A 56,514-nucleotide genomic window follows, 5' to 3' on the forward strand; every position below is an offset into this window, starting at 1 on the left:
AAGCGCTCAGATTGAGGTTGAAGGCATAGCTGATAATCCCCACCGGCAAGATCTGCTTCCACGTCAGGTCCTGGCGTATGTAGGTACGGCCGATCAAGTCGAAGCAGGCGTAGACCAGAAAACTCACCAAGGTCAGAGCGGACGCGATGATCAGCGTGCGCACCTTGAACTCGGTGAGGTTATGGAACACTTCATCCCATTCGATGCGCTGGGCAAGCATCGTGAACAGGACGATCAACGCCAGGAAAAACAGCATGGTCAGCGGCCGTTTCCAGCGGCTCCAGCGGGATTTGCGCGGCGTTTCGGCATGGGTCGCCGGTTGCGTATCAGAGTGGCTCATCAGGTGTCACTCCGGGCGGAATGGGAAAAGGGTTTCAGGCGCGGCTTGTGCGCCGGCAGCCAACCGGCCCAGGCCGGGAAGTGCCGCAGGAAGTGAAACACCAGAAAGCCGACGGTCATGTGCCAGAGCCGCCCGCGCGGGGACTTGTCCGCGGACATGACCTTGCAATGGTTGTTACTCAGGTATTCGAGGCGCTCGAACAGGTCGCGGTTGAAGGCACGATCGCGGATCAACACATTGGCTTCCAGGTTCAAGGACAGGCTCAACGGGTCGAGGTTGCTCGAACCGACCGTGCTCCAATCCTCATCCACCAGTGCGACTTTGCCGTGCAGCGGACGGTCGCAATATTCGTAAATCTTTACGCCGGCTTCGAGCAGGTAGTCATAGGTCATGCGCGCGGCGAGTTTGGCCGCCAGCAGGTCGGGCTGACCTTGCAGGATCAGCCGCACATCGACGCCACGACGTGCCGCGTTGCGGATCTCGCGCAGCAGGCGATAGCCCGGAAAGAAGTAGGCATTGGCGATCACCACCCGACGCTGGGCACTGCGCAGCACTTGCAGGTAAACCTCTTCGATGTCGGTCGGATGCTCGCCGTTGTCGCGGTACACCAGGCGAACCTGGCCGTCATGATCGGTGAACGCCAGCTCCGAGCGCCGTTGCCGGCGTCGTTGCCACCAGTATTTGGCGCGAGCCGGGCGACCGCTTTGCAGCAAGGCGAAGTGATGGATGTCGGCCACCGCCGGGCCTTGCACTTCCACGGAATAATCCTGCTTGGCCTCAGGGCCGAAGTCAGCCAAATGGTCGGCCGAAAAGTTGATGCCGCCAATGAAAGCAATCGTGCCGTCGACCACCACGATCTTGCGGTGCAGACGCCGGAACCAGTTGGTGCGGATGCCCAGAAGTTTGGGCGCCGGGTCGAAAATCTGGATGCGTACGCCCGCCTCGCTCAAGGTACTGAGGTATTGCGTGCTCAGTTCACCGCAGCCAAAACCGTCGAGACTGGCGGTGATTCGCACACCGCGTTGAGCGGCGGCGATCAGCACTTCCTGCAGCTCATTACCGACCTTGTCCTCAAACACAATGAAGGTTTCCAGGAGGATTTCAGTCTTGGCCTGACGCATGGCTTCGAACACCCGAGGGAAATAGTCTTCGCCGTTTTCCAGCAGCTCTACGCGGTTGTTGCCTTGCCAGCCATATTCGACGTCGACCACACCCGGCTCACGGATCGGCGGAGTTGTGGATAAGTGTTCCACGTTGGTTTTATCCATCGATGGGGTGCTCATAGCTCGATCTCCACCGATAGCGGTGCATGGTCGGAAAGGTGTGACCAGGGCCGCGCGGCCAGCACTTGCGGCCGACTGGCCTTGAGGTTGCGCACGTAGATGCGGTCAAGGCGCAGCGCCGGCAAGCGCGCTGGAAAGCTGCGCGCCGGTTTGCCGTGGAGTTCGGCGAAAACCTCCCGCAGACCGCTGGGTTTGAGCAGCGCGTCGGCACGCTGGCGCCAATCGTTGAAGTCACCGGCAACGATCACGGGGGCATCGCTGGGCAGTTCTTCGAGGCGCCGGGCCAGCAACTTGAGCTGTTCGGTGCGGTGGGTTTCGCGAAGGCCCAGATGCACACAAATGGCATGCACTTCCTGGCCGTCACCGGGCAGGCGCAGCACGCAATGCAAGATGCCGCGGTTTTCGTGACCGCTGATGGACACGTCGAGGTTGTCATGGCGAATGATCTGGAATTTCGACAGCAGTGCATTGCCGTGATCGCCCGCCGGATAGACCGCGTTGCGCCCATAGGCAAACTGCGGCCATAGGGTGTCGGCGAGGAACTCGTATTGCGGCATCGCCGGCCAATTGGTGTAGCGCTGAGGGTGATGCTCGTGAGTGCCGTGGACTTCCTGCAAAAACACCACGTCAGCGGACACGCTGCGCACCGCTTCGCGCAGTTCCGGCAGGATAAAGCGCCGGTTGAGCGCGGTGAACCCCTTGTGCGTGTTGACCGTCAGCACCGTGAAGCGGCGCACGGCGGTGATGATGGGGGGCTGTTCATCGCGAGGGCCGACCTGTTCGGGAATGCTCATGACAGCACTCCTTCGGCGGCCCGTTCACCGGGGCGGGTGGCGAGGTCTTTATCCAGGTGAAAGCGCTCCAGCAAGCGGCGGGCATCGAAGGGCGCGCGGACTTTGATGTCGTTGTCGAAGTAGCAAAACACCTCACGGGATTTGCGCGCCTTGGGCTTTTGCCGGGGGGCGATCAGCTGCGGGTCGGGCGGTTGCCGGCCGTGGTGCCAAGCCTCGATCCGGTCGCCCCAGCGTTTCAGTGCTTCGGGGGTGTAACCGCTGGCATAGAGTTCTTCGGCACCGTGCAGGCGCAGGTAAACGAAGTCGCTGGTGAGGTCCTCGCGGTACGGCCATTTACCGGCGGTGTCAGCGATAACCAGCGCAGCATTGTGGCGTTTGAGCAGGCGGATGAAGGCGGGGTCGACGAAGCTCTCGTTTCTGATTTCTATGGCATGGCGCAAAGGCTTTTTTCCATAGGCCTTCAGGCTGGCGTGACCGTTCAGGTGCGAATCATGCTGACGGGCGAGGGCGGCGGCCTCTTCGGTGTTGCGGGGCAACTGCTCCAGAAAGGTCTCGAACAACTCGGCATTGAATTTGAAGTTGGGCGGGAATTGCCAGAGGATCGGGCCGAGTTTTTCCTTGAGTTCCAGCACCCCGGAAGCGAAGAAATTCGCCAAGGGTTTATGGATGTCTCGCAGTCGCCTGATGTGGGTGATGAAGCGCGGAGCTTTGACGCTGAAAACGAAGCCCCTTGGGGTTTCGGCGTACCACTGGGCATACCGTTCCGGCCGTTGCAGGGCGTAAAACGATCCATTGATTTCGATGCTGTTGACCGCCCGTGAGGCGAATTGCAATTCGCGCTTGTGGGTCAGCCCCTTCGGGTAGAACTCCCCCCGCCAGGGCGTGTAGCGCCAGCCTGAAATGCCGATGTGGATCGCCGCCATGTCGCCTCCCGTCTAATGGTCTTCGGACCGCCCTGTCTTTTGATGACTGCGCGGCAGGCGAGAAAGTTTCGACGGGGCTACGGACGGTACACGCTCGACAAAACACCGCAGATCAAATGTGGGAGCGGGCTTGCTCGCGAAAGCGGTGTGTCAGTCACATCATCGCTGGATGTGCCGCCGCCATCGCGGGCAAGCCCGCTCCCACAGGGGCATCAGTGGCCTGTGACTACTCGGGTTAAACCTTCAACCGATTCGGCATATGCCGGACCTAATCGATCAAGACGACCGCTCCACGCGGTCAGCGCCAACGCCACCAACACCACCAGACCCCCGATCCATGCGGTGTGGATCAGGCCCATGTGAGCAACGATCAAGCCACCGCCCCACGCGCCACCGGCGATGCCGAGGTTGAACGCGGCGATGTTCAGGCCCGACGCCACGTCCACCGCATGCGGGGTGTGATGTTCGGCCTGGCGCACCACGTAAACCTGCAGGCCCGGCACGTTGCCGAATGCAACCGCGCCCCAGACCAGCACGGTGGCCAGGGCCAGCCATGGGCTGCCAGCGGTAAAGGTCAGTACGAACAACACGGCGGCAAGCAGGGCGAAGATGATTTTCAGGGCGCTGATCGGGCCGCGTTTGTCCGCCAGTTTGCCGCCCCAGATGTTTCCGACGGCCACCGAGATGCCGTAGACCAGCAACACCAGGCTGACGGTGCTGGCGCTGAAGCCGGAAATGTCCTGAAGAATCGGTGCCAGGAAGGTGAATGCGATGAATGAGCCGCCGTAACCGACCGCGGTCATGGCGTACACCAGCAGCAGACGGGGTTGCTTGAGCACCTGCAATTGCTGCAACAGTGAAGCGGGTTTGCTGTGGGCGATGTTTTTCGGCACGTAAAGCAGGCTGCCGATGAACGCGATCACCCCCAGGGCGGACACCGCGAGGAAGGTTTCACGCCAGCCGAAATGCTGACCAATGAACGTCCCCAGTGGCACGCCGGTCACCAAGGCCACCGTCAGGCCGGTGAACATGATGGCGATCGCGCTGGCGGCTTTCTCTTTCGGCACGAGGCTGGTGGCGATGGTCGAGCCAATCGAGAAGAACACCCCGTGGGCCAGGCCGGTGACGATCCGCGCAATGATCAGCGACTCGTAACTCGGCGCTTTCCAGGCCAGCAGGTTACCCAGGGTGAACAGCACCATCAGCGACAACAGCAGCAGTTTGCGCGGGACTTTGCCGGTGAGGGCGGTCAGCACCGGGGCGCCGATGGCAACGCCCAATGCGTAGAGACTGACCAGCAGGCCGGCGGACGGCAGGCTGACGCCAAGGTCGGCGCCGATGGTGGGTAACAGGCCAACGATGACGAACTCGGTCGTCCCGATGGCGAAGGCGCTGAGGGTCAGCGCGAGCAAGGCAATGGGCATGACTGCAACTCCGGTGGATTGATTGATGGAGCGCAGTGTCGGGGTTTGGGTTATGCGGAAAAATAGGGGGATGGGCATTTGATATTTGCCTTGCGCGCAAAGATCACCTCGGGCTGAAAAATACCTGTGGCGAGGGGGCTTGCCCCCGTTCGACTGCGAAGCAGGCGTAAACCCATTGTTCGCGGTGTATCTGGAGAATACCGATTGACGGGTTTTGGGCCGCTCCGCAGCCCAACGGGGGCAAGCCCCCTCGCCACAGGGAGTCGCATTGGCTTGCAATCTCACGGCAAAAACCGAACTTGCCTACAATTCCCCGATCAGTTCCTTACAGACCCTTTTGCAGGAGCACCGCGTTTGTTCAAGTTCAAGACCGCGATACTACTGGGGGCATTGGCGATTCTGGGCAGCAACGAGCTGGAGGCTGCCGCCGCACTGCCGGGTGTGCCGGCCACCGCCGCGACACCACTGGCCCACCCCGAACCGCTGGTACAGGGTGGTTTACTGGGGGCGATCAGTTCGAGCATTGATCAAGTCCAAGGAAAACTCGATCTCAACGAGGACCTGCTGGATGCCTGGCGTCTGCGTGCAGACCGGGCCGCGGTTGAGGTGGATCAACTGGTCAATCATCCCTCATCCCGTTCGAGCTGGAGCGTGGCGGGGGATTTCCTGCTGTTGTCCGGCGTGTGGCTTGGCGTTTTCGCGCTGCTCTGGTTGCTTGGCGGTCTGCTCGCCAAACGTCTGTGCCAGAACCGCCTGTTGCTGACTCGCGAGCGCGGTCAGGCGTTACTCGGTTATGTGTTGCCCTACACGGTTCCGGCGCTGATCAGCCTGCCGCTGACGCTGTACGTCAGCCACTTCCTGCAAGTGTCCGCTGGCCGGGCCCTGGCGTTGTGTTTCGCTTATGCCACCAGCAGCGGCATCTTCGCCGCGTCGTTGCTGTTGTCGCTGGTGGTGCTGTTCAACGCTGGCCACAAGCGCCGGGCGGTGCAGCTTATTCATCAGTACAGCCCACGACCGCTGTTTTTGATGGGCTTCCTCGTGGCGCTGAGCGACGGCTTGACCAGCCCGCAGATCGCCCGCCTGCTTGGCGGCAATCTCACCAGCAGCGTCGCGGTGTTCACCGGGGTGGCGGCCTCGGTCACCTTTGGCATTCTGGTGATCAAGATGCGCCGTCCGGTTGCCCATCTGATCCGCATTTTGCCGTTGGCCCAGCGCCTCAGCCAGCCGGCCTTGCGTGAAATGCTGCGGATCTTTTCCGGGCTCTGGTACTGGCCGATTCTGTTGATGGTGCTGGTGTCGGTGATCAACCTGATCGGCATCGGCGATGACAACCAGGAAGTGCTTCGCTGCGCGCTGTTTACTACTGTCTTGCTGATTGCGACGGTGTTTCTCAGTACGTCGCTTCATCATCTGTTCAAGTCGCGCAGTGAGTTGGCCGTGCGTCGCAGCAGTGCCTACAAGGAACGCTTTCTCAGCCTTTCCCACGCGTTGCTGCGCATCGCCCTGGCGATTGTGTTCATCGATGTACTGGGGCGCATCTGGGGGGTGTCGCTGTTCGAATTTGCGGTGAGCAATTCCGTCGGCCGGGCGATCAGTGATTCCCTGAGCCGCATCGGTTTGATTTTCCTGGTGACCTGGATGGTCTGGGTGGTGTTGGACACGGCGATTCAAGAAGCCCTGAAGCCACCCGTCAGCAAACGCTCGGCGCGCCAGCCCAGCACCCGGATCAAAACCATCCTGCCGCTGCTGCGCAACGCGATCAAAATCATTCTGGTGGTGATCTGCGCGATCACCACCATGGCTAACCTGGGGATCAACGTTGCACCTTTTCTGGCCGGTGCCGGTGTCGTGGGGCTGGCCATCGGTTTCGGTTCCCAGCAGCTGGTGCAGGATGTGATCACCGGGTTGTTCATCATCATTGAAGACACGTTGTCGATTGGCGATTGGGTGGTCCTCGACTCTGGCCACGCCGGCACCGTCGAAGGCCTGACCATCCGCACCTTGCGCCTGCGTGACGGCAAGGGCTTTGTGCACTCGGTGCCGTTCGGTCAGATCAAGGCCGTGACCAATCAATCGCGGCAATTCGCCTATGCGTTTTTTTCAGTGCAATTCACTTACGACACCGATGTCGACAAGGCTATCGAGTTGATCCGCGAGGCCGGGGATTCCATCCGCGACGATGCGTTCCTCAAGTACAACCTGCAAGGGCCGCTGGATGTGTTTGGTGTCGACAAGATGGACCTCAACGGCGTGGTGCTGACGGCACAGTTTCGCACCGTGTCGGGAGGGCAATACGCAGTGAGTCGAGCGTTCAACCAGCGTTTGAAAAAGCTTGTGGATAACAGCCCGTGGGTGCATTTCGCGCAGACTTATCCACAGCAGGTGTTGATGCCCCGGCAAGCTGTCGAGCCGCTGCAAGGCGATGAGCTTGCATCGGAGCATTCATCGGTGTTCCTTCCGGATCAGGCGCGCACCCAATAACCCCACCGGTCCCTGTGGCGAGGGAGCTTGCTCCCGCTGGGCTGCGAAGCGGCCCCAAAAAGGGACTGCTGCGCAGTCCAACGGGAGCAAGCTCCCTCGCCACAGGGTTGCGGTGTCTGGTTATCGGTGTTGGATCAGTTTGATACGGACCTCAGTACTGGCCTGCTGATCCAGCTCCAACCAAAAAATCTGCTTTCCGGCAATCTCGGCAGCGGCGGGCAACCCATCTCGATACACCAATCGATTACTCGCCAATGCCGGTACTTTTGCGCCCGGTAAAAGCGTCCCGGCGAGGTTCAGTGGATCAACTCCGCACACGGCAATCAAACTCCCGTCATGCGGCCGTCGCCGCACCTCGCGCAACAATGGTATGGCCTCGGGCAGCGCAAACTGTTCACCGGCCAAGCCACTGACAAACCTTCCTCCGCGAATCTCGCCGCGAGCTTCCAGCCGATGGAAAGTGCGCAGCAATTCCCGCCAGCTTGGCAACCAATCCGCTTCCCGTTCCAGCAAGCGCCAGAACACCACGCCGTAACGCCGGAGCAAGGTCATGGCGATGTGTTCAAGGGTGTCGGTCGGCGTCGGTGCTGGACGTTTATTTTCCACAACCGGAGCTTGTGCGCCGCGTCGCAGCAAGGCCCAGCGTCCGGCATCGTCCATGCCGCCGACAAACGCTCCGCGCCCGCGTCGGCTGCTGCGGTTCTGGCGTTTGCTGGCCGGCGTAATCAGTGCACGCAGCCCGGCGAAGCTGTCGGCATTCACCAACCCGGCGCCGACCAATTCCTGCAAGGCGATTTCCAGTTCCGAGCGCAGCAGATGAGCCTCGTGAATCAGCTCATCGAAAAACAGCGCACCGTGTTGGCTGAGTGCTTCATAAACTTTTTGCGTTTTGGGCGACAGCTCGCTGGCGGGTGTCTGTTCGGTCAATCCGCTCCACAACCCGACCTGGCTGCGCGGCAGCAGCAGAATCGGTGTGCTGCGCAGCGCCGTGCTGGTGCTCTTGTTGCGCGCGGTCAGTCGCGTCCACACCAGTTTGCCGCTGCGACACAGGTCATCCAGCCAACTCGCTGAATAGTCTTTTACTCGCGCCGGCAAAATATCGCTGTCCCAGGCTGAAGCGGCGGCGGGGTAGCCTTCGAACTGACCGACTATCGCGGGCAACACTGCGCTGCCCTGGCCTTGGCTCGCGGCAGACAGATGCTGCCAATCGAACAGGAACCGCATGAAATCCTGCAACGCCACGGGATCGATTTCCCGCCGCAGACGCTTGACGGTGTAGCGGTGAATCCGCGCCAGCAAGTGCCGCTCGCACCATTCTTCCTCCGCCGTGCCGGGGGTGAATTGACCGCGCAGCACATAGCCTTCGCGTTCCAGTTGCGCCAACGCCTGGGTGACTTGGGTCGCCGGTAAACCGAGCGGTTCGGCAATCGCGTTCAGCGGTAGCGGCCCGAATGCGCTGAGTCGCGCACGAATCACTTCCAGCACCGCTTCGTCCGCCGTCCAGACTTCATCGAACCCGGGCAACGCCTGCAACGGTGGCTGTAAAGTCGCGTGTGGATACATCGCGCTCAGGCAAGTCAGCCGCTCCAGTGCCAACCACAGCGCGTGCCCGGCATTGACTTGCAAGCGGCTGGCGCGACCGCTGTCGGCCAAGGCGTTCAGCCATTCGAGCCAGTCTGGATGGGCCTGGGCCTCGGCGGCGGTGATACACGCGAGGCTCATCAACGCCTCATGCATTTCATCGACCCCCGTCGGCGTTGGCCAGGCTTCCTCGCGCACGGCTTGAATCGCCTCCGCATCCAGCGCACCGAGGTCGTCGGTGGACTGCGGATCGCTCCAGCGGCGGTTGAGCACGGCTTGAGTGCGGCGCTCTTCCAGCGGCGCATCGTCGAGAAAGGTGTAGGGCCGGGCACTGAGAATTTCCGCTGCCAGCGGCGAAGGTGCCGGCAGATCGCGGCTGATCAGGCGGATCTCACCGCGTTCCATGCGCCGCAACAACGCCAGCCAGCCTTCGCTGTCCATGGCTTCGTGCAGGCAATCGTCGAGGGTTTGTTCCACCAGCGGATGGTCGGGAATTTCCCGTTCGCCGGCGAGGTTTTCCACGCAGGCAATCTGGTCGGGAAACACGCTGGCGATCAGGTCTTCGCTTTTCATTCGCTGGATTTGCGGCGGGACTTTGCGCCCGCCACTGTAGCGTGGCAGCGCCAGCGCGACCCCGGCATTCCAGCGCCAGCGCACACCGAACAGCGGGGCCTCGAGTACGGCTTGAATCAGGGTGTGCTCGGCGCTGTTGCTGTGCAGGTAACGCCAGACATCATCGAGTTCAAAACTGTGGCCGGTGGACAGTGACAGGACGATGGCGTCTTCGCTGGCGGCGGCCTGCAATTCGAAGTTGAAGGTGCGGCAAAAACGCTTGCGCAGGGCCAGGCCCCAGGCGCGATTGATGCGGCTGCCGAACGGCGTGTGGATGATCAATTGCGTGCCGCCGGACTCGTCGAAAAACCGCTCCATCAGCAGCGTGTCCTGTGACGGCAGGGCGCCGAGAGTCAGGCGCGCGCGGGCCAGGTAATCGACTAATTGTTCGGCACTGGCCAGGTTCAGACCGAGGGTGTCGGTCAGCCAGTCAGTCGCGGGCTGCAAGTGACCGGGTGTGGCGCCGAGCAGCGCATCGAGTTGCGCTTGCAGGCGCGCCACCGCGAACGACAGTTCTGCGCTGCGCCCCGGCGCTTCGCCGAGCCAGAAGGGAATGGTCGGCGGTTGGCCCTGAGCGTCTTCGACCCGGACCTTGCCGGTTTCGACCCGCAGAATCCGGTAGGAGGTGTTGCCCAACTGGAAGACATCCCCGGCGATGCTTTCCACCGCAAAGTCTTCGTTGACGCTGCCGATGTTCAGCCCTTGGGGTTCGAGTAAAACGCTGTAGTCGGCGTTGTCCGGGATCGTTCCGCCGCTGGTCACGGCCGTCAGCTTGGCGCCCCGCCGACCACGCAGGGTGCGGGTCACGGCGTCGCGGTGCAGGTAAGCGCTGCGGATGCCCAGGCGACCGTTGTAGCCTTCGGCGAGCATGTGCAGCAGCGCCTGATAATGTTTGTCGTCGAGCTCGCGGTAGGGTGAGGCGTTGCGGAACATCTCCAGCAGCGCCTGCTCTTGCCACTCCTGGCAGCTGACCTCGGCGATGATTTGTTGCGCGAGGACGTCCAGTGGCGCCTTGGGGATCAGCAAAGTGTCGAGTTCGCCGCGCCGCACGCAGTCGAGCAGGGCGGCGCATTCGATCAGGTCGTCGCGGGTGGTGGCGAACAAACGGCCCTTGGGCGTGCCACCGACCTGGTGCCCGGAGCGGCCGACCCGTTGCAGAAACCCGGCGATCGAGCGTGGCGAGGCAATCTGGCAGACCAGGTCGACATCGCCGATATCGATCCCCAGTTCCAGGGACGCCGTGGCGATCAGCACTTGCAGCTCACCGCGCTTGAGGCGCTGTTCGGCGTCGAGACGAAACTCCTTGGCCAGACTGCCGTGGTGGGCGGCCACCGCGTCCTTGCCGAGGCGTTCGCTCAAGTGACGGCTCAGGCGTTCGGCGAGGCGTCGGGTGTTGACGAAAATCAGCGTGGTGCGGTGTTCGCGGGCGAGGACTGCGAGGCGGTCGTAGACCAGTTCCCAGATGTCGTTGGCCATCACCGCCGACAACGGCACGGGCGGCACCTCGATGTCCAGATCTCGCGGACGGGCGTGGCCGATGTCGATGATTTCGCACGCGCGATCACGACCCACCAGAAACTGCGAGACGGCTTCGATGGGTTTTTGCGTGGCAGACAGGCCGATCCGCATCAGCGGTTGCGCGCACAGCGCTTGCAGTCGCTCGAGGCTCAGGGCCAGGTGACTGCCGCGCTTGCTGGCGGCGATTGCGTGGATTTCGTCGACGATCACCGTGCGCGCGGTGCTGAGCATCTGCCGGCCCGAGTCGGAGCCGAGCAGCACGTAAAGGGATTCCGGGGTGGTCACCAGAATGTGGGGGGCGATCTTGCGCATCGCCGAGCGGTCTTTTTGCGGCGTATCGCCGGTGCGCACGGCGGTGTTGATCTGCAGTTCGGGCAGGCCCATTGCGCGTAATTGCTCGGTGATGCCGGCCAGCGGGTTTTGCAGGTTGATCTGGATGTCGTTGGACAAGGCCTTCAGCGGCGAAACGTAGACCACCAGGGTTTCATCCGGCAGATGGCCGCCGTTGGCCATTGCGCGGTGGACCAGGTCGTCGATGACCGCGAGGAACGCGGTGAGGGTCTTGCCGGAGCCCGTAGGGGCGGCGACCAGGATCGAACGCTGCTGGCGGATCAACGGCCACGCCCGAGCCTGGGCGGCGGTGACCGTCGGGAAGGTGCTGCTGAACCAGGCGCTGACGGCGGGGTGGAAGCCTGCCAGGGCGCTGTCCGTCGGGATTGGCAGATTCATGCAGCAATTTATGCGGGCGGGGGGCTGAAGATGCAAGTACCGCTCAAAACCTTCGCAGGTCTTCAGGGCCCCATCGCGGGCAAGCCCGCTCCCACAGGGATCTTCTGTGAATACAAAATTTGTGGACAACAGAGAACACTGTGGGAGCGGGCTTGCCCGCGATGAGGCCAGTAGCAGCGCCACAAATCCCCAGGATCTACACTTTACGGATGACGGTTGCGCACTAAACCCGCAAAATGCAACGATTCCGGCAACTATCGACGGCATCGCCCGCGAGCGGTGTCGATAAAGCCATTGTTTCAATCAGACTGGGCCTGCTGACTCTATGCGAATGCGCCTTATGTTACTGGGCGGCGGAAATGCCCTTGGGCAGGCGCTGATTCGCCTCGGTGCGGAGGAAGACATCGGCTTCCTCGCCCCCCGCCCACCGCAAGACGGCTGGGATGCCGCGAGCCTGACGCAGCTGCTCGACGACACCCGTCCAGACGCGTTGATCAACCTCGCCTATTACTTCGACTGGTTTCAGGCGGAGACGGTCAGCGAACAACGGCTGGCCGGGCAGGAACGGGCGATCGAGCGTCTGGCCGAACTGTGCCAGCATCACAACATCGTGCTGCTGCAACCGTCGAGCTATCGGGTGTTCGATGGTTCCCGGGCGACGGCCTACAGCGAAAAAGACGAACCAGTGCCCTTGGGCCTGCGCGGTCAAGCCTTGTGGCGGATCGAACAAAGCGTTCGCGCCACCTGCCCGCAACATGTGTTGCTGCGATTCGGCTGGTTGCTGGATGACAGCCCCGACGGCACCCTCGGACGTTTCCTCGGCCGCGCCGAACTGCCGGAAGAATTGCTGATGGCCGACGACCGCCGGGGCAATCCGACGCCGGTCGACGACGCCGCCCGGGTGATCATCTCGGTCCTCAAGCAACTCGATTGCTCGGCGCCGCTGTGGGGCACCTACCATTACGCCGGGCATGAGGCGACCACGCCGCTGGCACTTGGGCAGGCGATCCTCTCCGAAGCCCGCGCCCTGCATCCGCTGGCCATCGAAGCGCCGACCGCCCAGGCTCACGCCGCTCGGCCCGACGCCGCCGAAGAGCCGCAACACGCGGTGCTGGCCTGCAAGAAAATTCTGCACACTTTCGGGATCAAGCCCCGCGCCTGGCGTGCGGCACTCCCGGGCTTACTGGATAGGTTTTATCGCCATGGCTGACGGCCCTGTTTTAATCACCGGCGGCGCCGGTTTCATCGGTTCGCACCTCACCGATGCCTTACTCGCCAAGGGCCATTCGGTGCGCATTCTCGATGACCTCTCTACCGGCAAACGCAGCAACTTGCCGCTGGACAATCCAGGCGTCGAACTGATCGTGGGCGATGTCGCCGATGCTGCGCTGGTCGCGCGGGCGATGGTCGGTTGCAGCGCGGTGGCGCACCTGGCCGCGGTGGCGTCGGTGCAGGCGTCGGTGGATGACCCGGTGAAGACTCACCAGAGCAACTTCATTGGCTCGCTGAATGTCTGCGAAGCCATGCGCCAGGCCGGCGTCAAGCGAGTGCTGTATGCGTCCAGCGCAGCGGTCTATGGCAACAATGGCGAAGGCGAGTCGATTGATGAAGACACGCCCAAGGCACCGTTGACGCCCTACGCGTCGGACAAGTTGGCGAGCGAGCATTACTTCGATTTTTACCGTCGCCAGCATGCTTTGGAGCCGGTGATTTTCCGCTTCTTCAACATCTTCGGCCCGCGCCAGGATCCGTCCTCGCCGTATTCCGGGGTGATCAGCATTTTCAGCGAACGCGCGCAGAAGGGCCTGCCGATCACGGTGTTCGGTGACGGTGAGCAGACTCGCGATTTCGTCTACGTCGAAGACCTGGTCGACTTGCTGGTGCAAGCCATCGAGAAACCGCAGGTCGAAGTCGGTGCGGTCAATGTCGGCTGGAACCAGGCCACGACCCTCAAGCAAATGCTTGAAGCCCTTGAAACGGTGGTCGGTCCATTGCCGCCGGTGAGCCATGGCCCGGCGCGCTCCGGTGACATCCGCCACTCGCGAGCGAACAATCAGCGTTTGCTGGAGCGCTTTACCTGCCCTGAACAGACACCGATGCATGTCGGCCTGGCGCGGTTGTTGGGGCGATAGATCGTTCCCACGCTCCGCGTGGGAATGCAGCCCGGGACGCTCCGCGTCCCAAGAGCGGACGCAGAGCGTCCATTGAGGCATTCCCACGCAGAGCGTGGGAACGATCAAAAAAGGCGCCTTTCGAAGGCGCCTTTTTTTTGTGTGGCGGGTTTAGAACTTGTAACCCAGGCCAACCATGTAGATGAACGGGTCCACGTCCACATCGACCTTGGCGCGAGTGCCTTGGGCCACTGCGTTGTTTTCTACGGTCGCGGTGGTGTCGATGTCGATGTAGCGCACCTGGGCGTTGATCATGATGGTGTCGGTCAGCATGTAGTCGGCACCGACCTGAAACGCCATGCCCCAGGAGTTATCCGCCTTGAAATTGCTGAAACCGTTGGCGCTGGCTTCGCTGCTAACGTGCTCGTCGTAGATCCAGGTGTAGTTGATACCGGCGCCGACATACGGCTGGAACGCCGACTTCGAGTCCAGTGGGTAGTACACGACGCTCAGCGTCGGTGGCAGGTGTTTCAGCGAACCGAGTTTGCCATTGGCTGCGCCCAGGGCGGTGCCTTTGAGCTTCACGTCATGCTCGAACGGCGAGGCCGCCAGCAGCTCGATCCCCCAGTGGCTGTTGAGCATGTAAGCGAAGTTCAGACCCAGTTGCGTGTCGCTGCTCATAGTGGCCTTGCCACCCAGATCGGCACCCTTCAGCGGACCTTGATCAACCTTGACGCTGGAGCTGTCGGCTTCCGGGTTGACGGTGATTGCACCGGCACGAAGGATGATATCGCCGGCTTCGTGGGCGTAGGCTAACGGTGCTGCGAGCGCGAGGGCAAACAGCGAAGCGCTGAGCAAGGACTTGTGCATGGAGGGCTCCAAAGGACGTTAAAAATGTTTGATGTCCAATGGTACGGAGGCGTCTGATACGGTCTTTTGACTCAGCTCAATGAAACAGTGATGGCCCTGATTTTTGTGGAACCTTTGATGACCTCATCGCGAGCAGGCTCGCTCCCACAGGGATTTGTGTTGATGCACAGATCCAATGTGGGAGCGAGCCTGCTCGCGATAGCTATCTCTCAGATCACGCATAACGGCCGGTCACTGCGGCAATTCATACACATAAATCTTGTCAGCCTCCATCTGATACCCGGCATCCGCCAACTCGCTAGTGGATGCTTTCACCTGCAACGCACCTTCGATCCAGTACGGCTGATACAGCTCATCCAGCTTTACGCCGACTTCGCTTTTGACATGCACGATCTGGTTCGACGGCGGAGGCGGCACGTGGATGCAGGCGCCGAAATAAGGCACCAGCAGAAACTCCGTGGTGCGACCTTCTTCACTCACCTCCAGCGGCACGATGTACCCCGGCAGTCGAATGTTCTGACCGTCGAGGTTTTTCACCACCGGCGCATTGGGCATGTCCTGCTTGGCTGCTGGCGCCGATTCGGCGGCCAACGCGTTGCCCATCTGCGACAGGTCGTGCAGCGGCGTCATGTTCGGCACTTCCGGTGCGGCGTCCGGCGGGATCATTTCCGACCAGGTCAAGTCTTTCGGCTCGGCCGCCCATAGGGGCAAAGCGACCAGCATCAACAACGCAAGCACAACGCGGGGCATGTTCAACGTCCTCATAAACGGATCGACAGGCCATCGGCCAAGGATTGGCGATACGCGCGCCAGGCTGGCACGCTGCCCATCAGCAATGCGGCGATCAGGATGCCACCGAGCAGCGTCCATTCATATTCGCTCGGCCAGGCCAGCGGCAAATACAAACCGTAATTGGCTTGCACGTAACCTTGGGCCAAGGCGATGCCCACATACAGCAGCGCTACACCGGCAATCACGCCGGACAGTGCCAAGGCAAACGCCTCCAGCACCAGCAACGTCGCGATGTGCCACGGCCGGGCACCCACCGATCGCAGAATCGCCATCTCCCGACGGCGTTCGTTGAGGCTGGTGAGGATCGCCGTGAGCATGCCGATCAACCCGGTCAGCACCACGAACAGCGAGACCACGAACAAGGCTTTTTCCGCCGTGCTCATCAAACTCCACAGTTCTTGCAACGCCACGCCCGGCAGGATCGCCAGCATCGGTTCACCGCGGAATTCGTTGATCTCACGCTGCAGTGCGAAGGTCGAAATCTTGCTGTTGAGGCCGAGCATGAACGCGGTGATCGCTTGCGGCGTCAGGTCCATGTTGCGCGCCTGATCGGCACTGATCCGGCCATTACCGCGCGCCGGCACGCCGTTGTGCCAGTCGACGTGAATCGCTTCCATGCCGCCGAGGCTGATGTGCAGCGTGCGGTCCACCGGTGTGCCGGTGCGTTTGAGAATGCCGACCACGGTGAATGGCTTGTCGTCGTGCTTGACCAGGCTGATCACTGCCACGCCATGGGCCAGCACCAGTTTGTCGCCGAGCTTGTAGTGCAGGGCATCGGCCACTTCGGCGCCGAGCACCACTTCGAACGGGTCGGTGGCGAAAGCGCGGCCGTCGGCCAGCTCCAAGTGTTGCCGATGACCGTATTGGTAATGCTCGAAGTACGCCTCGGTGGTGCCCATCACGCGATAACCGCGATGGGAGTCGCCGAGGGACATCGGGATCGCCCACTTCACTTTCGGGTTGTTGGCGAAGTGTTCGAAGCTGTCCCAGCGGATGTTGTTGGTCGCGTTGCCGATGCGGAACACCGAGTACAGCAACAGGTTCACCGAGCCGGAACGGGCGCCGACAATCAGGTCGGTACCGCTGATGGTGCTGGCGAAACTGGCCTTGGCTTCGGTGCGCACCCGCTCCACCGCCAGCAGCAGGCAGACCGACAGGGCGATGGCGAACGCGGTGAGGATCGCGGTGAAGCGGCGGTTAGCCAGGCTGGCCATGGCTAGACGAAACAAATACATCTCAGACCTCGGACGGGGTGGCGGCGCGATTGAGATCGGCCAGCGACAGGTGGCGATCGAACAGCGGTGCCAGGCTTTGGTCGTGGCTGACGAACAGCAGGCTCGACCCGGCTTCGCGGCATTCGGCGAACAGCAAGCGAAGGAAATTCTCGCGGGCGTCGTAATCCAGGGCCGAGGTCGGTTCGTCGGCGATCACCAATTCAGGCTGACCGATCAACGCGCGCGCGGCAGCGACCCGTTGCTGTTGGCCGATGGACAGCGAATCGGCGCGACGACTGAGGATGCTTTCATCTTTCAAACCCAAGTGGGCGAGGAGGGTGGCCGCCGCCTGATCGACGCTGCCGTGGCGCTGGATCGCCCGTTCGGCGCGCAGTTTGGAGAAGTGGCAGGGCAACTCGACGTTCTCGCGCACCGAGAGAAACGGCAGCAAGTTGAACTGCTGGAAGATGTAGCCGGTGTGATCGACCCGAAAGCGGTCGCGAGCGCCGGCCGAGAGTTCGGTCAGTTCCTGGCCCAGCAATCGGATGCTGCCGCGATTGGGCTTCTGCACACCGCCGAGCAGGCCGAGCAGGGTGGTCTTGCCGCTGCCGCTGGGACCTTTGAGGAACAGGGTTTCGCCGGGCTCCAGGCGAAACGCCGGGATATCCAGCAGCGGCGGATGACCGGGCCAACTGAAGCCCAGGTCGGACAGTTCGATGAGTGCTTGGGTCATGTGAAACCGGTCAGGTTGGTGGTGAACCCTGTGGGAGCGAGCAAGCCCGCTCCCACATTGGTTCTGCGGTGAATTTAGAATTTCAGGGCGGCAGCCTTGGCCGTCACTTCTACGCCTTGCTGCCCGCTCGGGCTGATCAGTTGTACCTGAATTTTCTGGGTCGCCGGGAAGGTGTTGAAGATATTCGCCAGGTCCAGGGTTTTCAGTGCGCCAGGTGCCGAGCAGCTGAATTGATAATGAGCGTGGATTTCGCTGTGGTCGTGGTGATGCTCGCCCTTGGCCTCTTCATCGGCATCCGGCTTGTCACCGAACAGCGGGCTTTCCAGTTCATGGGTTGCCACCACGCAACCGGCGGCTTTCGGCAGGTTGAACAGCACCAGTGGTTTCTCAAGCTGCGCACGAACGGCGGCGACTTTGGCTTTGTCGGCATCGGTGGTGGCGGCGTGTTCGAAACCCACCAGGTTCATCGCCGGGCTTTCCAGTTCCAGCTCCAGGGTTTGTCCATCCAGCGCTGCGTTCAGGCGACCGACACCATGTTCGTGGGCGCCGAGGCTGCCGTGCTCATGATCATGTTCATCAACGGCGTGGGCGACCGCCAGCGGCAACAGGGCAAACGGCAGAGCGAGAAGCAGACGGCGCATGGTGGGGTCTCCGAAAAGTAAAATGAAGAACTTGTTATGTAATCTTATAACGTAAGCGCCGAGAGTTTGACCGTCTGCTTGGCGTTGCACAAGTCCCATGGGAGCATGCAAGTCAGAAATGTGCAGGAGCAGACTTATGTTGCGAATACGCGGAAGCATCGGCGACTGGCCGGTGGATTTGACGCTGGAGATGGATGACGGCGACTGGGCACGGCTCGGTGCGCAGTTGCAGGTGGTGAAACCGGAGGCCAGTGCTGCGCCGGCAAAACCGGTCAATCAGGATGAGGCGCTGTGGCAGATCGCCAAGGATTTGCTGCGCAAGGCCGGGCAATTGAGCGGGCCGGATTTGCTCGATCAGCTGGAAGGGCTGACCGGCAGTGCGGCGTCGGGCAAGCGCTTGCTGGTGCGTTTGCGTCATTGCGCTGATGTGAAGGTGACGAGCGGCGGGGATACGCCGCTCTACAGCTGGCAAGAACCAGCTACTTAATACAACGCGGCAAACAACTTGCGGCGGTACGTGGTCACCAGCGGGTGATCGTTGCCCAGCAGTTCGAACACCTGCAGCAAGGTCTTGTGCGGCAGGCCTTCGCTGTAGCTGCGATTGCGTACGAACAGCTTGAGCAACCCATCCAGCGCCGCGTCGTATTGCTGGCGGGCCAGTTGCTGGATTGCCAGCTGATAAACCGCTTCATCGTCCTGCGGATTTTTCGCCAGACGCGCTTTCAGGTCTGCCGCATCCGGCAAATCCCTGGCCTGACCGAGGAACTGGATCTGCGCCTTGGCGCCGGCCAGCGCGGCCTTGTGTTCATCGGTCTTGACCGCGTCGAGCACGATTTGCGCTTCGCCCAACTCGCCACGTTCGGTGAGGCAGCGAGCGTAGAGAATCAGCGCCTTGGCATTGGTGTTGTCTTCGCCCAACAGCACTTTGAGGATGGCTTCGGCATCGGCAAAGCGATTGTCATCGAACAGCGCCTGAGCTTGCTCAAACGGATCGGCAGCCGTCGGCGGTGGCATTTGCACGTGTGGTTCGAGCATTGCGCGTACCGCAGATTCCGGCTGTGCACCGGCAAAACCGTCCACCGGCTGACCGTCCTTGAACAGCACCACTGTCGGCAGGCTGCGAATGCCGAAGCGCGAAACGATGTCCGGCTCGACGTCGCAGTTGACCTTGGCCAGCAGTAACTCGCCCTGATAGCTCTCGGCGATGGTTTGCAGCATCGGCATCAAGGCCTTGCACGGCGCACACCATTCGGCCCAGAAATCCACCAGCACCGGTTTGTGGAAAGAGTTCTCGATCACCGACTGCTCGAAATCGGCAGTCGTGGCGTCGAAGATGTACGGCGTTTCCTGACTCATGGGGGATCTCTTGAAAGCGTGCATGGGGCAACTATACGACTTGGCGGGGTGTGGCTGAAAGTGTGGGCAGTCTGACAGATTGCCTTCGCGGGCAAGCCCGCTCCCACAGGGGAATGCGGTCAACTGTGGGAGCGGGCTTGCTCCAGGCGGCGTTCCGACGAAGCTTTTAGCTAACGCCGCGCATGGTAAAGGCTCACATGCCGAAACTCTTCGGGCTCGGCCAGATCGGGCAAGGTCATCGCTTCCAGCATCTCGATGCGTTGATACAACGGGTGGCGAAAATCCCTTACCCGTGAATCCGCCACCAGGGCTTGCTGGCCGCGACTGAGGAATTCATCGAGCAACGGCAGATTCGCCCGGTCGTACAGCACGTCGGCCACCAGAATCAGATCAAACCGATCCGCTTCGGCGAAAAAATCCGTCGAGTAGTCGAGGTGTACGCCGTTGAGTTCGGCATTCGCCCGGCACGCCGCAATCGCCAGCGGGTCGAGGTCACAGGCCACTACTTCCAACGCTCCGGCCTTCACCGCCGCAATCCCCGCCACCCCGGAACCGGCGCCGAAATCCAGCACCCGCTTGCCTTTGACCCATTCAGGGAATTCAGCGAGATAGCGGGCGACCGCCAGCCCACTGGCCCAGCAAAAACTCCAATAAGGCGGCTCATGGAGAATTCGCCGGGTTTCTTCCGGGCTGAATGCGCGGTCCATGTTGTCGCCATCGATCAGCCAAAGCTTCAGATCGGTGTCCGGCAGTTCATAGGCAACCAGCTGCGCGTCACCGAGCAGTTCACCCAGCGCCTGTTGCAGGTCGAGCGGTGCAATCATGGCGCTTTGACGAATTGCAGCTGACCCAGCATTTGCGTCGTTGGCTGCGTGATGACTTGCGGCGGCAGATGCAAAATCAGCTGGCCGGACTGGCTGGCGCGGCCACGCAGTTCAACGCGGGCACCGACCGGGAAGGATTCCGGATTGAAACGCAGGTGAAACGGCAGAATCTGATTGGTGCCGATCAGGCTGGAACTGGCCAGCAATTGTTGCGGACGGTCCTTTTCATCGACTACCAGCAGCGCCAGTTCGACTTCGGCGCCGGCCGGCACGCCTTGCAAGGTGCCGCTCAATTCACGCTGATACGCGGGCAACGGGCCGAGGTTGGCCGATTCCCTGGCTTTCTTCTGCGCGGCCTGTGGCGCGGGGCCTGGTGTCGGCGGCTGGGGCTTGGGTGCATCGCTGCTGCAGGCCACCAGCAGGCTGAAAAGACTGAGCAAAACCAGCGGTCTTAGGGACATTTTCGGCTCCAGCAAGGTGAAATCCATGGATCTAGCTCTATAGCCCGTCTGTATACCGCAAACCCTATGGCTTGTCTTGCCACGGGGATGCGCTACCATGGCCCTCCCTTTTTTTGTTGCCTGCCACCATGCACTGTCCCTTCTGCGGTGCCAACGACACCAAGGTCATCGACTCGCGTCTGGTCGCCGAGGGCGAACAGGTACGCCGCCGGCGTGAATGCCTGGCCTGCGGCGAGCGTTTCACGACGTTCGAGACGGCCGAACTGGTGTTGCCGCGCCTGATCAAAACCGACGGCAGCCGCCAGCCGTTCGACGAAGAAAAACTCCGCGCCGGCATGCAGCGTGCGCTGGAGAAGCGCCCGGTGAGTGTCGAGCGCCTGGAATCGTCGTTGGTGCACATCAAACACAAACTGCGCGCCACCGGTGAGCGAGAGGTTAAATCCCTTGTCGTCGGTGAACTGGTGATGGCCGAGCTGCAAAAGCTCGACGAAGTCGCCTACATTCGTTTCGCCTCCGTGTATCGACGCTTCCAGGACCTCAACGAGTTCCGCGAAGAGATCGATCGCCTGGCCCGTGAGCCGGTGAAAGAATGACCCCCACTTCCGAACAAGCCATCCTCGACGCTCATTACATGGCCCGCGCGCTGGAACTGGCGCGCAAAGGTCATTACACGACCCACCCCAACCCTCGGGTTGGCTGCGTGATCGTGCGTGACGGGCAAATCGTCGGCGAAGGCTGGCACGTGCGCACCGGCGAACCCCACGCCGAAGTCCACGCCCTGCACGCCGCCGGCGACAAGGCTCGAGGCGCCACCGCTTACGTGACCCTCGAACCTTGCAGCCACCACGGACGCACGCCGCCTTGTGCGGACGCGCTGGTACATGCCGGTGTGGCTCGGGTCGTCGCGGCGATGCAAGACCCGAACCCGTCGGTGGCCGGTCGAGGCATGCAGCGCTTGGCCCAGGCCGGCATCGCTACCGAAAGCGGCGTGCTGGAAGGCGAAGCACGCAAGCTCAATGAAGGTTTCCTCAAGCGCATGGAGCACGGCTTGCCGTTCGTGCGGGTCAAGTTGGCCATGAGCCTCGACGGTCGCACGGCGATGGAAAGCGGCGAAAGCCAATGGATCACCGGCCCGGCGGCACGTTCGGCGGTACAACGCCTGCGCGCGCAGGCCAGCGTGGTGCTGACCGGCGCCGACACGGTGCTGGCGGACAATGCCCGTCTCACTGTGCGTGCCGATGAGTTGGGCCTGGACCCTGAGCAAACCGCTTTGGCCATGAGCCGTCCGCCGCTGCGTGTGTTGATCGACGGTCGCCTGCGCGTGCCGCTGGACGCGCCGTTCTTCAAGGCTGGCCCGGCGCTGGTCGCCACCTGCATGGCGATTGAAGAGCAATACGCCAACGGTCCGGAATGCCTGATCGTGGCGGGCGAGGATGGCTTGGTCGACCTGCGCAAACTGCTGGTCGAACTCGCCGCCCGCGGGGTCAACGAAGTGTTGGTCGAAGCGGGCCCGCGTCTGGCCGGGGCTTTCGCTCAGCAAGGGCTGGTGGACGAGTTTCAGATTTTCATCGCTGGCAAGTTTTTAGGTTCGTCTGCGCGCCCGTTGCTGGATTGGCCGCTCGCGCAAATGAAGGATGCGCCTGAACTCAAAATCATCGAAATTCGCGCGGTTGGCGATGACTGGCGAGTCATCGCCATTCCTTCGCCAGCGGCGAGCGTATAATTCCGGGCCTGCGCCACGCGACAGCCCTGTTCTCGAGGAGGACTCCATGTTTACCGGCATCATCGAATCCATCGGCAGTATTCGTGCATTGACCCCAAAAGGCGGAGATGTGCGGGTACACGTAGAAACCGGCAAGCTCGACCTGAGCGACGTCAAACTGGGCGACAGCATCGCAGTCAACGGCGTGTGCCTGACCGCGGTTGAATTGCCAGGCAACGGCTTTGCGGCGGACGTCAGTCGCGAAACCCTCGACTGCACCGCCATGAATGATCTGAAAAGCGGCAGCCCGGTGAACCTGGAAAAAGCCCTGACCCCGACCACTCGCCTCGGCGGGCATCTGGTCAGCGGGCACGTTGATGGCGTGGGCGAAGTGGTTGCCCGTACCGAGAATGCTCGCGCTGTGGAGTTCCGCATCCGCGCTCCCAAAGAGCTGGCCAAGTACATCGCCCATAAAGGCTCGATCACCGTCGACGGCACCAGCCTGACCGTGAACGCGGTCGATGGCGCCGAGTTCATGCTGACGATCATTCCGCATACCCTGAGCGAAACCATCATGGCGTCTTACCAGCCAGGTCGCCGGGTGAATCTTGAAGTTGACTTGCTTGCCCGTTATCTGGAACGCCTGCTGTTGGGCGACAAGGCCGCAGAGCCAGCAAAGTCCGGAAACATCACTGAAAGCTTTCTGGCCGCCAACGGCTACCTCAAATCCTGAAGCTCAAATTTCGAAAGAAGGGGGGTGCCTTGTGGCGCTCAATAGCATCGAAGAACTGGTTGAAGACATCCGCCAAGGCAAGATGGTCATCCTCATGGATGACGAAGACCGCGAGAACGAAGGCGACCTGATCATGGCCGCCGAGTGCTGCCAGCCTGAACACATCAACTTCATGGCCAAGCACGCCCGTGGCCTGATCTGCATGCCGATGAGCCGCGAGCGCTGCGAACTGCTGAAACTGCCTTTGATGGCGCCGCGCAACGGTTCCGGCTTCGGCACCAAGTTCACCGTGTCCATCGAAGCGGCCACCGGCGTGACCACCGGCATCTCTGCTGCTGACCGTGCGCGCACCGTGCAAGCCGCTGCCGCAAAAGACGCCAAGGCTGAAGACATCGTCAGCCCCGGCCACATCTTCCCGCTGATGGCCCAGGCTGGCGGCACCCTCGCTCGCGCCGGCCACACCGAAGCGGCGTGCGACCTGGCGCGCATGGCCGGTTTCGAGCCGAGCGGCGTGATCTGCGAAGTGATGAACGACGACGGCACCATGTCCCGCCGCGCCGAACTGGAAGCGTTTGCTGCCGAACACAACATCAAGATCGGCACCATCGCCGACCTTATTCACTACCGGATGATCCACGAACGTACCGTTCAGCGGATTGCCGAGCAGCCGCTGGACAGCGAACTGGGCCAATTCAACCTGGTGACCTATCGTGATTCGGTGGAAGGCGACGTGCACATGGCCCTGACCCTGGGCACCGTGTGCGCCGAAGAGCCGACCCTGGTTCGCGTGCACAACATGGACCCGCTGCGCGACCTGTTGATGGTCAAGCAACCTGGCCGCTGGAGCCTGCGCGCCGCGATGGCCGCGGTCGCCGAGGCTGGAAGTGGCGTGGTGCTGTTGCTCGGTCACCCGCTCGATGGCGACGTGTTGCTGGCGCATATCCGCGAAACCGCGGAGCACGTTCCGGCGAAAAAACCGACCACCTACAGCATTGTTGGTGCCGGTTCGCAGATCCTCCGGGACCTGGGCGTACGCAAAATGCGCCTGATGAGTGCGCCGATGAAATTTAATGCGATATCCGGTTTCGATCTGGAAGTTGTAGAATACGTGCCCTCCGAATAATGACCGGTTGTTTCCAGTCCTTGATTCGCGGTTAACACATCACTGAGGGACGCGTAGAAAACGCGTCCCGGCTCTTTAAGAGATCTAACGAATGACCCTGAAGACCATCGAAGGTACCTTCATCGCCCCTAAAGGCCGCTACGCTTTGGTAGTAGGCCGTTTCAACAGCTTCGTCGTTGAAAGCCTGGTCAGCGGTGCAGTTGATGCCCTGGTTCGCCACGGCGTGAGCGAAAGCGACATCACCATCATCCGCGCACCTGGCGCCTTCGAAATTCCGCTGGTTGCGCAGAAAGTCGCTCAGAAGGGCGAATACGCGGCAATCATCGCCCTGGGCGCGGTCATTCGTGGCGGTACTCCGCACTTCGAATACGTGGCGGGCGAATGCACCAAGGGCCTGTCCCAGGTGTCCATGGAGTTCGGCGTTCCAGTCGCATTTGGCGTGCTGACCGTTGATTCCATCGAGCAAGCCATCGAACGTTCCGGCACCAAGGCCGGTAACAAAGGTGCTGAAGCTGCCCTGTCCGCTCTGGAAATGGTCAGCCTGCTGGCGCAGTTGGAGGCCAAGTGATTAGCGACGAAAGCGATCGTTTCAACCCGCGCGATCCAAAGCCTGCGGATGCCGGCAAGCCATCGAAAAGCGTCAAGCGTCGCGAAGCCCGTCAGCTCGCGACTCAGGCGCTGTACCAATGGCACATGGCCAAGCAATCTTTGAACGAGATCGAAGCGCAGTTTCGGGTCGATAACGATTTCAGCGATGTCGATGCCGCGTACTTCCACGACATCCTGCACGGCGTTCCGGCTCACAAGCCTGAAATCGACGCTGCACTGACGCCGTGCCTGGACATCACCATCGAAGAGCTGGACCCGGTTGAACTGGCCGTTCTGCGCCTGTCGACCTGGGAACTGCTCAAGCGCGTCGACGTGCCGTACCGCGTTGTGATCAACGAAGGTATCGAGCTGGCGAAAGTCTTCGGTTCCACCGACGGCCACAAGTTCGTCAACGGTGTACTCGACAAGCTGGCCCCGCGTCTGCGTGAAGCTGAAGTGAAGGCGTTCAAGCGCTGATTGGCGCTTGCAATCGCTATGGGTGAGTTTGAGCTGATCCGCAATTTCTTCGCCGCCGCGCCTTGTGCGCAGGGCGGCGAAGGCGTTGCCCTTGGGATCGGCGATGACTGCGCCTTGCTAGCTGTTCCTCCCGGGGAGCAGTTGGCCATTTCTACCGACACACTGGTTGCCGGTGTGCATTTCGCAGATCCTTGCGACCCGTTCCTGCTCGGTCAGCGCTCGCTGGCTGTGGCTGTCAGTGATCTGGCCGCCATGGGCGCCACCCCCATTGCCTTTACCCTTGCCCTGACCTTGCCGACGGTGACCACCGATTGGCTGGACGCCTACGCCCGTGGTTTGAACGTCATGGCGCAGCGCTGCGGTGTGGCGCTGGTGGGGGGGGATACCACCCGTGGGCCATTGAGCCTGACCATGACCGTGTTCGGTCGTGTGCCGGCAGGTCTGGCGTTGACCCGCAGCGGTGCGCAGCCAGGCGATTTGCTGTGCGTTGGCGGTGAGCTTGGCAACGCCGCGGGTGCATTGCCGCTGGTGCTCGGTCAGCGAATGGCTGATGCGGCCATCGCTGATCCGTTGCGTGCCCATTACTGGTCGCCGCAACCGCAGCTGGGCCTGGGCATGGCGTTGCGCGGCAGAGCTAGTGCGGCGCTGGACATCTCCGATGGCCTGCTCGCCGACTGCGGGCACATTGCCCTGGCGTCGAAAGTCGGGGTTCAGGTAGAGCGCAGTAAACTGCCATTGTCGAAGGCGCTGCTGGCCTTCCTCGGCCAGTCTGGCGCTGAGCAAGCCGCCTTGAGCGGCGGTGACGATTACGTGCTGGCCTTTACCTTGCCGCCCGCCGAGTTGCCATCATTGCTGGCGGACGGCTGGCCGATCCATGTGGTCGGCCGTGTCGTGACGGGGCAGGGCGTAGTGCTGCTCGACGCCGACGGACAAGACATCACCCCGCAAACCCGGGGCTATCAACATTTTCGGGAGACACCGTGACAGATCATCCCAAACAGGTCCCGGCGGAATTCGTGCCGCCCTCGGTATGGCGCAATCCGTGGCATTTCCTGGCGTTCGGCTTCGGCTCGGGCACCTTGCCAAAAGCACCGGGCACCTGGGGTTCGTTAGTTGCGCTGCCCTTTATCCCGTTGTGGCAGATGCTGCCCGATTGGGGTTACTGGCTGATGCTCGGCATCACCATGCTGTTTGGCTTCTGGCTGTGCGGCAAGGTCGCCGACGATTTGCGGGTACACGACCACGAAGGCATCGTCTGGGACGAAATGGTCGGGATGTGGATCACCCTGTGGCTGGTGCCGGAAGGCTGGTACTGGTTGCTCGCCGGATTTTTGGTGTTCCGCTTTTTCGACATTCTCAAGCCTTGGCCGATTCACTGGATCGACCGGCATGTGCACGGCGGCGTCGGTATCATGCTCGATGATGTATTGGCCGGGGTGTTTGCGTGGTTGGCGATGCAGGGGCTGGTTTGGATTTTTGCCTGACGGGCAAAACTGTAGCGCTTGATTAACCCTGTGGGAGCGAGCCTGCTCGCGATGACGGTGTATCAGCCGGCATCAATGGTGAAAGACAGACCGCTAACGCGAGCAGGCTTACTCCCACAGGGGGCTGTGGTGGTTTGAGATCTAACTTTTTGATTGTTATGCCCCATAATTCAGCCTAAGCGTCTGTTGGAACGTGCTGTTACAATGCCGCGTCTGCGAATCTCCAGTACTTATTGATCAGGAGCACACCGGTGCCTGTCGTTTTTGTCGCCGCTTCCAAGCTGCCAACGCCTTTTGCGCAATTCACCATGCACGGCTTTCTCGATGAGGAAAACGGGCGCGAGCACGTTGTGCTGAGCCTGGGTGAGTTCGCCGACGGTGCCCCGGTACTCGGCCGGTTGCACTCCGAATGCCTGACCGGCGATGCCTTGTTCAGCCAGCGTTGCGACTGCGGCTCGCAACTCGAGGCCGCCTTGCAGGCCATCGCCCGTGAAGGCCGAGGCGTGTTGCTGTACTTGCGTCAGGAAGGTCGTGGCATTGGCCTGCTGAACAAGATCCGCGCCTATGAATTGCAAGATGGCGGCGCCGATACCGTTGAAGCCAACGAACAGTTGGGCTTTGCCGCCGATCAGCGCGACTACGCCATGTGCCTGCCGATGCTGCAGCACTTGGGCGTGAAATCCCTGCGTCTGATGACCAATAACCCACGCAAGGTCAAAGCGTTGACCGACATGGGCATCGTGGTCTCCGAGCGCGTGCCGCTGCATACCGGTCATAACCCGCATAACAAACTCTACCTGGCCACCAAGGCCAGCAAGCTCGACCACATGATGGGCAACGAGCACCAGGGCGAGGCAGACCGGGCGTGACCCGCGGTCAGGTTCGGCGGCGACTGTCCGTCAATTGGTGGCAATACCTGGCGCTGGCCTTGGTGCCGCTGTTCGTGATCAACGGCGTATTCGGCCAGAGCGAGGCGATCCTGCCGGTGCTGGCGATGCCGTTGTTCATCGCCGGTGTGGCTTCGATGTTTGTCAGCCTGAAATTCTTCGGCGGCTACAAACACGCGTTGATCGCCACTCAAAAAGCCCTCGATACCCCTGAAGAACCTGCTGCCTGGATCGCCCTGGCTGCCAAGCGTCGCACGGCATTCCTGGCTGCCGGCCTGCCGGCCTGGATCGCTGCGCTGGCGGTATTCGTCGGTCTCGAAGCCGTGCCGTTGATGCTGCTGGCGCTGTCGACCCTGGTGCTGTTTTACCTCTACCGTATTCCGCGTCAACTCGGCTGATGCGGCCCGTCTGGCTGGCGGTTTTGCTGCTGGCCGTCAGTGGCCCGACGGCGGCGGTCGAACGCGTTGTCAGCCTCGCGCCGTCGCTTTCTGAAATCGTTGTTGAACTGGGTTCGGCTGACCTGCTGGTGGGTGTGCTGGATGCCGGTGAGCGTCCCGCCGAGCTCAAAGACCTGCCTTCGGTTGGCCGCTATGGCCAGCTGGACATGGAGCAATTGCTCAGTCTCAAGCCCGATCTGTTGTTGCTCTGGCCCGGCAGCGTTGGCCCGGCCCAGCGTGAACAGCTCAAACGGTTGAACATCCCGACCTACGTGGCGGAACCGCACAACCTTGAACAACTCACTGCGCAGATTGAGGCGATCGCCTCACAACTCGGCCGTCCGGAGCGTGGTGTTTCATTGGCTGAAAAGTTGCGTCAGCGGCTGGATTCGCTGCGCCAGCGTTATCGTCGAGATGTGCCATTGCGGGTGTTTTACCAGGTCTGGGATCGGCCGCTGTACACCGTGGGTGGCGGGCAGATCATCAGCGATGCGCTTGAAGTGTGCGGGGCGCGCAATGTGTTTGCCGACCTGACGCTACCGGCGCCGCAGGTCAGTGTCGAAGCGGTATTGCAACGCAATCCAGAAGTGATCCTGGCCAGCGATCAGGCGCAGCTTGATGCGTGGAAAGCCTGGCCGCAGGTTGCCGCAGTGGCGCAGAGGCAATTGCTGTTGGTAACGGATAAAGGCCTGGAGCGGCCGAGTGGGCAGATGATCGAAGCGACGGCCAATCTCTGTCAGCTGATTTCGCCTTCACGCTGATCGTTCCCACGCTCTGCGTGGGAATGCCGCCATGGACGCTCCGCGTCCGCTCTTGATGTGACGCAGAGCGTCACGGGATGCATTCCCACGCGGAGCGTGGGAACGATCGTGGGCTAAAGTTCTGGTGTCCAGGTCACCCCAAACATCCACGCCCGACCTTCCTCGCGATACCCATACTGGCTACCTTCATGGCTGTACAGCGCCCGGCTGTAACCCTTGTCCAGCAGGTTATCGACCTTCAGCTCAAGCTTGATCTCACGGTTCAATTCCCAACTGCTGCGCAACCCCAGCAACGCGTACCCGCCCAACGGCTGCTGATTGTTCTCATCGTCATAGCTGCTGCTCACCGCTTGCCAGCTGGCGCCGAGCCCTAGCCGGTCGAACTGCCGATCCAGATCCAGGCTCAAGGTCCGCCGCGCGCGCCGAGCCAGGGTGTGGCCGCTGTCGCGATCCCGCGGGTCGATGATCGCTACGCCGAGGTTGCTCTGCCAGCCGAACAGTTCCTGTTTCAACGCCGCTTCGAAACCGTTGATGCGTGCCTGCGCGACGTTCTGCGGCCGGTTGTTACTGCCGAAAATAATCGCGTCTTCCAGGTCCGTACGGTAAAGCGAAGCTTCCAGGCGAGCAGTGTCGGTCAGCTGACTGCGCCATTGCAGCTCGTAGCTTTTCGACGTCTCGGGTTTCAGATCCGGATTACTGAAATCGGGGTAATACAGGTCATTGAACGTCGGCGCGCGGAAGCCTTCACTGTAGGTCAGCAATACATCGTTGTCCGGATTCAGCGGCAGAGTGAAGGTGCCGCTCCAGCTGTTCTGGCCACCGAACTGCTGGTTCTGATCGCGGCGCAGGCCCAGTTCGGTGGAGAAACTGTCCGCCTGGTAATGATGTTGAATGAACGCGGCGCGGTTCCAGCGGCTGTCCTCGTCGAATGGCGTGCTGCTGTTGACCCGGTCCTCGTACCAGTCGCCGCCGAGGATCAGGCTGTTGCGCTCGTCGAGGGTCAGGTCGTTCTGCCAGTTCACCGAGTCGCGGTACGTGTTGAACACACTGCGTTCATCGCTGAGCTTGTCGAGGGTCTTCTCGCGGTTTTCGCTGTGGCCGAACTCGACGCGGGTTTTCCACAGGTCATTGATCCGCGCATCGACGTAACTGCTGACGCTGCTCACCGCGAAGTCGCTGTAGGGCTGCTGCTGGACTGACTCGAACGTGTCCATGTCGAAGCGGCCGAACGGATTGTCGAACTCGCTTTTGCCACGGTTATCCAGCAGGTTGGCGCCGATTTCGATGTCATCGGTGAGGGCGTGACTCAGGCTCAGACTCATCGATTTGTTGCGGTACTCGTCGTGATCGCCATCGCTGGGATACGACTCGCGGGTGCGATTGATGCCGGCGGTTTCATCAAGGCTGGCGCCGAGGTTGAATCGGGTTTGCTCGTCGCCGCCGGACAGCCCGAGGCTGCGTTCCCAAGTCTGGTTGCTGCCAAAACCCACGTGCATTCGTGGTTGCAGGCCTTGCTTGTCGCCGCGACGTGTGAAGATCTGGATCACCCCGCCAATCGCATCGCTGCCATAAATCACCGAGCGGGAGCCGCGCAACACTTCCACGCGCTCGACCTGTTCGATGTTGATGTGTTGCAGGTTGCTGTCGCCGGAGGTGGAGTTGCCGATGCGCTGGCCGTCGACCAGCACCAGGCTCTGGGCCGATTTGGTGCCGCGAATGTAAATCCCCGGCAGACTGCCGCGCCCGCCGGTTTGCCCGACTTGTACGCCCGGCACACGACGCAGCAAGTCAGTCACGTTGCTTGGTTGCAGACGATCGATGTCTTCGCGGGTGAACACGGTGTTGGCGGCGCTGCTGTCATTGCGCGCTTCGACCTGACGGTTGGCGCTGATCAGCACGTCGGGGAGCTTCAGGGCCTGGTCGCGTTCGAAGGTGTCGGCCAAGAGTTGGCCAGCCGGCAGGAGGGCCAGCGCCAGGGCAAAAGGAGAGAGTTTCATGAACAGTCCGTCGGCGCTTTAAAGCGAATACATTTTTGAGGTTGCACAAAACTCTGTGGGAGCGGGCTTGCCCGCGATGACGGAGTGTCAGTCAATGAATAAGTCGACTGTCATTCCGCTATCGCGGGCAAGCCCGCTCCCACAGGTTTTGTATATGTCTTAGAGGTTCAGCAGCTGCAGGCGCTGACGCACCGCTTCTTCGATCCCAACCTCATCCAGTCCGCATTCAGCCAGCATTTGCGCAGGCTTGGCGTGTTCCACATAGGCATCCGGCAAGCCCAGGTGCAGCATCGACTTGAGGATGTTTTCGCGGGCGAGAAACTCGCTGACGGCGCCACCGGCACCGCCCATGATCGCGTTCTCTTCGATGGTCACCAGCAATTCATGGCTGCCAGCGATTTCGCGCACCAGTGCTTCATCGAGCGGTTTGACGAAACGCATGTCGACCACAGTGGCATCCAGCGTCTCGGCGACTTTCAGCGCCTCGGCCAGTTGCACGCCGAACACCAGCAGGGCGACTTTGCTGCCCTGACGACGAACCACACCCTTGCCGATTTCGATCGGCTCGAGGTCTTTCTCGATCGTCGCGTTCGGGCCAGAGCCGCGCGGATAACGCACCGCCGCCGGGCCGTTGAACAAGTGGCCGGTGGTGAGCATCTTGCGCAGTTCGTTTTCGTCGCTCGGGGTCATCACCAGCATGCCGGGGATGCAGCGCAGGAACGACAGGTCGAAGCTGCCCGCGTGAGTCGGGCCGTCTTCGCCCACCAGACCCGCGCGGTCGATGGCGAACAGGACGTCGAGGTTTTGCACCGCCACATCATGCACAAGCTGGTCGTAGCCACGTTGCAGGAACGTCGAATAAATCGCCACCACCGGTTTCGCGCCTTCGCAGGCCATGCCAGCAGCGAGGGTGACGGCGTGTTGCTCGGCAATCGCCACATCGAAATAGCGCTGCGGAAAACGCTCGCTGAAGGCCACCAGGTCGGAGCCTTCCTTCATCGCGGGAGTGATGCCCACCAACCGCGGATCAGACGCGGCCATGTCGCACAGCCATTCACCAAATACGCCGGAATACTTTGGCCCGCCAGCTTTCTTCGGCGCGGCGGCCGGAGCGTCCAGCGGTTCGAGTTTGGTGATCGCGTGGTAACCGATCGGGTCGACTTCCGCCGGGGCGAAGCCTTTGCCTTTCTTGGTGACGACGTGCAGGAACTGCGGGCCTTTGAGATCGCGCATGTTGCGCAGGGTGGCGATCAGGGTCGGCAGGTCATGGCCATCGATCGGGCCGATGTAGTTCCAGCCCAGCTCTTCAAACAGCGTGCCGGGAACCAGCATGCCTTTGGCGTATTCTTCGGTGCGACGGGCGATTTCCCAGGCGCCGGGCAGGCGCGACAGGACCTTTTTGCTGCCTTCGCGCATGCTCGCGTACGTGCGGCTGGAAAGAATCTTCGCCAGGTAATTCGACAGCCCGCCAACGTTGCGCGAGATCGACATGTCGTTGTCGTTGAGGATCACCAGCATGTTGGCGTCCACTTCCGGCGCATGGTTCAGCGCCTCGAAGGCCATGCCGGCGGTCAGTGCGCCATCGCCGATCACGGCGATCGCCTTGCGATCACTGTTTTGCAGGCGGGCGGCAATGGCCATGCCCAGCGCTGCGCTGATCGAGGTGCTGGAGTGGCCGACGCCAAAGGTGTCGTACTCACTCTCGGAACGACGCGGGAAGGCCGCGACGCCGTCCTTCTGGCGCAGGGTGCCCATGCGCTCGCGACGGCCGGTGAGGATTTTGTGCGGATAGGCCTGATGACCCACGTCCCACACCAGCCGGTCGTCCGGGGTGTCGAAGACGTAATGCAACGCGATAGTCAGCTCGATGACGCCCAGGCCAGCACCGAAATGCCCGCCGGTCTGACCGACCGTGTAGAGCAATTCCAGGCGCAACTCATCGGCCAGGGTTTCCAGCTCGGCTTCGCCTAACCGGCGCAGGCCGTCCGGCGTGTTGGCACGGTCGAGCAGGGGCGTGGTCGGGCGCTTGCGGGGAATCTCATGAAACGTCGTGGGCATCAGGCGAATCGTTATAGGTATAAAAGATGCGGCAGTTTACCTGATGCATCGCCCCCTGCCCACGCGTTGCTTTTAACTTGGCGGATACGCCGTCAGCTGCGCCGGTCGACGATGTAGCGGGCCAGATCGCGCAATGGCTCGGCCGCCGCGTCAAACGGTCGCAGCGCGTGCAGGGCCTGATCACGCAGTTCCAGGGCGTAAGCCTTGGCGGCGTCGAGGCCGAGCAGGGCTGGATAAGTGGGCTTGTCGCGAGCAATGTCGGCGCCTTGGCGCTTGCCGAGGGTTTCGGTATCGCTTTCGACGTCGAGAATGTCGTCCTGCACCTGGAACGCCAGGCCAATGGCCTGCGCGTAAGTCTGCAAGGACTTCAGTTCGTCCTTCTCGGCGCGGCCGCTGGCCAGGGCGCCGAGTTTGACGCTGACCTCGATCAGGGCGCCGGTCTTGTGCCGGTGCATGTATTCGAGGGCTTTCTGATCGAGTTTCAGACCGACCGAACCGAGGTCGATGGCTTGACCGCCGACCATGCCGGCCGGGCCTGCGGCCACTGCGAGAGCGCTGACCATTTGCAGGCGAACATCAGTGTCAGAGTTGCTCAGGCGCGGATCGAGCAGGGCGCTGAAGGCCAGGCTCTGCAAGCCGTCACCGGCCAGAATCGCGCAGGCTTCATCGAATTTTTTGTGAGTGGTTGGCTGGCCGCGACGCAGATCGTCGTCGTCCATGGCCGGCAAATCGTCATGCACCAGGGAGTAAGCGTGAATCAGCTCCACCGCGCACGCTGCGCCGTTGGCCTGCTCAGCCTTGCCGCCCAGCGCTTCGCACGCGGCGTAGGCCAGCAGCGGGCGAACCCGTTTGCCGCCATTCATCACGCTGTAGCGCATGGCTTCGTACAGCCGCGCGAGTTCAGGGCTCGGCGCAATGAACAGGGTTTCCAGTGCAGCATTGACGCGGGCCTGGCTGGTCGCCGAATACGCTGCAATCATTCTGGCTGATCCGCGTCGAAGGGTTCCTCGGCCAGCTCTCCATCACGTTCGAGCAGCACCTGAACCTTTAGCTCGGCCTGGGCCAGCGCCGCCTGGCAATCGCGGGTCAGACCGATGCCTTGCTCGAAAGCCGTCAGCGAGTCTTCCAGCGACAATTCGCCGTTCTCCAGACGCTCTACCAGCGTTTGCAGGTCAGCGAGAGATTGTTCGAAATCCAGTGCAGCTTTTTTGCGGGCCATGGCGGCTATTTCCGGTTGACGTTAAACCGGCGCGACACTAGCAGACATGGGGGTTATGGGCAAATGAGCGGGGCGTTTCGGCCACTGCGCTTGGGGGGAGAACGCGACCCTGTGGCGAGGGGGCTTGCCCCCGTTCGACCACGAAGCGGTCGCAAATTGCTGAATGTGGGATGCCTGATGAAACGCGGTGCCTGTTTTTGGGGTTGCTTCGCAACCAACGGGGGCAAGCCCCCTCGCCACAGGGTTTGGTGTCTCCGGGGAATGATGTGGGGGTTCGGCTCACTTTATAAGCCGAATACCCTCGCTATTCGGCTCACGCCCAACAATCACCGTGAATCCCACCGCAAAATTAGATGTATCCGATTGTTAAAAAACCGCCAAATGGCTAATCTTCGCGCCTTCTACGACCCGAAAGTCATGGGTCTTTCTGACGAAACGCAGTTTTTTTGGATCTGTAACGCGCCGAGGATCGGGTGCAAGGTTTCGTTATGCATGGCAGGAGGCGTCACATGCGTTCATTTCTTCTATTGCTGATGGGGCTTGTCTGCGCGACAGCTGCCTGGGCCGAGCCGACGGCCGAGTTGTCGGAGCCGGTCGGCGGCTGGCGCTACAACGGCCTGCTCGATCGCAGCGAATACCCTCAAGTTGCCTATCCGACGCCGCCTATCGACCGAGGGGTGCAACGCAATCGCACCATGATCCAGGGCCAGCTCAAGGCCATCGGCACTCAGCGAGGGCCACATGCGCTGGCCGTCAACGGCAATCCGCTGAATCTGTACACCGACGGCCAGGGGCGTTTCGCCCGGCCGTATGCGTTTGGCGCGGGGTCCAACAGCGTTGAAGTACGCAGCGCTGAAGGCAAGTCGCTCAAGCGCGTTCAATTCTATGAAGCCAACAACCTGCGCACCCCGGCGCGGATTCGCGTGGTGTTGGGCTGGGATGACCCGAAAGCCGAGCTTGACCTGCACATCGTGACCCCGGACGGCCAGCACGCGTTCTGGGCTCGCCCGGCGATGAGCAACGGCGGCGGCCTGGACCCGGACGGTGTCGATGGTCCCGGCCCGGAAATGTTCACCATGACCGCGCCGATGCACGGCACCTATCTGGTTTACGTGAACTATTGGGGCAACTTCGGCAGTGGCGGCTATAACTTCGATGAAACCAGCAACCAGAACGAGGTGATCACCTCGCAGATCAACCTGGTGCTCAACGAAAACACTGTCGACGAAAAACGCGAGACCTTCATCGTGCCCCTGCGGGCCATCGGTGACCTGCTGCTGGTCAAGACTTTCAACTATTAAGCATCCCGCTCCACGGATGACATCGGGTTTTGTGAACATGAGCGATAACACTGTTTCTCCGGCCGCCGAAACGCCTGCAGCCAAAACTCCTCGCCGCTGGCCGGTGCTGCTGGCCGGGCTGATCCTGGTGGCGGGCGTCGCGGCCGGGTTGGGCTGGTTCATGCACAAACCCAAGGCGCCGCCGGCGGAGTTGGCCAGCGACAAACTGGGCATGAGCCGGCCGGACGGTCTGCTCGAAACCCACTCCTTGAGCCAGTTGCCCAAGGATTTGCTGGCGGTGCCGTTCCTCAAGGAAACCCTGACCGAAGATTTCGTCTTCTATTACGAAGCGCACGCCGATCGCCTCGGCTTGATCGGCAGTCTGCGGCGGATCATTTACGAACATGACCTGAAATTGCAGGACAGCCTGATCGAGCAGCTCTTCGATCAACCGGCAGACGTGGCGCTGTGGCGTGGGGCGGATGGTCGCCTGAAAGACTTTTTGTTGGTGATGGATCGCGGTGGTCTGGCCAAGGTGCTGGAGCCGCTGGCGAAAGTAGCGCTGGATGATTCGCAGCTGACCCAATTGGTTGAAATCAAAGTTGCCGGCGATGTGGTGCCGCTTTATCAACTCACCTACAACCACAGCAAAGCGCTGCTGTTCGCCTCGCATGGCGACAAACTGGTGGTGCTGTCCAATCCGGCCAAACTGTATGACGCCGGCCACGGTCCGGTCGAAGAACCCGGCATGGTGTCGACTGAATCGCTGGAAGCACTGCTCGGCGGCCAGAAACTCTTCCCCGAAGCCTTCGGCCTGCCACCGCGCACGCCTGAGGTGAAACAACGCCTGTCGGTCAATTCCAGCGTTCTGGCCATGGGGTATCAGCGCTTCATCCCGAACTTCGCCGGGCTGCGTTTCGACATGGACGACAAGGGCTGGCACAGCTTCCTGGCCATGGACGAACTGGACGACCAGCCGGATTTCGATTTCAAGCCGATCTGGCAAGCCATGCCCATGGGGGCCAGTGCCTGCGTCGCCTTGCCGCTCGCCGCCGAACAACAAAAACCACTACTGGTAAAACTCGGCGCGGAAGAAAAAGTGGCCCAGGCCCTGACCGAACACATGGCCGGTGCCGCTGGCCTGTGCTGGTACGCCGATTCGCGGTTGTACACGCCGCTGCTGGTGGCCAGCCTGAACGATGACGACAGCGCCAAACTCGACGGCGACCTGGGCAATCTGTTCGGCTCGATGGTCGGCGCCTACGAAGGCAACGTTGAAGAGCACGCGTTCCCGGTGATCGAGAAACAGCAAGGCCCAACCCACCAATGGCAGCGTCAGGTCAGCTCCAATTTCGGTCCTTACAAGGCCAAGGATGCTGAGAACCCGGACGCGATCACCGGCAAGGCGTTCATGAAAGTCAGCCTGGCGCGCCACGGTTCGACGCTGCTGTTTTCCCTCGACGACAAGCTGGTGGACAAAGCCCTCGGTACCCTCGACAAACGCTTCCCGCCGATGGCCGACGTGGTGCCCAAAGACCTGCTGATGCCGGTCTACTTCGGCCCGGATTCCATGGCGCAACTGATGCAACAGGAAACCCTCGACAGCCTGCCGCAGGACATGGAACCGGTGTTCTACAACGCCGCGCAAACCTACCTGATCCCGAAACTGCGCAAGCTCGGCGGCTACGGCAAATACGCCCTGACCTTGCCTGAAGGCAGCGAACCCGACGGCCACTGGCAATGGCTGCCACTGGAATGGAAAGCCCTGTGACAGCACTTATCCGAGGCCTCGGCCTGCTGGCGATGTTGCTGGGCAGTCGCGCATTCGCCGGTGACGCCGCACCGCTGGACCCGCAGCAATCCCAGGTGTTCCGCGCCTGGTTCGTGCGCATCGCCCAGGAACAACTGACCCAAGGCCCGAGCCCGCGCTGGTATCAGCAGGACTGCGCCGGCCTGGTCCGTTTTGCCGCCAACGAAGCGCTGAAAGTCCACGACGACAAATGGCTGCGCAGCAATGGCCTGTCCAACCGTTACCTGCCGCCAGAGCTGCAACTGAGCGAGGCGCAACGCGGCCTCGCCCAGCAATGGCAGCAGGGCGGCGGCAAGGTCGGGCCCTACGTCAACGCGATCAAACTGATTCAGTTCAACAGCCATTTGATCGGCCGCGATCTGGCGCAAGCCCGGCCCGGCGACCTGATGTTTTTCGATCAGGGCGACGACCAGCATCTGATGATCTGGATGGGCCGCTACATCGCCTATCACACCGGCACCACCACCCCCACTGACAACGGCATGCGCTCCGCAAGCCTGCAGCAACTCATGACATGGAAGGACACCCGATGGATACCCGACGCAGCCAACCCCAACTTCATCGGCGTCTATCGACTGAACTTCCTCTCCCAATGATCGGTGCCCGCATGTTGCGTTTTCTGCCTCTGCTATTGGTCCTGGTGCTGCCTTTTTCGGCGGTCAACGCCGAAGACACCGTCGAGCCAAGCGGCTACACGCCGGTGGCCGGCGAAAGCTTTTTCCTGCTGGCCGACAGCAGTTTTGCCAGCGACGAACAGGCGATGGTTCGCCTCGAAGCACCGGGTCGCGACTACCGTCGGTTCCGCATGGAGCCTTACGGCGGCGCCGACATTCGCGTATATCGCATCGACAAACCACTGGATTTCCTCAAGCGCCAGAAGAACCTGCACCGCGTAGTCAGCGACGGCCAGTTCAAGGGTGAAGGCCTGTCGAACACCCTCGCGTACCTGTGGGACAACTGGTACCGCAAATCCCGTCGGGTGATGCAGCGCGCGTTCTCCTACGAATCGCGTAAGCAAGTTACCGAGGAAGTGCCGGAACTGAAGATGGGCGCCGCCATGGCCGCGCCAACGCCTTACGACGCTCAGCCGCAATTCGCGCTGATTCCGGGCTTGCCGGTGGTCAGCCAATTTCGCTATCCGCTGTGGCAAGCCAAACCGATCCAGCCGCCTGAAGGCGTGAACCTGGCCGGTTCCTCCAGTGAGTTCGTCAGCGTTGCACCGGGCAACGTGTACATCCCGTTGGGCAATCTGAAACCGGGCCTGTACCTGGTGGAAGCGCTGATCGGCAAATACCGTGCGACCACCATGGTCTTCGTCTCCAACACCGTGGCCGTGAGCAAGATTGCCGGTGATGAATTGCTGGTGTGGGCCGCGCGCAAACACCAAGGCAGTTCGGTGCCGAAGGTGAATGTGCTGTGGACCGATGGCCTCGGCGTGATGAGCAGTGGCGCCACTGATGCCGATGGTTTGCTGCGTCTGAAGCACGTCAGCCCGGAGCGTTCATTCGTGATTGGCGAGGACGAAGAGGGCGGGGTGTTTGTCTCCGAAAACTTCTACTACGACAGCGAAATCTACGACACCAAACTCTATGCCTTCACCGATCGGCCGCTGTACCGGCCGGGGGATTGGGTGTCGCTGAAGATCGTCGGTCGCGAGTTCAAGAACGCCCGCGACTCTGTGCTGCCGACTGCAGCCGACGTCAACGTGACCGTGCTCGATGCCACCGGTACGGCGCTGCAATCGCTGGCGCTGAAACTCGATTCCAAGGCCGGCACTCAAGGCCGTTTCCAGTTGCCGGATAACGCGGTAGCGGGTGGTTACGAGCTGCGTTTCAACTACAAGGACCAGGCCTACAGCAGTGCCTTCCGTGTCGCCGAATACATCAAGCCGCACTTCGAGATTTCCCTGAACCTGGCCAAGCAGGATTACCGCACTGGCGAACCGGTGAAGGGCAGCCTCGTGCTGCTGTACCCGGACGGCAAACCGGTGGCGAACGCCAAGTTGAGCCTGAGCCTGCGCGCCCAACAACTGTCGATGGTCGACAACGAACTGCAATACCTCGGGCAATTCCCGGTGGAGCTGACCAGCACCGAACTGACCACCGATTCCAAGGGCAACGCGACGCTGGATCTGCCGGCGGCCGAGAAGCCGAGCCGCTACATGCTCACTGTGTTCGCCAGCGATGGTGCGGCGTATCGGGTCAAGACCACCAAGGAAATCCTCATCGACCGCGGCGCGGCGAGTTTCAGCCTGCGCGCGCCCCAGCGTTTTAGCGCGGTGGGCGACAAGGTTGTGTTCAGCTACTTGAACGAAGGCGGCAGCGAACAAAGCAAAGCGGTGACGCCGAGCAGCTATAGCTGGGTGCGCCTGGAAGACCAGACGGTTGGCGAAGGCAAACTCGCCGCGAAAGACAAAGGCTTCACCCTGGCCTTCGACCGTCCGGGTACTTACAACCTGACGTTGAAGGATGACCATGGCCGCGTGGTGGGCGCCACTGGTCATTCGGTCACGGGTGACGGCGTCAAAGCCGTGCCGGGCACCGTGGAAATTGTCCTCGATAAACCCGAGTACAAGTCTGGCGACGAAGCGCTGGCATTGATCACGTTCCCTGAACCGATCATCGATGCGCTGCTGTCCTTGGAGCGCGACAAGGTCGAGGCCACAGCGCTGCTGTCCAAGGGCGGCGACTGGCTGAAAATGGAAAAACTCAGCGAGACCCAATACCGCGCGCGGATCCCGGTGAAGGACAATTTTGCGCCGAACCTGACGTTCTCGGTGCTCTACACCAAGGGCGGTCAGTACAGCTTCCAGAACGCCGGCATCAAGGTAATCGCGCCGCAAATCGACGTGGCCATCGTCACCGATAAAGAGGCGTATCAGCCGGGCGATACCGTGTCGGTGGACTTGACCACACAGTTCGCTGGCAAGCCAGTTCCAGCGCACCTGACGGTCAGCGTGGTGGACGAAATGGTCTACGCGTTGCAACCGGAAGTGGCGCCGACCATCGACCAGTTTTTCTACCACCCGCGCCGCAACAACGTGCGCACCAGCGCCAGTCTGTCGTTCATCAGCTACGACGTGGCATTGCCGGGCAGCCCTGGCGCGCCGGGCAAAGCCAACCGCAGCGAGCGCGGCGTGAAAGTGCTGGAGCGACCGCGTCGGGAAGACGTCGACACTGCCGCGTGGCAGCCGGAGTTGATCACCGACGCCAACGGCAAAACCCGTTTCACCTTCAAGATGCCGGACTCGCTGACCCGCTGGCGCATCACCGCCCGGGCCATCGCCGATGACGGTCAGGTCGGGCAGAAGAAGCAATTCGTACGCTCGGAAAAACCGCTGTACCTGAAGTGGAGCGGCCCGACCAAATTCCGCAACGGCGACAAACCGGATCTCGGCGTGTTCGCGTTCAGTCAGGCCGAGAAACCGGTCAAGGCTGAGCTGGTGATTCATTTCGGCGGTAGCGAACAACGCGTCCCCGTGACGCTGAACAACGGCATCAACTACATCGCGCTACCGGCGTTTGCGTTGGCCAGTGGCGAGTGGACGGCTGAGCTGGTGCAGGACGGCAAAACGGCTGATGCCCTGGCTGTGCGGCTGACCGCGACCGGCGAAGGCTGGCAGGTGACGCAGAGCCAAAGCCTGGACGTGGCCAGCGGTGATACGCCGCTGACCTTGCCAGCGGATGCGACGGAGATTCGCCTGCGTCTGGATGACAGTCCGCAAGCGCTGTTCCGCTCGGCACTCGACGATCTGTTGGGTTACCCGTACGGCGGAGTCGAACAAACGGCCAGTCGTTTGCTGCCGCTGAGCATTGCGTATCCGACCTTGTCGTCGAATCCGCAAATCCGTGATCGCTTGCGTCTGATCATGCAGAACAGCCGTCTGCGCCTGGTGCAAATGGCCGGGCCTTCGGCGAGCTTCACCTGGTGGGGCATGGACGGTGAACCGGATGCGTTCCTCACCGCTTACGCTTACTACGCCGACTGGCACGCCAGCAAAGCCTTGGAACTGAGCCTGCCGCCGGAGCATTGGCAGCGGGTGCTGGAAGTCTATTCGAAGCAGGCGAAAAACACGCCGCTGTTGCAGCGGGCGCTGATTCTGTCGTTCGCCAAACAGATGCAATTGCCGGTGAACACCTTGCTCAGCGGTTTGATGGATGACTTGGCGAAATCAGGCGAGGGCCATGCGGCGAATCTGATGGAGGATGGCGAAGACAGTATCGTCATGAGCGATCCGGATTCGGCGTTGGGTCTGGCGGCTGCTCGTGCGCTGACGGCCTCTTTGGCTAAGCAATCGAAGGTGACTCTGCCAGACGCCTTCAATCGTCAACTGGCTGATGCGCAACAGCGTTTGGCCGTCAGCTCGCAGCCGTTTGCCGAAGCCTTGAACCTGTCGCTGCAAGCCTTCGATCAGGCTCACGCGCAAGCATTGTTGCAACGATTGTTGCCACAGCAATCGACCCTGGAACGCGCATTGGCGCTGACCTGGTTGCAGCGCAGCATCGAACAGGCTTCGCCCACCATTGCACTGGCACCGGGTGAAGGCTGGAAGAAAAAGTACGGTGATACCGGTGAGATTTACTGGACGTGGCAGGGTGCTGAGACAGTGCCCGCCGTGCTGTCGCTGACCGGTACGCAAGAGCGTCCGTTGCGAGCGGCCTTGAGCTTCCAGACCCAACAACCGCTGGTTGATCCGATGGCCGTAACCATCACCCGACGGCTGTCGCGTCTGGTGCCGGGCGACGAAGCCTTCACCTTCAAACTGGAAGCGGTCGGCAACAAACCGTTGTCCAGCGACAGCCTGTATCTGGACGAAGTGATCATCACCAGCAAAGCCGCCAAACCACTGCGCTACGGCATGCTCGAAGTGCCGCTGCCACCGGGCGCCGATGTCGAGCGCACCACGTGGGGTATCAAGCTCATGGGCAAGGCGGGCACCGAACCATCCGCGTTGGAGAAAGCGCGTTTCGAGCCGGGGCAAATGGCTTATGCGATTCCGGTGGATGCCTTGAGTGGCGAATTGCGTCTGCGTCATTTGGTGCGTTTCTCGCAGAAGGGTCAGTTCAACCTGCCGCCGGTGCGATTCACTCAGGTCTACGCGCCCCAGCATCAGGCTCAGGAACAGAAACCGGCCCTGGGCCAGGTCACGGTCAACTGACATGACCCGACCTCTGGTCTGGTGGCTGCTTTGCTTGATCCCTGCGCTGGCGACAGCGCAGGACGAACCGCTGCGGCTGGGCTTTAAGGGTGAGTTGCTGTCGTTGAGCCAGACTCAGGTGATCGCGCGCGAGCCGTTGCCTGCTGATCTGCAGACGCCGCTGGGCAGTGTGTGGAAGTTGTTTGTCTATGGCTGGCTGGTGGAGACCAACGCCCATGAGCCGGCTTACGAATGTCGCGGTCAGTCGAAAGACGAAGTTTATTGCTGCACGGCGGGCGGCAAGATTGAGCGCGATCAGGCCTTGGTGAAGTCGTGCGGTTTATATTTTGAGCCTGCGCGGTTGGGTATTTCTGATGCTGGTTGGCGGGAGTATTGGCAGGCACGTAAGGCGCCGGAGTGGTTGCTGAATTTGCCTTCGTTGCAGCCTGCTACGCGAGTATCGGTGGCTGAATTGCTTAAGGTGCTAGCCGTGATGCCAGCGCAGGATCAAGCGCGGCGGGTGTTGCTGGATGTGGTGTTGAATGCGGCTGACGGCAATGTCGTGGGCGAACTCGGTGGCCGGTTGCGGGTGAAAACCTGGAGCTGGTTGGGGGATCAGGACCCTTCGTCGCGCCAGGGTGGGTTTGCCGGGTGGACGGTGGATGGCACGCCGGTTTGGGCGGGTGGGCGTGGGACCAGTCAAATGGTCTTGCGTCACTTCGGTGGGGCGTTGGCGTCGGTGTTGCCGGTGAGTTGGCCTTCGGAGGCAGGACGCTGTGTCGAGGTGGGGCTGTTTTCACGCTACCCCATCGGGCGCGTTCTGGCGGGAGATCGTGTTGTTGAGTCCGGGCCCTTGCTGGGCGATTACCGCGTCGAATTCACCAATGGCAACCAACTCGATATCCACAGCGACGGCGAACTGTTTTTGCTGAAAGACCAACTGATCGCCCGTCTGGACCGCGAAGAATATGTCGCCCGTGTCCTGCAACGCGAAGCCAGACCCGAACCCGCCGAAGCCGCCAAGGCTTTGGCCATCGCCATCCGCACGTACCTGCTGCAAAACGCCACTCGCAACGGCGACTGCCTGAGCATCGACGACAGCAGCAGCCGCCAACGCGTCGCCCCACGTCCGGCCACCGCAGAGTCACGCAACATCGCGGCGTGGACCAGCGACCTGGTCCTCGCCGGCAGCACCGTCACCTACCACTCCGACCAGCCCGGCCCGAACAAACTCTCCTGGCAGCACGCCGTCGAACAAGCCAACGCGGGCCAACGCTACGACGCCATCCTGCTCCACGCCTATCCCCGCGCCAGCCTCAGCCGCTGGGACAATCCAGTCGCTTCCTGCGAAGCGCTCCCCGCCGCGCAAGACTGGCTGGTGAACCAACGCCGCGGCTGGCGTCCGCGCCTGGAAAGCGAGGTTGGCTACAACGAAGTCAGCACCTTCGCCGTCTGCCGCCTGGCCTTCGGCCGCCCCTATGTCGACCGCGAACGCCAGCGCATTTACGTGCGCGGCGTGTTGTCGCTGCAAGACCGCCTCGACCTGACCCACGAATACCTGCACCTGGCCTTCGAAGCACACCCCAACGGCCAGGATGAAACCTACATCGAAGGGCTCGCCCGCCACCTCTTGCTGGAATAGGCCATGAAACTCCGTTACCCACAGGTCTTCCTGTTCCTCTGCTCCTTTTGCGTAGGGCCGACGACCTTCGCCGCCAAACTTGACACCCCCGTTGGCGGCTGGCGCACTGGCGCGCCGGCAGGCGAAGGCGAAAGCTTTCGCCAGATCGTCAACTACCCGGCCTCCTCGGTGAACACCCCGGCGGGGCAGGCCAACACTGCACGCATCACCGGACAAATCAACGCGACGCCCAAGTCCGGCGAGCCAGGCCGGTTGATCGTCAACGGCGTCAGCATGCCGCTGAAAATCGATCCTGCCGGACGCTTTGATCGCCCGTTCTCATTCCCCAATGGCAGCAACAGCGTCGAAGTCCGCAGCCCCGATGGCCAGCAACGGCATCGCACGCAATTCCTCAACGCCAGCGGCGGGGCCACTCCGGCGAAGTTGCGGGTGCTACTGGCTTGGGACAGTGACGGCACCGACCTCGACTTGCACCTCATCACACCCGACGGCGCCCACATCTGGTACGGCGACCGCGTTGTGCCTAATGGGGCGGCGCTGGATGTGGACGTGACGACGGGCTACGGCCCGGAAATCTTCGCCATGCCGGCGCCGATCAAGGGGCAGTATTTGGTGTACGTGAATTACTTTGGAGGTGGGTATCGGAGTGATGAGGAAGGGCAAGAGGACGCGGTTCAGCCGCTGACGACGGCGCAGGTGACTGTGATTACGGAGGAAGGGACGCCGGACGAGAAGATGGAGACTTTTCTGGTGCCGATGCGGGCGGTGGGGGAGTTGACGTTGGTTAAGGGGTTTAGTTATCCGTGAGTGTGAAATAAAGCAACCGCAGCGTTTTTACGTAGCTGCAGTCCCCGATCCTTGGTTGTCCGATTATTGCGATTCGTCCTCCATGAAGGCGTCATCACTGGCCAGCTCGCGCTCAATCTGTTCGATGCTGGGCAGGCTGGTTTGAAGCTCTGCCGGCAAGGATTCCACCAACGAGATCTTTCAGTGATTCGCGGGCAAGGTCGGATTGCGGTTTGGGCAACTGGCTATCGAAGTTGCTGACGGCCTTGCCGCTGCGCTCCAGCAGACGGGTCTCGATCTGCATTACCAAGATGTTGCGCGACCAGTTGTGCTTGATGGCCTGGGCGGCATACCAGCGGCGGGTTTCAGGACTGGACAATTTGTCCAGAAGCGCTATCTGGTGAAACCACGGCAATTGTGCAAGCACCTCTTGCACAAATTCCGCGTCCGGCCACGCGCCAGCAAAAGCGCGCATGTATTTGAGGTTGCGTGGGGAAAACCCTTTCATATCCGGAAAAGCCGCGCGTAAATCCTGAGCCAAGCGGTCGATGACCTTAGTCCTCCAACCCTGCTGTGTTTGGCGGGTCAAAATATCCTGACCTATCTGCCAGTTCAGCAGCACCAGCTCGTGGTTCACCGCCAGAGTGGCACGCTGCTGGGCATTATGGATGCGGCTATTAAGATCGATCAGCCAATCGCCTTAGCCGTCGGGAGGCATGCTCAGACTAGCGGGGGTGTCGCTCATGCTTTTATCCCTTATGGCTTTTTCGGCGGAGCGCGAAGATTAGTCAGCGCATTTATCGTGCGCAAGCAGGTTGGGCTTTCAAGGATATTTCCTTCAGAAGAAAGGGACGTTGCTTACTTTTTAGGCTTCTGTTGCCGAATGCAAGAAGTAGGTCAGCATTGATGATTAATTCGATCCTGCGCATCTTTCGCTTGGCTTGTTTCACTCTTTCAAAGGGGGACGATCAAATTCAAGGCTATAGGTCATCCAGACTTACCTTGACTCGCTGAGGGGCGGCAAGACGTTCGGTGACCACGGCGATAAGGATTTCATCCTCTTCGCTGAGTAATGCTGCTTTGAAAGGCAGTTTCCCGCGTTCGGCGACGTATTGAAGAGTTTGGCGCAGGAGTTCGGAAGGCGTTACCCCGAGCTTTTCCAGCTCAGCAAATGAACGCTGCTTCAGATCATCGTCAATGCGGATGTTGATGGGAGCCATGGTGGATACCTGTAATGACGTTTGTCGTTACGGTGGCAATTGCGGCGCTGGCCCGACTACCCCTCGTTCAGAGTTTCAGATGACAGGCATGCTTTCTTCCAGACATTAAAAAGCCGGCTTGTGGCCGGCTTTTCTTACGTCCGCTAGTGTCTGTGAGCCTCCAGCTATCCTTTTGTTTTAATGGGTATTAAGGGTAGTATCCATCCATTAACATCCAGTGCGATGCATTGAAATCTGGTGTTTTGGTGTGGGTCAGAGTGTGGGTGGAAGCAGATGGCAGGGTTGACGACTGTAAAGATCAAAAGCTTGGTGAAAGCGGCAATGCCGGGGATGACCGGCGACGGTAAAGGGCTCTATTTCCAAGTCAGTAAAACTGGAGGAATGAGCTGGATTTACCGCTACAAGATTGATGGGAAAACTAGATATATGGGGCTAGGCGCGTTTCCAACCGTCTCTTTGGCTGCGGCTAGGGAAGCTGCCGAAGACGCCCGTCGCGGGATTGCCCGAGGAATAGATCCATTAAATGCGCGTGCGGCTGACAGAGAATCGCGACGAAAAGCCGCCAGCGACAACGAGGCGCGAAAGGTAACGTTCATGGCGGCAGCGGATGACTACCGTCAAAGGCATGGCCGCGCGTGGTCTGAAAAGTGGTACCGGGGGTGGTGGAGGAAGCTAGAGCTTCACGCATTTCCACTGGCTGGTGCGATGCCAGTTGGAGAGATTGATACAGATGCGGTGCTGAAAATACTAACTCCCATTTGGTCGAGTAAAACGCGCACGGCTGACGAGGTGCGGGGACAGATTGAGCTAATACTCGATGCCGCCAAGGCGCTGGGCTGGCGACATGGTGATAATCCTGCCCGATGGCGCGGCCATCTAGTAAACCTTCTAGACAATCAAGAGAAAAAGAAAGCTAGGAAACGGGTGCATCATGCCGCCATGGACTGGTCGGGGGTTCCGAGCCTGATGTCCCAGCTCGCTGAGATATCGTCCCGTGACGCTTACGCAGCCCGGTTACTAATTCTCACTGGTGCACGTAGCCACATGATTCGTTTGGCTACATGGGATGAATTTGACTTGGACATGAGAGTTTGGTCATTAACGGCAGAAAGAATGAAAATGAAAGTGGAATTTAAAATTCCACTGGCAGATGAAGTTGTAGTCTTTTTAGCAGAACTAAAAAAGAAGGCCGATACTGACTTTCTTTTTCCTGGGAGGGGGGCAAGCGGAGCAATGCATGCGAATGCTATTAGGAATTTACTTCACCAGTTAGGGTATGAAGACATCACCAGGCATGGCTTTCGAAGTTCGTTCAGAGACTGGGCTGCTGAGTCCACGGATTTCCCACGCGAAATTTGTGAGATGTCCTTGGCGCATGATGAACGTACCCAAACGGAGAGCGCCTATTCCCGGACGGATTATTTTGAAAAGCGTCGAAACCTGATGAGCGCTTGGGCAAAATTTGCTACCGGCGGGTCAAATGTTACAAAGTTGAACATAAGGTGCGAGATATGAAAGCTACATCCACTCCGACTTATAAATCTGTTGGTGCCGCACTGTTGCAATTGACAGATCAGATCGACGAAGAATTGCGCGACTCAGATCAGCCGCTAGATTATATGCGGTTATACAATATGGCCGAGACAATATGCCTCCTGATTGGTGATGAGGAAGTAAAAGGCATGGCCTTGAAGGATTTCGCTGAAGGGTTTTTTAAGCTTGAGATGGCTGCATATGAGAGCCCTGGATCGGCCAGAGAAATTAGATATGGGGCCCAGAAGATCCTGATCGCTATGTGCAATATCGCCATCGTAATTGCAAGTGATCGCATTAATGTTGAAGCTGCAAGGATGGCGCCACTCGACCGTCAAAGCAAGAAGCAAGGAGCCATCATCGCTCTGGCGAGGTCTCAGGCTCGCCGGTTCTGGGCCGATGATACGCGACAGGAGATCCGGAGCGGAGAAATGGCTGAGAAGGTCTACCAAGCGATGATCAGTCTTAATTTACTCGAGTTCTTGCCTGGCTCGGCTGACCGCCTGAGGGAATGGATCAAGCCGGAGGCCCCTAAGTACGCCCAAAAAGGCGGGCGTCGAAAACTACCAAGGCCGTAACGGATATAGGTATATCCGATACGGCTGGGAGTTTTCATGCTTCAAAAAATCAATAGAGTTCACGGTCACCAACCCTAGCTTCGAAAGAGCCCTGGAGTATGATCGTGAATCGTCGTGTCATGCGTTTACCTGAAGTCATGCAAGCTACTGGCTATAAGCGTTCCTCAATCTATGAGCTGATGCAGAAAGGAAAATTCCCTCAGGCCAAATCAATTGGCACACGAGCGGTGGGATGGAATTCTGAAGAGATTCAAGCGTGGGTCGATGCCCGTCTTTGTGTGAGTGTTATTACATGAAGAAGTTTTCCGTCTCTGCAACCATTCCTCTGGTCACTCCTGCCGATATTTTTGAAGAGCTTTTCCCAACTAAGGCTCAGCTTGGTTTTTATTTCGAAATCGAAAATGAGTATGATTATTTTCAAGGGTGGGACGATGATATTTACTTTTCGATTCTTCCTAGCCCAGAATCTCCTCTCGATCAAATTGCGGACTATGATGAAGTCGGATTAACACAGCTGGCGCGAGTAATCGCCATGGCTCATGACCAATATTTAAAAAACGCCACTCAGTTAGAAAAAACTACCCATGTACGGTCGGCACATGCTTTTGGTGTGAGGGTGCGAGTTACAAAGCAGTCAACATTGAACGGTTTGGTTAGCAGGCTTAGTGATTCTCGCTGGTGGCGACGACAGATCAATCGATTAGCAGATCAAAGGCGGGAGCATCTGGCGCAGATGAGGCGGCAGTTGGGTAAATTTTCTCGCGAGCAGTGTTGTAGTGACGCAACTATGGCCATGATGAAAGCTAGGAAATCAAAGACAGATAAATTTTTGAGCGGAGTTTACAAAGTGGTCAGTGGCACGGTCGAGCATGATCGTCCAGTGGTGTTTTCGTTGTTAGAGGTGGCTCGGGCCCAACAGGCTAATCGTATCAACGAGCTGTACGTGAATATCAAGGCCATGGAAAAAATTGCGGCCAGTAAGGGGTGGGGTTGGATGTTCATCACACTTACAGCGTCAAGTGAGTATCACTCGAATCCGTCTATGGGAAAAAACAGCTATAACCAAAATCTCAGTCCGCGTGATGCTAATAAATCTATCGGTCAGGATTGGAAAGCAATAGGAGGGGCGCTTAAGGAGCAGGGGTTTAAACCCTCTGAGAGTTATTTCGGATTCAGAGTTACAGAGGTGCACGAAGATGGTTGTCCGCACTGGCATATCCTTGTCTTCCACGCATCCGGTGTAGAAACGGTGGTCGAAAAAGCTATCAGGCGGATCTATTCGAATAGGCCGCATTCATATTTTGAGAAAAATAAAAAAAATATTATTCGTATTGGATTGCCCAAAGAAAACGCATCGGCGGCGAGCGCGGCAACCTACATCTATGGGTATTTGGTTTTTGCGCTTTCAGGAGGTGAAAATATTAGTGCCAATTCTGGCACTGCCTATAAATACCAGTGCGCAATCAAAGCTATGGGCGGTAGGCAATATCAGTCATTTGGAGTCAAAGGGTCTAGCGGAAAACTAAGGGCTCTGGCGAAAATAAAGCGGTTGCCAGGATGTCCAGAGAATATTCTTAAGCTGGCCAATCGTCTGCATGTTGACCAGGATGTTGAGGGTCGGAACGAGATACAGTTGGGTGCAAGAGTAGATTTTTTTTTAGGTGAGGCCAGTAAGCTTCAATTCATTAAGGAACTTGGGCTGAACTCATTTGGTGAGCGTGTAGAGAAGATTGTCGGGATAAAACATCAAGATGACGTATCTTCGGTGGCGTTATCCGGATTGAGTGAGGATATTGACACAAAATTAGCCGAGAAAATCATCGCTGGTGGTTGAGCGTGCCAGAACGCAATTATTGTTAATTATTCAAGAAGGGCAGAGACACCTCTGTCCCGCAATCTAATGATCTGGTTAAAGTAATCAGTCGTATATGCCGAGGAAGAGCGATGTCAGTTGAGTTTGCAAACGAGCTTTCGAAAATCAAAGCTTTCATTGCCGAGGGGGGCGAAGCATCTGAGTGGTTCGCTAAAGCTTACGCATCGTGGTACTGGGTCACTGATTTTTGGCAAGTTAACTTAAATGGTTATGAAGGCCTAGACCATGTCAATAAAGGGCTGTTCGTAAGGATGTTGAATTTGCGCGGGCTAGATGGTTGGACAGATTCGGAATTATATCAATTAGCGGTCTTTGCTGTTGATGAGTGGAGCTTGCTACCTCTCAAGAAGGGCGGAGCCTAATTCAGGTTGCGCCACTGGCCTTCTTACTAATACTTGTTTATTCACAGCAATATGCTTATCAATAATCCGTTGCATAGAGTCCGCCCTTGCTTTTTCGACTGCTAGTCTTGAGCCAAGGGCTGCAATGTCTAGTTGGGTCTCGTTAAGCTGATGCTCGCGAACGTTAAGCTCATCAGTCCATTGCCTAAGCCTCAGCTCAGCACTTGATACCTTCACTTCACGTTGATCAACGGCCTTCTCCCGCGAGCTTCGGGACTTCCTCCTACGGCGCTCCATAGTTGCTCCTAAGGCATTGGCGCTGGCGAGAGAGGCTGCATGTGTCCAAGCTTCTGTTTCTCGGCCTAGAGCCTTTGCGGCGTAATCCAGCGCCGTAAGCTTTGGTGCTTCCCCTGTGCTTGCGAGGATCCGATAGAACGAGGCCACTTCATCATGCTTTGCTTTCGATCCCTTAACACCCCGTGAAAGTCCTCGAGAAGCGCCGCACCTCGAGTGAAAGCTATCTTGCAGGTCTCGCATAAGTTTTGGCCCTCCCAAAAAATCTCTAGCACTCAGTCTGCCTTCCTTTGTCAGGGGCAGCACGTAAGCCACTAAGTGAGGCGTAGACTCATCTAGGTGCACGGCTGCGCATACAACGTTAGCCGCTCCGTGCCGGTCGCGAAGCCACGATAATGCATCTCGAAAATAACCATTTCCCATGTCGTCGAGCCTACCACCATGACGTTTAAAGGCTTCGGGAGAAGCTGTAATCAAGTACTCGATTCCAAGCACTGCATCAATGCGACGCTTTTCGGGAAGTAGATTTTTAAATGCGCCAATAAGTTGAGCTGTGCTTTTTGCGCCAGCTACCCTGTTCTGGCTTAGCATTGCTGGGTCAGCATTTGGTGTTAGTTGTTCTCTAAAGGTATGACGAGCTGACCTGGCAATTGCACCAAAGCTTTTTAATTTTTTTGTACGGATGATTGCGTGCATGTATCACCCTAGTGTCAGATAGTTTTCGTAAATGACTCTAGCTTTCTCTGCCTCAATATCTGCTGTCTGGGATTGTGGCCGGAACAGGATTTCAAGTAGTAGTTGGATTGCTGCCATGATTAAATCAAGTAGCGATACATCTACTCTAATAAACTCGCCATCTGTGTCGTCTTGTCTCTCTGCCATTCCCCATTCTTCTATTTCGCACATGGCGTCCCACACGTTCTCGGGTATGCTTTTACGTGGGATGAAATAATCTTCACCGCTGCGTCTTAAGCACGGAGCCCACTTAATGGTTTCATTGATTTCTGATTTCAAATTTTGTGCGGTGAATTCATTGCTAGCCTTTAACCACATTGCGTGATTACTTGAACTCAGATTTTTCATTTTTGATGCTCTATCGTTTGTTATTGTTTTTAGTATTATGCAAATTGAGCAAAGGTTGTTGCAACACATAAATCGTATGTGTAACCCACTACACATTGTTCCAATGTTGCGGGCCAACATGCTGCTGGACTGCTATGTCGCTACGCTCCTCAAAACCGCGCCCCTTTGGCGCCCCGGCCCACGGATCGCCCTGGACGCTCGGGAGCTGGGGGAGAAAAGCTTCCCCATCTCCTCGGCCAGATTGCGATTTTGGAAGGCGTCAAGGGTTCGCTGCGCCACGATCCTCGCCCGTTCCTACTGGCTTCGCTGCGCAGGCTGCGGCCTACGGTCGTGCCCTTGACCCCCTCTTTGAGCAGCCATGCAAAAGGCCCCGTCTGGAAAATCCAAAGCGGGGCCTTATGGTTAGGGGGCTGTTATGCCACTGGCATCACACGGCGACCCTTCAAGCTTTCTGAGCATAAGTTGCGGACAGGAACTTAAATCAAAGCACCTTCTGGTTTAGCAGTAGTTTGAAGGTCGATGAAAGGAAGTCCCTCAATCATTGAGTCGCAAAAATGTCTCATGAAAAAGAAATACCAAGCTAGTTGGCTCCGTTGCAATACTGCGGGGTTGTAATTTTCTGGTACAGAAGCTAAAGACACAATGCTATGAAGGTCTTGAATTGTATATTCATGATCTGGTGAATCCACCTCACCAGGAGCAATGCATGCTCGGATGAGTGCCACTGCTAACTCCGCTAGCCCGAGCCTGCCACCGAGATGAGTCCACCAATCTTTCCCTATTCGTATTCCGGCTTCAACTTCGATACCGTTATAGGTAAAGCTGCAATCCCAGCGTCCTTTAGGTGATGTAGTGAAACATTCTGAGCCTAGTTTTAGTTCAAGATTCTTAAAAATGTGCCAGTCTTTCTTGTTTGATAGTTTCTGGGTTCCATATAGTACGCCATACGTAAATTCAACTTTTTTTACATCGTGCTCGTAGGCCCAGGCTTGAAGGTTGCTGATGATCGCATCGGCAAAGTTTTCACTCATCTCATCGTTGAGGCAACGAGGCCCGCTTTTTAGCGTAACAACTTGTAATTTGTCTTCTGCCACGTGAAGGCCATCTAAAGCCGAATTAGCCGTATGCATTTGACTTAGAACTGGAGTCCAGTCATATATGGGCAGAGCGACAACCTCTACAGCCCGACCAGCAGAGGTTTCCATTGATGAAAAAAGTTTGGCTGGAAGAATGTCGTGCTCTATTTCACTGACGCGCGTGTAGCGATTTTTTCTGGCATGCATCATCAGTACATAGGGGCTAGTGGAGAACTTCGCAAAATTTGCATCACCACCTATCAGCGAGCCTACATGGTAGTCGATCTTTCGCCTAAAGTGCTCTTCCATCCTTAATGCGCGTGCACGGGAAGCAGTATTTAGATCAACCGCCATAAGCTGTTCAAGCAGTTCGCTTTTGGAAAAAATGATGCTTTCAGCTTTAGGTAGGCCCGGGTGCCTCTTCGCCATTTTTTTGCTCCGTACAATATTATGCCAATGACTTTATGAGTCTTTTGGTCGTTGACTTTCCGTAGTCCGCGTCGTCAGTTTCTTTATCCCAAACGATAGTTTTACCGTCTTTGAACCAACGTCGCGTTCTCACGTGAGACTGGATGTAAACGATTCTAAATGCCTCTGGAGCCGTCTCAAGCGGCTTCCAGTCATTTGCATCCAGGAGATCAAAACAATCTGCGATAACCTGCCCGGCCACAGCTCCTAAGCGCACAGGAACCGCATTTCCAATTTGGGCGTACTTGTCCGCAGTCTTTCCGGAAAACTGCCAATAGTCCGGAAACTCTTGTATGCGTGCATATTCTCGTACAGATAGTGCGCGAGTATGGACAGGGTGACATAGTGAAGTGCTAGAGTGGTTAGGCATGGTGACAAGAGTTGGGCAAGGAAGCTCCATGGTGAGTCTCCGCCACCAGCCAGATCTTCCGCCTTTGGCGTGCCATGCTTTGCCCATGGATTCCTTTTGGACTTCCTCTGGTAGGCTTCTCCAATTTGAACCTTCGGGAACCAGTGATAGAAACCCCTTTTTTCTAGGGCTGAAGTCCATCATCTCGGGAGTTGGTTCGTCTAGATCGGAAATTACGTCTCCCAACGTTTTCCAGCGTTTAAGCTGTACGGGCTTGGAAAACAAATCATCTTCAGCCATATCGTTTGAGCTAGGCCCGTGTGTGGGGTCGGGAAATGCAACCTGCGCACCGAACCTATTGCCGATGAATAGGACTCTTTCGCGAATTTGCGGAGCACCGTAGTTAACAGAGTTAACTTCGAATATATCCAAATGATATGCCGAGCCTTCCAGCTTTTGAAGATCCTGGGAAAATAGCCTCATGACCGATCCGGGCATTTCCTCAAAGGACAACTCTGGCCCTTTCGGCGGGCGCTCGGCTATAGGTCGATGACGGAGAGCAGCGGAGATCAGTCCTCGCACGTTCTCCATGATAAAAAATTTTGGCTGCATAACTTCGACAAATTTCAAAAATTGCCAAAGCAACGTCCCTCTGGGGTCTTGAACAGTCCCTCGATTTCCAGCAGTGCTGAACGATTGGCAAGGGGGGCCGCCTACCAGGACATCCAGCTCGCCAGGCTTTAGCCCCGTCGCGGCAAGTACTTCATAGGGGTCAATGTTTGAAATGTCCCCCTCATAAATTTTGAGGTTAGCGGGAAGGTGGCCAGCTTCTCTGTTTAGGCGAATAGTGTCGCAATACGCAGGGACTTTCTCTACGCATGCTAGAAGCTCATACCGATTAGTTTCCTTAAGGCCGAGATCAAGTCCCATTCCACCCGAAAACAGGGATATAACCTTTAGCTTTTTCACTATCATCAATTCCACTTATGCAGTAGCTCGACAGCCCGATGAAAAGCCACTTTTTGACGCTTTCTGAGGGCTGGAGCAAGGACGGGGCATGGTACCCCAATGGTCAGGTCGGTGCGAACAATCCCCCCTACCTCAGCCCAACGGTAAGTCACCTGTCTTGTCAGATTATCTGGCCGTAGAGCCAAGGGTGTTGAGCTGCAATCTCACTTAGCGTGGTGGCCCCAGGGCAGGATCGAGCTGCCCACATAAGGCTTGGAGATACGAATGCGGTGTTGGCTTGTGGTTGGACTAATGGTACTGAAGCTAGAAGGATTTGGAGCCTCTCACTACGGAAATCCTGAAAGGATTATCCGCAGGGCGGCGAAACCCGGTGTGTGGGTCAAAGTGTGGGTCGGTAACTCAGTGACTCCTTTAGCCCTTGCTGCATCTGGGCTTTAGGAATTAAAAAGCCGGCTTGTGGCCGGCTTCTCGGGGACTGGCTTGGTTCATTTTTGGTAAACCGCGCCAGCCTTCAAAACGTACACCCGGATCTTGCGTCCGGCTGTGGGACTCGGCGAGAAAATCATCTGCCTTGTCGGTGCGATCTGACGCCGCGAGGCGGGTCGATGCGCAAATGTGGGGCGCAGCATACTGATTTTTTTGCAGAATTCCCAGCATGGTGTGCGACCTAGAGCGATTGCAGTGACGTGTAGCAGCTGGCGAAGCCTGCGTTCGGCTGCGTAGCAGTCGTGAACCCAGTATCCGCGGTGTACCTGAAACACCGGGTCAGATGGTTTTACGACTGCTGCGCAGCCGAACGCAGGCTTCGCCAGCTGCTACACAGTTATGTGTTTACAGAAAAGGTATCGGTGGCCTGCGTTTGTTCAGGGTTGACCACCAGAACACCCATCCCAGAACCCTTATGTTTTGTTCTTCGATTTGTGGCGGCCGGAAGACTTCGTCCGGGTAATCGGAGCTGTTGTGGCTGCGCATGCGTATCGCGTTGCCTGGTACCCGGCTCAGGTATTTGATGCGCAACATGCCGTCGTGCTCGATTGCGTAAATCTCGCCGTCGACAATTTGCGTGAGCCCGCGGTCAATGGCGACGATGGAGCCATCTTCAATTCTTTCGGCCATGCTATTGCCAACCATGCGGGCGCAGATGGCATCGGCGTGGTTGATTTCCAGGGAGTCAAGATCGCTGCGCGGGAAGCGGATCGATTCGCTGGGGTCTTTGATGACATGGGTTTTATCGGAGCCGGGGGCTGTGGCCGTTTCTTTGTAAAAGGGGAGTTCGATATCGACTGGGTCGATGACCCGATAGGTGCCCCGGATTGACTGTGCGTCGAAGGTGTTGCCGGACGCGTCGATCAGGTGCAATTCCCGGGCGTCTTGGGGACCTTCGCCGGTTTTCAGCCATTCAGTGTTTACGGACAGTCTTCTGGCGACATCTTCCATGCGGTAGTCAGGCACTCCGCGGGTGTACCAGTTATGGACAGTTTGAGGATCGGAAATGCCCAGGAATTCGGCAAATCTCGTTGTCGTGATTTGTAGCTCTTTCAGGAGCATTCTGAATCGTGGACCGCAGGTTTTGTTCTTTTTCATAAACACGAGTCTAGCCGTGCGGCATAAGGCTTTGATTCAACAAAACGTTCAAATCTGGCGTGAAATTTAAGTCCTGATGTAAGACGTCTTTTGTAAAAATTAAACAAGAAAAAACCGGTTCGCCCGCCAGTTAAATGTGCTGTTGAACAGGGTTTTCAGGCACCCACAAAAAACCCCGGATCAACCGGGGTTTCTCGTTACAGCCGTTCGTGAGAGACGGCTATCAGCCTTTATAGGCAGCAACCGACTTCATGATCTCGGTGCGAGCGGCTTCTGCGTCGCCCCAACCTTCGATCTTCACCCATTTGCCTTTTTCGAGGTCTTTGTAGTTCTCGAAG

At 59.1% G+C, this 56,514-nt stretch carries 52 protein-coding genes and 1 pseudogene (2 of these 53 running past the window's edge); 26 read left to right on the plus strand and 27 right to left on the minus strand.

The window, feature by feature from the left end:
- The 5 genes from ACQ4OB_RS04555 to ACQ4OB_RS04575 form a co-directional block, all read right to left on the minus strand.
- Window positions 1-340 carry the 5' portion of a lysylphosphatidylglycerol synthase domain-containing protein gene (locus tag ACQ4OB_RS04555; RefSeq protein ID WP_430955197.1) on the minus strand. Its footprint begins 653 nt before the window's first position, so only the first 340 of its 993 coding nucleotides appear in the window; it begins with the start codon at window positions 338-340; its stop codon lies off the left edge, out of view.
- Window positions 340-1,623 carry a cardiolipin synthase ClsB gene (clsB, locus tag ACQ4OB_RS04560; RefSeq protein WP_430955198.1) on the minus strand — a complete coding sequence of 428 codons (1,284 nt, stop codon included), beginning with the start codon at window positions 1,621-1,623 and terminating at the stop codon, window positions 340-342. Before clsB ends, ACQ4OB_RS04555 begins: the two co-directional genes overlap by 1 nt.
- Window positions 1,620-2,417 (minus strand): endonuclease/exonuclease/phosphatase family protein, encoded by a 798-nt coding sequence (locus tag ACQ4OB_RS04565; protein WP_074871304.1) that lies wholly within the window; start codon window positions 2,415-2,417, stop codon window positions 1,620-1,622. The genes clsB and ACQ4OB_RS04565 overlap by 4 nt, the downstream gene beginning before the upstream one ends.
- Window positions 2,414-3,340 (minus strand): DUF72 domain-containing protein, encoded by a 927-nt coding sequence (locus ACQ4OB_RS04570; protein ID WP_074871303.1) that lies wholly within the window; start codon window positions 3,338-3,340, stop codon window positions 2,414-2,416. Before ACQ4OB_RS04570 ends, ACQ4OB_RS04565 begins: the two co-directional genes overlap by 4 nt.
- Window positions 3,341-3,552: 212 nt before the next feature.
- The gene (locus tag ACQ4OB_RS04575) at window positions 3,553-4,764 is read right to left on the minus strand and encodes an MFS transporter (RefSeq protein ID WP_074871301.1); all 1,212 of its coding nucleotides are present in this window, start codon (window positions 4,762-4,764) and stop codon (window positions 3,553-3,555) included.
- Between the two features lie 354 nt (window positions 4,765-5,118).
- Here ACQ4OB_RS04575 and ACQ4OB_RS04580 point away from each other — a divergent pair, with 354 nt between their 5' ends.
- Window positions 5,119-7,245: a mechanosensitive ion channel family protein gene (locus ACQ4OB_RS04580; protein ID WP_430955199.1), complete on the plus strand. Its 2,127-nt coding sequence runs from the start codon at window positions 5,119-5,121 to the stop codon at window positions 7,243-7,245.
- Between the two features lie 120 nt (window positions 7,246-7,365).
- On the opposite strand, the gene ACQ4OB_RS04585 is transcribed toward ACQ4OB_RS04580, so the two are convergent.
- Window positions 7,366-11,685 carry a DEAD/DEAH box helicase gene (locus tag ACQ4OB_RS04585; RefSeq protein WP_430955200.1) on the minus strand — a complete coding sequence of 1,440 codons (4,320 nt, stop codon included), beginning with the start codon at window positions 11,683-11,685 and terminating at the stop codon, window positions 7,366-7,368.
- A 325-nt stretch (window positions 11,686-12,010) separates the two neighbouring features.
- Between ACQ4OB_RS04585 and ACQ4OB_RS04590 the strand changes: the two genes are divergently transcribed.
- Window positions 12,011-12,895 (plus strand): sugar nucleotide-binding protein, encoded by an 885-nt coding sequence (locus ACQ4OB_RS04590; protein ID WP_033053404.1) that lies wholly within the window; start codon window positions 12,011-12,013, stop codon window positions 12,893-12,895.
- Entirely contained in the window at window positions 12,888-13,817 is a 930-nt protein-coding gene (locus ACQ4OB_RS04595) for an NAD-dependent epimerase/dehydratase family protein (protein WP_430955201.1), read from the plus strand. The genes ACQ4OB_RS04590 and ACQ4OB_RS04595 overlap by 8 nt, the downstream gene beginning before the upstream one ends.
- 150 nt (window positions 13,818-13,967) lie before the next feature.
- On the opposite strand, the gene ACQ4OB_RS04600 is transcribed toward ACQ4OB_RS04595, so the two are convergent.
- The 5 genes from ACQ4OB_RS04600 to ACQ4OB_RS04620 all read right to left on the minus strand — a co-directional run bounded on the left by ACQ4OB_RS04600 (window position 13,968) and on the right by ACQ4OB_RS04620 (window position 18,046).
- Window positions 13,968-14,666 carry an OmpW/AlkL family protein gene (locus tag ACQ4OB_RS04600; protein WP_074871293.1) on the minus strand — a complete coding sequence of 233 codons (699 nt, stop codon included), beginning with the start codon at window positions 14,664-14,666 and terminating at the stop codon, window positions 13,968-13,970.
- Window positions 14,667-14,897: 231 nt separating this feature from the next.
- Window positions 14,898-15,416 (minus strand): DUF3299 domain-containing protein, encoded by a 519-nt coding sequence (locus tag ACQ4OB_RS04605; RefSeq protein WP_430955202.1) that lies wholly within the window; start codon window positions 15,414-15,416, stop codon window positions 14,898-14,900.
- 11 nt (window positions 15,417-15,427) lie between these two features.
- Entirely contained in the window at window positions 15,428-16,693 is a 1,266-nt protein-coding gene (locus ACQ4OB_RS04610; protein WP_430955203.1) for an ABC transporter permease, read from the minus strand.
- A 1-nt stretch (window position 16,694) separates the two neighbouring features.
- Window positions 16,695-17,405, minus strand: a complete 711-nt coding sequence (locus ACQ4OB_RS04615; RefSeq protein ID WP_074871287.1) for an ABC transporter ATP-binding protein — start codon at window positions 17,403-17,405, stop codon at window positions 16,695-16,697.
- Window positions 17,406-17,479: 74 nt separating this feature from the next.
- Window positions 17,480-18,046 carry a DUF2796 domain-containing protein gene (locus ACQ4OB_RS04620; RefSeq protein ID WP_430955204.1) on the minus strand — a complete coding sequence of 189 codons (567 nt, stop codon included), beginning with the start codon at window positions 18,044-18,046 and terminating at the stop codon, window positions 17,480-17,482.
- A 136-nt stretch (window positions 18,047-18,182) separates the two neighbouring features.
- Between ACQ4OB_RS04620 and ACQ4OB_RS04625 the strand changes: the two genes are divergently transcribed.
- On the plus strand, window positions 18,183-18,533 hold the full coding sequence (locus ACQ4OB_RS04625; RefSeq protein ID WP_076029589.1) for a hypothetical protein: 351 nt from the start codon (window positions 18,183-18,185) through the stop codon (window positions 18,531-18,533).
- Here ACQ4OB_RS04625 and trxA read toward each other — a convergent pair.
- The 3 genes from trxA to ACQ4OB_RS04640 form a co-directional block, all read right to left on the minus strand.
- Complete coding sequence (gene trxA, locus ACQ4OB_RS04630) at window positions 18,530-19,402, minus strand: thioredoxin (RefSeq protein ID WP_076029590.1); 873 nt, start codon at window positions 19,400-19,402, stop codon at window positions 18,530-18,532. The two genes, ACQ4OB_RS04625 and trxA, sit on opposite strands and share 4 nt — an antisense overlap.
- 170 nt (window positions 19,403-19,572) lie before the next feature.
- Entirely contained in the window at window positions 19,573-20,226 is a 654-nt protein-coding gene (locus tag ACQ4OB_RS04635; RefSeq protein WP_430955205.1) for a class I SAM-dependent methyltransferase, read from the minus strand.
- Window positions 20,223-20,687 carry a YbaY family lipoprotein gene (locus ACQ4OB_RS04640; protein ID WP_430955206.1) on the minus strand — a complete coding sequence of 155 codons (465 nt, stop codon included), beginning with the start codon at window positions 20,685-20,687 and terminating at the stop codon, window positions 20,223-20,225. The genes ACQ4OB_RS04635 and ACQ4OB_RS04640 overlap by 4 nt, the downstream gene beginning before the upstream one ends.
- Window positions 20,688-20,815: 128 nt before the next feature.
- On the opposite strand from ACQ4OB_RS04640, the gene nrdR reads away from it, so the two are divergent.
- The 11 genes from nrdR (at window position 20,816) to ACQ4OB_RS04695 (ending at window position 28,879) form a co-directional block, all read left to right on the plus strand.
- Window positions 20,816-21,280: a transcriptional regulator NrdR gene (nrdR, locus tag ACQ4OB_RS04645; RefSeq protein ID WP_003228656.1), complete on the plus strand. Its 465-nt coding sequence runs from the start codon at window positions 20,816-20,818 to the stop codon at window positions 21,278-21,280.
- Window positions 21,277-22,410 (plus strand): bifunctional diaminohydroxyphosphoribosylaminopyrimidine deaminase/5-amino-6-(5-phosphoribosylamino)uracil reductase RibD, encoded by a 1,134-nt coding sequence (gene ribD / locus ACQ4OB_RS04650; RefSeq protein ID WP_074871278.1) that lies wholly within the window; start codon window positions 21,277-21,279, stop codon window positions 22,408-22,410. Before nrdR ends, ribD begins: the two co-directional genes overlap by 4 nt.
- Before the next feature lie 46 nt (window positions 22,411-22,456).
- Window positions 22,457-23,122 (plus strand): riboflavin synthase, encoded by a 666-nt coding sequence (locus tag ACQ4OB_RS04655; RefSeq protein ID WP_074871276.1) that lies wholly within the window; start codon window positions 22,457-22,459, stop codon window positions 23,120-23,122.
- Window positions 23,123-23,153: 31 nt separating this feature from the next.
- A complete protein-coding gene (ribBA, locus tag ACQ4OB_RS04660; RefSeq protein ID WP_033059428.1) occupies window positions 23,154-24,245 on the plus strand; it encodes a bifunctional 3,4-dihydroxy-2-butanone-4-phosphate synthase/GTP cyclohydrolase II in 1,092 nt (363 codons plus the stop codon).
- Window positions 24,246-24,336: 91 nt separating this feature from the next.
- Complete coding sequence (ribH, locus tag ACQ4OB_RS04665) at window positions 24,337-24,813, plus strand: 6,7-dimethyl-8-ribityllumazine synthase (protein ID WP_074871273.1); 477 nt, start codon at window positions 24,337-24,339, stop codon at window positions 24,811-24,813.
- A complete protein-coding gene (nusB, locus tag ACQ4OB_RS04670; protein ID WP_008153530.1) occupies window positions 24,810-25,310 on the plus strand; it encodes a transcription antitermination factor NusB in 501 nt (166 codons plus the stop codon). Before ribH ends, nusB begins: the two co-directional genes overlap by 4 nt.
- A gap of 18 nt (window positions 25,311-25,328) precedes the next feature.
- Window positions 25,329-26,294 (plus strand): thiamine-phosphate kinase, encoded by a 966-nt coding sequence (thiL, locus tag ACQ4OB_RS04675; protein ID WP_430955207.1) that lies wholly within the window; start codon window positions 25,329-25,331, stop codon window positions 26,292-26,294.
- Window positions 26,291-26,794, plus strand: a complete 504-nt coding sequence (locus ACQ4OB_RS04680; RefSeq protein ID WP_008033735.1) for a phosphatidylglycerophosphatase A family protein — start codon at window positions 26,291-26,293, stop codon at window positions 26,792-26,794. Before thiL ends, ACQ4OB_RS04680 begins: the two co-directional genes overlap by 4 nt.
- A 251-nt stretch (window positions 26,795-27,045) precedes the next feature.
- The gene (gene ribA, locus ACQ4OB_RS04685; protein ID WP_074871269.1) at window positions 27,046-27,663 is read left to right on the plus strand and encodes a GTP cyclohydrolase II; all 618 of its coding nucleotides are present in this window, start codon (window positions 27,046-27,048) and stop codon (window positions 27,661-27,663) included.
- Entirely contained in the window at window positions 27,660-28,079 is a 420-nt protein-coding gene (locus tag ACQ4OB_RS04690; protein WP_074871267.1) for an MFS transporter, read from the plus strand. The genes ribA and ACQ4OB_RS04690 overlap by 4 nt, the downstream gene beginning before the upstream one ends.
- Window positions 28,079-28,879 carry a cobalamin-binding protein gene (locus tag ACQ4OB_RS04695; protein ID WP_074871265.1) on the plus strand — a complete coding sequence of 267 codons (801 nt, stop codon included), beginning with the start codon at window positions 28,079-28,081 and terminating at the stop codon, window positions 28,877-28,879. The genes ACQ4OB_RS04690 and ACQ4OB_RS04695 overlap by 1 nt, the downstream gene beginning before the upstream one ends.
- A 113-nt stretch (window positions 28,880-28,992) precedes the next feature.
- Here ACQ4OB_RS04695 and ACQ4OB_RS04700 read toward each other — a convergent pair whose 3' ends face one another.
- From ACQ4OB_RS04700 to ACQ4OB_RS04715, 4 genes are all read right to left on the minus strand, one after another.
- Window positions 28,993-30,876: a TonB-dependent receptor domain-containing protein gene (locus tag ACQ4OB_RS04700; protein WP_430955208.1), complete on the minus strand. Its 1,884-nt coding sequence runs from the start codon at window positions 30,874-30,876 to the stop codon at window positions 28,993-28,995.
- 159 nt (window positions 30,877-31,035) lie between these two features.
- Window positions 31,036-32,934, minus strand: coding sequence for a 1-deoxy-D-xylulose-5-phosphate synthase (gene dxs, locus ACQ4OB_RS04705; protein ID WP_430955209.1), 1,899 nt, complete (start codon window positions 32,932-32,934; stop codon window positions 31,036-31,038).
- 92 nt (window positions 32,935-33,026) lie between these two features.
- Window positions 33,027-33,914 (minus strand): (2E,6E)-farnesyl diphosphate synthase, encoded by an 888-nt coding sequence (ispA, locus tag ACQ4OB_RS04710; RefSeq protein WP_074871259.1) that lies wholly within the window; start codon window positions 33,912-33,914, stop codon window positions 33,027-33,029.
- The gene (locus ACQ4OB_RS04715; protein WP_074871257.1) at window positions 33,911-34,153 is read right to left on the minus strand and encodes an exodeoxyribonuclease VII small subunit; all 243 of its coding nucleotides are present in this window, start codon (window positions 34,151-34,153) and stop codon (window positions 33,911-33,913) included. The genes ispA and ACQ4OB_RS04715 overlap by 4 nt, the downstream gene beginning before the upstream one ends.
- Before the next feature lie 509 nt (window positions 34,154-34,662).
- Here ACQ4OB_RS04715 and ACQ4OB_RS04720 point away from each other — a divergent pair.
- From ACQ4OB_RS04720 to ACQ4OB_RS04745, 6 genes are read left to right on the plus strand one after another with little or no spacing between them, the layout of a single operon-like run.
- Window positions 34,663-35,454: a YfaP family protein gene (locus ACQ4OB_RS04720; protein WP_430955210.1), complete on the plus strand. Its 792-nt coding sequence runs from the start codon at window positions 34,663-34,665 to the stop codon at window positions 35,452-35,454.
- Window positions 35,455-35,491: 37 nt separating this feature from the next.
- Window positions 35,492-37,204, plus strand: a complete 1,713-nt coding sequence (locus ACQ4OB_RS04725; protein ID WP_074871253.1) for a DUF2138 domain-containing protein — start codon at window positions 35,492-35,494, stop codon at window positions 37,202-37,204.
- Complete coding sequence (locus ACQ4OB_RS04730; protein ID WP_074871252.1) at window positions 37,189-37,839, plus strand: DUF1175 domain-containing protein; 651 nt, start codon at window positions 37,189-37,191, stop codon at window positions 37,837-37,839. The genes ACQ4OB_RS04725 and ACQ4OB_RS04730 overlap by 16 nt, the downstream gene beginning before the upstream one ends.
- Window positions 37,836-42,401, plus strand: a complete 4,566-nt coding sequence (locus ACQ4OB_RS04735; RefSeq protein WP_430955272.1) for an alpha-2-macroglobulin family protein — start codon at window positions 37,836-37,838, stop codon at window positions 42,399-42,401. The genes ACQ4OB_RS04730 and ACQ4OB_RS04735 overlap by 4 nt, the downstream gene beginning before the upstream one ends.
- Window position 42,402: 1 nt before the next feature.
- Window positions 42,403-44,022: a DUF2300 domain-containing protein gene (locus ACQ4OB_RS04740; RefSeq protein ID WP_430955211.1), complete on the plus strand. Its 1,620-nt coding sequence runs from the start codon at window positions 42,403-42,405 to the stop codon at window positions 44,020-44,022.
- A gap of 3 nt (window positions 44,023-44,025) precedes the next feature.
- The gene (locus ACQ4OB_RS04745) at window positions 44,026-44,829 is read left to right on the plus strand and encodes a YfaP family protein (RefSeq protein ID WP_430955212.1); all 804 of its coding nucleotides are present in this window, start codon (window positions 44,026-44,028) and stop codon (window positions 44,827-44,829) included.
- 175 nt (window positions 44,830-45,004) lie between these two features.
- On the opposite strand, the pseudogene ACQ4OB_RS04750 reads toward ACQ4OB_RS04745, so the two are convergent.
- A pseudogene (locus ACQ4OB_RS04750) lies at window positions 45,005-45,499 on the minus strand (DUF1016 N-terminal domain-containing protein); the annotation flags it as partial.
- A gap of 289 nt (window positions 45,500-45,788) precedes the next feature.
- Window positions 45,789-46,028: a type II toxin-antitoxin system RelB/DinJ family antitoxin gene (locus ACQ4OB_RS04755; protein ID WP_102616761.1), complete on the minus strand. Its 240-nt coding sequence runs from the start codon at window positions 46,026-46,028 to the stop codon at window positions 45,789-45,791.
- Window positions 46,029-46,301: 273 nt separating this feature from the next.
- Between ACQ4OB_RS04755 and ACQ4OB_RS04760 the strand changes: the two genes are divergently transcribed.
- From ACQ4OB_RS04760 to ACQ4OB_RS04780, 5 genes are all read left to right on the plus strand, one after another.
- A complete protein-coding gene (locus tag ACQ4OB_RS04760) occupies window positions 46,302-47,543 on the plus strand; it encodes a tyrosine-type recombinase/integrase (protein ID WP_430955213.1) in 1,242 nt (413 codons plus the stop codon).
- Entirely contained in the window at window positions 47,540-48,139 is a 600-nt protein-coding gene (locus tag ACQ4OB_RS04765) for a hypothetical protein (RefSeq protein WP_430955214.1), read from the plus strand. Before ACQ4OB_RS04760 ends, ACQ4OB_RS04765 begins: the two co-directional genes overlap by 4 nt.
- Before the next feature lie 98 nt (window positions 48,140-48,237).
- Window positions 48,238-48,435, plus strand: a complete 198-nt coding sequence (locus ACQ4OB_RS04770; RefSeq protein WP_430955215.1) for a helix-turn-helix transcriptional regulator — start codon at window positions 48,238-48,240, stop codon at window positions 48,433-48,435.
- The gene (locus ACQ4OB_RS04775) at window positions 48,432-49,973 is read left to right on the plus strand and encodes a replication endonuclease (RefSeq protein ID WP_430955216.1); all 1,542 of its coding nucleotides are present in this window, start codon (window positions 48,432-48,434) and stop codon (window positions 49,971-49,973) included. Before ACQ4OB_RS04770 ends, ACQ4OB_RS04775 begins: the two co-directional genes overlap by 4 nt.
- A gap of 110 nt (window positions 49,974-50,083) precedes the next feature.
- Window positions 50,084-50,374 carry a hypothetical protein gene (locus tag ACQ4OB_RS04780; RefSeq protein ID WP_430955217.1) on the plus strand — a complete coding sequence of 97 codons (291 nt, stop codon included), beginning with the start codon at window positions 50,084-50,086 and terminating at the stop codon, window positions 50,372-50,374.
- On the opposite strand, the gene mobV is transcribed toward ACQ4OB_RS04780, so the two are convergent.
- From mobV to ppa, 7 genes are all read right to left on the minus strand, one after another.
- Window positions 50,348-51,343: a MobV family relaxase gene (gene mobV / locus ACQ4OB_RS04785; protein WP_430955218.1), complete on the minus strand. Its 996-nt coding sequence runs from the start codon at window positions 51,341-51,343 to the stop codon at window positions 50,348-50,350. The genes ACQ4OB_RS04780 and mobV overlap by 27 nt on opposite strands.
- Window positions 51,344-51,346: 3 nt before the next feature.
- Window positions 51,347-51,730 carry a hypothetical protein gene (locus tag ACQ4OB_RS04790; protein WP_430955219.1) on the minus strand — a complete coding sequence of 128 codons (384 nt, stop codon included), beginning with the start codon at window positions 51,728-51,730 and terminating at the stop codon, window positions 51,347-51,349.
- Window positions 51,731-52,206: 476 nt separating this feature from the next.
- On the minus strand, window positions 52,207-53,235 hold the full coding sequence (locus ACQ4OB_RS04795; protein WP_430955220.1) for a PmeII family type II restriction endonuclease: 1,029 nt from the start codon (window positions 53,233-53,235) through the stop codon (window positions 52,207-52,209).
- A 19-nt stretch (window positions 53,236-53,254) separates the two neighbouring features.
- Window positions 53,255-54,598 (minus strand): DNA cytosine methyltransferase, encoded by a 1,344-nt coding sequence (locus ACQ4OB_RS04800; protein WP_430955273.1) that lies wholly within the window; start codon window positions 54,596-54,598, stop codon window positions 53,255-53,257.
- Between the two features lie 435 nt (window positions 54,599-55,033).
- Window positions 55,034-55,249 (minus strand): hypothetical protein, encoded by a 216-nt coding sequence (locus tag ACQ4OB_RS04805; protein ID WP_074871242.1) that lies wholly within the window; start codon window positions 55,247-55,249, stop codon window positions 55,034-55,036.
- Between the two features lie 174 nt (window positions 55,250-55,423).
- On the minus strand, window positions 55,424-56,176 hold the full coding sequence (locus ACQ4OB_RS04810; protein WP_074871240.1) for a S24 family peptidase: 753 nt from the start codon (window positions 56,174-56,176) through the stop codon (window positions 55,424-55,426).
- A 223-nt stretch (window positions 56,177-56,399) separates the two neighbouring features.
- Window positions 56,400-56,514: the 3' end of an inorganic diphosphatase gene (ppa, locus tag ACQ4OB_RS04815; protein ID WP_028620880.1), read on the minus strand. 413 nt of this gene lie beyond the right edge of the window; the window shows 115 of its 528 coding nt (coding positions 414-528); its start codon lies beyond the right edge, outside the window; it ends in the stop codon at window positions 56,400-56,402.

The organism is Pseudomonas sp. ES4 (assembly GCF_050586665.1).
In the GTDB taxonomy this organism is placed as follows: domain Bacteria; phylum Pseudomonadota; class Gammaproteobacteria; order Pseudomonadales; family Pseudomonadaceae; genus Aquipseudomonas; species Aquipseudomonas frederiksbergensis.

Bases quoted from the DNA above. Each gene is read 5' to 3' on its own strand.
- clsB (WP_430955198.1), bottom strand. From the start codon at position 1,623: ATGAGCACCCCATCGATGGATAAAACCAACGTGGAACACTTATCCACA.
- ACQ4OB_RS04565 (WP_074871304.1), bottom strand. From the start codon at position 2,417: ATGAGCATTCCCGAACAGGTCGGCCCTCGCGATGAACAGCCCCCCATC.
- ACQ4OB_RS04570 (WP_074871303.1), bottom strand. From the start codon at position 3,340: ATGGCGGCGATCCACATCGGCATTTCAGGCTGGCGCTACACGCCCTGG.
- ACQ4OB_RS04575 (WP_074871301.1), bottom strand. From the start codon at position 4,764: ATGCCCATTGCCTTGCTCGCGCTGACCCTCAGCGCCTTCGCCATCGGG.
- ACQ4OB_RS04585 (WP_430955200.1), bottom strand. From the start codon at position 11,685: ATGAATCTGCCAATCCCGACGGACAGCGCCCTGGCAGGCTTCCACCCC.
- ACQ4OB_RS04590 (WP_033053404.1), top strand. From the start codon at position 12,011: ATGCGAATGCGCCTTATGTTACTGGGCGGCGGAAATGCCCTTGGGCAG.
- ACQ4OB_RS04595 (WP_430955201.1), top strand. From the start codon at position 12,888: ATGGCTGACGGCCCTGTTTTAATCACCGGCGGCGCCGGTTTCATCGGT.
- ACQ4OB_RS04600 (WP_074871293.1), bottom strand. From the start codon at position 14,666: ATGCACAAGTCCTTGCTCAGCGCTTCGCTGTTTGCCCTCGCGCTCGCA.
- ACQ4OB_RS04605 (WP_430955202.1), bottom strand. From the start codon at position 15,416: ATGCCCCGCGTTGTGCTTGCGTTGTTGATGCTGGTCGCTTTGCCCCTA.
- ACQ4OB_RS04610 (WP_430955203.1), bottom strand. From the start codon at position 16,693: ATGTATTTGTTTCGTCTAGCCATGGCCAGCCTGGCTAACCGCCGCTTC.
- ACQ4OB_RS04615 (WP_074871287.1), bottom strand. From the start codon at position 17,405: ATGACCCAAGCACTCATCGAACTGTCCGACCTGGGCTTCAGTTGGCCC.
- ACQ4OB_RS04620 (WP_430955204.1), bottom strand. From the start codon at position 18,046: ATGCGCCGTCTGCTTCTCGCTCTGCCGTTTGCCCTGTTGCCGCTGGCG.
- ACQ4OB_RS04625 (WP_076029589.1), top strand. From the start codon at position 18,183: ATGTTGCGAATACGCGGAAGCATCGGCGACTGGCCGGTGGATTTGACG.
- trxA (WP_076029590.1), bottom strand. From the start codon at position 19,402: ATGAGTCAGGAAACGCCGTACATCTTCGACGCCACGACTGCCGATTTC.
- ACQ4OB_RS04635 (WP_430955205.1), bottom strand. From the start codon at position 20,226: ATGATTGCACCGCTCGACCTGCAACAGGCGCTGGGTGAACTGCTCGGT.
- ACQ4OB_RS04640 (WP_430955206.1), bottom strand. From the start codon at position 20,687: ATGTCCCTAAGACCGCTGGTTTTGCTCAGTCTTTTCAGCCTGCTGGTG.
- nrdR (WP_003228656.1), top strand. From the start codon at position 20,816: ATGCACTGTCCCTTCTGCGGTGCCAACGACACCAAGGTCATCGACTCG.
- ribD (WP_074871278.1), top strand. From the start codon at position 21,277: ATGACCCCCACTTCCGAACAAGCCATCCTCGACGCTCATTACATGGCC.
- ACQ4OB_RS04655 (WP_074871276.1), top strand. From the start codon at position 22,457: ATGTTTACCGGCATCATCGAATCCATCGGCAGTATTCGTGCATTGACC.
- ribH (WP_074871273.1), top strand. From the start codon at position 24,337: ATGACCCTGAAGACCATCGAAGGTACCTTCATCGCCCCTAAAGGCCGC.
- thiL (WP_430955207.1), top strand. From the start codon at position 25,329: ATGGGTGAGTTTGAGCTGATCCGCAATTTCTTCGCCGCCGCGCCTTGT.
- ACQ4OB_RS04695 (WP_074871265.1), top strand. From the start codon at position 28,079: ATGCGGCCCGTCTGGCTGGCGGTTTTGCTGCTGGCCGTCAGTGGCCCG.
- ACQ4OB_RS04700 (WP_430955208.1), bottom strand. From the start codon at position 30,876: ATGAAACTCTCTCCTTTTGCCCTGGCGCTGGCCCTCCTGCCGGCTGGC.
- dxs (WP_430955209.1), bottom strand. From the start codon at position 32,934: ATGCCCACGACGTTTCATGAGATTCCCCGCAAGCGCCCGACCACGCCC.
- ispA (WP_074871259.1), bottom strand. From the start codon at position 33,914: ATGATTGCAGCGTATTCGGCGACCAGCCAGGCCCGCGTCAATGCTGCA.
- ACQ4OB_RS04715 (WP_074871257.1), bottom strand. From the start codon at position 34,153: ATGGCCCGCAAAAAAGCTGCACTGGATTTCGAACAATCTCTCGCTGAC.
- ACQ4OB_RS04720 (WP_430955210.1), top strand. From the start codon at position 34,663: ATGCGTTCATTTCTTCTATTGCTGATGGGGCTTGTCTGCGCGACAGCT.
- ACQ4OB_RS04725 (WP_074871253.1), top strand. From the start codon at position 35,492: ATGAGCGATAACACTGTTTCTCCGGCCGCCGAAACGCCTGCAGCCAAA.
- ACQ4OB_RS04730 (WP_074871252.1), top strand. From the start codon at position 37,189: ATGGAAAGCCCTGTGACAGCACTTATCCGAGGCCTCGGCCTGCTGGCG.
- ACQ4OB_RS04735 (WP_430955272.1), top strand. From the start codon at position 37,836: ATGATCGGTGCCCGCATGTTGCGTTTTCTGCCTCTGCTATTGGTCCTG.
- ACQ4OB_RS04740 (WP_430955211.1), top strand. From the start codon at position 42,403: ATGACCCGACCTCTGGTCTGGTGGCTGCTTTGCTTGATCCCTGCGCTG.
- ACQ4OB_RS04745 (WP_430955212.1), top strand. From the start codon at position 44,026: ATGAAACTCCGTTACCCACAGGTCTTCCTGTTCCTCTGCTCCTTTTGC.
- ACQ4OB_RS04755 (WP_102616761.1), bottom strand. From the start codon at position 46,028: ATGGCTCCCATCAACATCCGCATTGACGATGATCTGAAGCAGCGTTCA.
- ACQ4OB_RS04760 (WP_430955213.1), top strand. From the start codon at position 46,302: ATGGCAGGGTTGACGACTGTAAAGATCAAAAGCTTGGTGAAAGCGGCA.
- ACQ4OB_RS04765 (WP_430955214.1), top strand. From the start codon at position 47,540: ATGAAAGCTACATCCACTCCGACTTATAAATCTGTTGGTGCCGCACTG.
- ACQ4OB_RS04770 (WP_430955215.1), top strand. From the start codon at position 48,238: ATGATCGTGAATCGTCGTGTCATGCGTTTACCTGAAGTCATGCAAGCT.
- ACQ4OB_RS04775 (WP_430955216.1), top strand. From the start codon at position 48,432: ATGAAGAAGTTTTCCGTCTCTGCAACCATTCCTCTGGTCACTCCTGCC.
- ACQ4OB_RS04780 (WP_430955217.1), top strand. From the start codon at position 50,084: ATGTCAGTTGAGTTTGCAAACGAGCTTTCGAAAATCAAAGCTTTCATT.
- mobV (WP_430955218.1), bottom strand. From the start codon at position 51,343: ATGCACGCAATCATCCGTACAAAAAAATTAAAAAGCTTTGGTGCAATT.
- ACQ4OB_RS04790 (WP_430955219.1), bottom strand. From the start codon at position 51,730: ATGAAAAATCTGAGTTCAAGTAATCACGCAATGTGGTTAAAGGCTAGC.
- ACQ4OB_RS04795 (WP_430955220.1), bottom strand. From the start codon at position 53,235: ATGGCGAAGAGGCACCCGGGCCTACCTAAAGCTGAAAGCATCATTTTT.
- ACQ4OB_RS04800 (WP_430955273.1), bottom strand. From the start codon at position 54,598: ATGATAGTGAAAAAGCTAAAGGTTATATCCCTGTTTTCGGGTGGAATG.
- ACQ4OB_RS04805 (WP_074871242.1), bottom strand. From the start codon at position 55,249: ATGCTGGGAATTCTGCAAAAAAATCAGTATGCTGCGCCCCACATTTGC.
- ACQ4OB_RS04810 (WP_074871240.1), bottom strand. From the start codon at position 56,176: ATGAAAAAGAACAAAACCTGCGGTCCACGATTCAGAATGCTCCTGAAA.